This window comes from Kitasatospora sp. NPDC032121 (assembly GCF_055580145.1).
Genome location: NZ_JBVILX010000011.1, coordinates 203021 through 260127 on the forward strand (window position 1 = coordinate 203021; position 57107 = coordinate 260127).

The following is a 57107-nucleotide window of genomic DNA, read 5'->3' on the forward strand; positions in this document are numbered from 1 at the left end:
GGCGTTGTCCCGCACCTGGACGACCCGGGGGTTGAGCCCGGCCTCGCTGAACACCCGGCGCATCGCCGCGTACTCGTGGTCGGCGGTCGGGTCGACCATCCAGGTGTCCTCGGCGAGGTCGGTAAGGTGGACGACCGGCCGGGCGGCGGCCGGGTGTCCGGCGGCGAGCGCGACGAACTGCGGTTCCCTGGCCATCAGCACCCGGTGCTCGGCGTCCGGCGGCATCCGCAGCGGGAAGCCCTCGCACTCGTACACGAAGGCCACGTCCAGCTGGTCGGCGGCGACCATCCGCAGCAGCGCGCCGGCCGAGACGTCCACGTGGATGGTGGTGTCGGTGTCCGGCAGCCGCTCGTGCACCCGGCGCAGCCAGGCCGCGACCGCCCGGCTGCCGACGCTGCCGATCCGCAGCCGCCGCTGCCGTCCCGGCCCGGCCGAGTCCCGGGCCTCCTGGCGGGCGGCGGCCACCAGGGCGGCCATCTCGGTGATCACCGGCCGGGCCCGGGAGAGCACCGAGTGGCCGAGCGCGGTGGGCCGGCTGCCGGTCTGCTCGCGGGTGAACAGGGTGCCGCCGATGGCCCGTTCGATGCGGTGCAGCTGGGTGGTGAGGGAGGGCTGGGTCATGCCGAGCTGGAGCGCGGCCTTGCGGAGGCTGCCGCTGTCGGCGATCGCGCACAGCACCCGGAGGTGTCTCACGTCGAGCTCCACGTCCGGAGCATAGACGTCGCCGCACCGTATCGCCAAGGACATGACAGGTATTCAAGGCGTGCCGAAGAGCCGGTCGGCGGACCGACCGGCCGGTCGACCGGCCCGGCGCGCGGCGAACCGGGCGGTCATGCGGCGGTGCTATCGCCGGTTGGCATCATCCGTGACGGCACCGGGCGGGTCGAAGCTCGGTGGGCAGCAACCCGCCCCGGCCACACCGTCGGGGCGGCCCCCACCGCGCGCCGTCCCGGGCCCGGCCCCACCGACCCCGGCGAGCCGGCGCGCCGCGAAACCGGAGCCCCCACATGAATCGATCCGTGCTGTCCGCCGCACTGGGCCTCGCCCTCGCGGCCGGCCTCGCGACCCTGCCCGCCACCGCGGCCTCAGCGGCCCCGGCCAGGTCGGCCCTCCAGGGCTACACCCCCTCGACGTCCGCCGGTCCGGCCGCGGAGGCGGCGGACAACCAGGCCTTCTTCCGGGCCGTGATGGCCTCGGCCAAGGCCCGGCAGGCCGCCGACCCGTGGCTGCTGACCGTCACCGTCACCTACGACACCGCGAACGCGCCCTCCTTCACGAGCCAGATATCCCGGGCCGCGCAGATCTGGAACGGCTCGGAGCGCAACGTGCGGCTCCAGGAGACCGGCGGCAACGGCGACTTCTCGTACTACGAGGGGAGCGACAGCCGCGGCTCGTACGCCAGCACCGACGGGCACGGCCACGGCTACGTCTTCCTCGACTACCAGCAGAACCAGCAGTACAGCTCGCTGCGCGTGGTGGCGCACGAGACCGGTCACGTGCTCGGCCTGCCCGACGACTACTCAGGCCCGTGCAGCGAGCTGATGTCGGGCGGCGGCCCCGGCCCGTCCTGCACCAATCCGTACCCCGACGGCAACGAGCGCGGCCAGGTCGACTACCTCTGGTCGAACGGCCTGGCGGCGCGCGACTGACACGCCCGGCAGGCGGGTTCGGTGCGGCGGGCCGCCCGGCCGGAATCGGGCGGCCCGCCGCTCCGGGTACTTCCCCGCACGGGAGCCTAGTCGCCGCCGGAACGGAATGCCAGGGGCACGAATGAGTCAAGCCGAGGAAAAGACGACTCAATTCCGTTCCGCGGCAGGGGTATTGGATCGTGCTATCGCGGGTTGGCATCATCCGCGCACGCACCGGGTTGCCCGAAGCTCTGGGGACACCACCCGTTGACCAGGTGTTCCCCGTGGCCGGCCCCCAACCGGCCACGTCACCCCAGGAATCGGAGCCCCCACATGAAGCGATCCGTGCTGTCCGCCACCCTCGGCCTCGCCCTCGCGGCCGGCCTCGCCGTCCTGCCCACCACCGCCGCCGCCGCGGCGCCGGCCGCCCCGGCCGTGCAGGGCTACACGGCCACGACGTACGCCGGTTCGGCCGCAGAGGCGGCGGACAACCAGGCCTTCTTCCAGGCCGTGATGGCCTCCGCCAAGGCCAAGCAGGCCGCCAACCCGGGTCTGGCGACCGTCACCGTCACCTACGACGCCAGCTCCGCCCCGTCCTTCCGCAACCAGATATCCCAGGCCGCGCAGATCTGGAACAGTTCGGTCACCAACGTCCAGCTGCGGTCCGGTTCGGCCGCCGACTTCCGTTACTACGAGGGCAACGACAGTCGCGGCTCCTACGCCAGCACCGACGGCCACGGGCGCGGTTACGTCTTCCTCGACTACGCGCAGAACCAGCAGTACAGCTCGGTGCGCGTGGTGGCGCACGAGACCGGCCACGTGCTCGGCCTGCCGGACCACTACTCAGGACCGTGCAGCGAGCTGATGTCGGGCGGCGGCCCCGGCACCTCCTGCACCAACCCCTACCCGAACAGCGCCGAGCGCACCCGGGTCAACTCGCTCTGGGTGCGCGGCTGACCCGGAGCCTTCCCACGGCCCGGGCCGTGAGACCCGGACCGGCCGCGTCGGTGCGGCCGGTCCGGGGCCCCGTCGCGTCGGTGCGCCGCCGGAGGCTGTCGGTGCCGCGTGCGAGCATGCGGGCGAGACCCCTCCGCCCCCGACCGCCAGGAGCCACCGCCATGCCCCGTTCCGTCCCCGACCGGCTCGCCGACCTCCCGTACGCCGAGCTGCTGCGCCCGCACGGCGGGCCGCTGCGCAGCGACGAGCGCTACGACACCGCGCACTTCGACGGCGGCGAGCACACCGACGAGTCGGGCGCCGGGGCGGCCTTCCTGGAGTGCGCCTTCACCGGCGTCGCGCTCAGCGGGGTCAAGCTGCGCCAGGCCCGGTTCAACGACGTCTGGGTGCAGGCCGGCCGCTGGGTCGCCTGCGACCTGAGCGACTCCGAGTGGCAGGACAGCGCCTTCGTCGGCGGGGTGCTCGCCGGGGTCGCCGGGTACGGTTCGGCGCTGCGCCGGGTGGTGTTCCGCGGCTGCAAGCTGGAGGCGGTCAACCTGCGCTCGGCCGTCCTGCGGGACGTCGTCTTCGAGGACTGCCTGCTGCGCGACGTGGACTTCGGCGAGGCGAAGCTGACCGGCGTGTCCTTCCCCGGCTCCACGCTGGAGGAGGTCCGGCTGCGCGGCGCGACGCTGAGCCGGACCGACCTGCGCGGGGCCGTCCGGCTCGGCCTGGTCGACGGCCACCAGGGGCTGCGGGGCGCGGTCATCAGCTCCACCCAACTACTGGAACTGGCGCCGCAGTTCGCCCACGCGCTGGGGATCGAGGTCAAGGACCGCTGAACATCCCGGGGTGTGTCCGTCCTCCTCCGCCCGTTCAGCCGGGCGTCGCCCGGTGACACCCGGAGGAACAGTCCGCCAATCCTGCCGCGCGCATCTGGTGGGCCGCCTCGCGCACGGTGGAGACTGCTGCGCGATCGAGTGAGCCCCGACTTGTGTACACAACATCGCCAGCGAAGGGACGGGCCGGGCTGATGGCCGAGTTGAGTCGAAGGAAGTTCGTCACGCTGTCCGGTGCCGCCGCGGCGGGCCTCGCCGTGGCCGGCACCGGCACCGGCGCCGCGGGGGCCGCCCCGAGCGGCACGGCCGCGACCGCCGCCACCACCGCGCTCAGCACGACCGGCACCATCACCGACGCCCGGCACGTGGTGATCCTCATGCAGGAGAACCGCAGCTTCGACCACTACTTCGGCATGCTGCGCGGCGTGCGCGGCTTCGCCGACCGCAGCGCCATCCAGATCTCCGGCGGCTACAGCGTCTTCAACCAGCCGAACGGCCTGTTCGGCCGGCAGTACCCGTGGCAGTTCAGCCAGACCAAGCCGGCCGGCGGCGCCGACCCCGAGCGCCTGGCCCAGTGCAACGGGGACCTCAGCCACGGCTGGTCCGACCAGCACAAGGCGTGGAACGGCGGCAAGCTGGACTCCTGGGTCGCCGCCAAGGGCAACGTCCGCACGCTCGGCTTCCTCACCCGCCAGGACATCCCGTTCCACTACGCGCTGGCCGAGAACTGGACCATCTGCGACGCCTACCACTGCTCCGTACTGAGCGCGACCGGCCCCAACCGCACCTACCACTGGTCCGGCCAGATCGACCCGGCCGGCGCCGCCGGCGGCCCGGCCTACGACGGCGGCGACGAGAAGGGCCTGCGCTGGCAGACCTACGCCGAGGCGCTGGAGAGCGCGGGCGTCAGCTGGAAGGTCTACCAGAACGCCGCCGACAACTACGGCGACAACGCCCTGGCGTACTTCAGCAACTTCACGGGCGCCGCGGCCGGCAGCCCGCTGGCCGTCAAGGGCATGGGCTCGGTGCCCAAGGCCACCGGGCGGACCCCGGACGACATCGCCGCCGCGATCAAGGCCGACGTGCTGGCCGGCACCCTCCCGCAGGTCTCCTGGATCGTCGCCGACCAGGCCTCCTCCGAGCACCCGTACGCCACCCCGGCCGACGGCGCGCACTTCGTCCACATGGTGATCGACGCGCTCAACGCGGACCCGAACGTCTTCGACTCGACCGTCCTGTTCCTCAACTACGACGAGAACGACGGCTTCTTCGACCACGTCCCGCCGCCGGCCGCCCCGGCCGGCACCCCCGGCGAGTTCTACAACGGCACCAACATCGGCCTCGGCTTCCGCGTCCCGCTGATCGCCGTCTCGCCCTGGACCCGCGGCGGCTGGGTCAACTCCGAGACCTTCGACCACACCTCGGTGCTGCGCTTCCTGGAGGTCTGGACGGCCGCCCTCGGCAAGCCCGCCACCTGCCCGAACATCAGCGACTGGCGCCGCAAGGTCTGCGGCGACCTGACCAGCGTGTTCGACTTCGCCAACCCGGTGTACGGCCTGCCCGCGCTGCCCGACACCTCGCAGACCATCGGCCTGTCCGCCTGCGGCCCGCTGCCCAACCCGGCCCCGGTGAACAACCAGCTGCCGGTGCAGGAGCCCGGCACCCGCCCGGCGCGCGCCCTGCCGTACCAGCCGAACGCCAACCTGGACCACTGGGACGCCGACGCCAGTGGTGTCATGCACGTGTGGGTGAAGATGTCCAACGAAGGCGCCGCCCGCGCCGCGCACTTCGCGGCCTACGCCAACGCCTACCGCGGCGGCGGCCCCTGGCAGTACACCGTCGACTCCGGCAGCCCCGCCACCGACTTCTTCAACTGCGGCACCAACGGCTTCGGCAACGGCAAGTACGACCTGACCGTCGTCGGCCCGAACCGCTTCCTGCGCCGCTTCACCGGCGACCTCACCAAGGCGGGCAAGAGCGCGGCCGTCACCGCCTCGTACGCGGTCGAGCCGGGGACGGGCAAGCTCGCGCTCTGGTTCAAGCTCGCCAACTCGGGCAGCACGCCGATGACCTTCACCATCGCCTCGAACAACTACCGGACGGACGGCCCCTGGACGTACCAGGTCCCGGCCGGCGGCAGCGTCGACGACTTCTTCAACGCGGTGGCCCACACCAACGGCTGGTACGACTTCACCGTCACGGTGGACGCCGACAGCAGCTGGTCCCAGCGGTTCACCGGCCACCTGGAGACGGGCGCGCCGAGCGTCACCGGCTGACCGCTCCCGGCGCCGCGGGCCCCGACCGCTCACCGGTGGTCGGGGCCCGCGGCGGTTCGGCCGCCGGCCCCAGGACCGGGGGGAGGGCGGGAACCGGAGGCAGCCGGGCCGGCGCGGCTCAGTTCCCGTGGCCGTAGCCGGAGTCGACGATCCGCTTCGCTCCCTCGGCGTAGTAGCCCGGGTCCGCGGGGAGGTCGGTGGCCAGGCAGTCGACGTACCGGTTGTACATGCAGAACGCGGCGGCGATCAGCACGGTGTCGTGGATCTCGGTGTCACCGGCGCCGGCCGCGCGGGCGGCCGCCACCGCCTCCGGCGAGACCGGCGCGGCCTGCGCCTGCACCTGCGCCGCGATCCGCAGCAGGGCCCGCATCCGCTCCGGGAGCGGCGCGGACGAGAGGTCGGCCAGGGCCGCCTTCACCAGGTCCTCGCCGCCGTCCAACTGCGCCGCGGCGAAGGCGCTGTGGGCCCCCTCGCAGAAGCGGGTGCCGTTGAGGTGGGAGACGTACGCGGCGACCAGCTCGCGCTCGCCCCGGCTCATCGGGGCCGGGGCCCGCAGCAGCGCGTCGGCCAGCATGCCCAGTGGGGCGGCGGTGTCCGGACGCAGCGTCAGCAGTCCGCTGATCCCCGGCAGTCCGTTGTCGATGGCGATGTGCGGCACGGTGCGCTCCTTCGGCTGGGCAGGACGGACGGCGCTCCATCCTCACGAGTGCCGGGCCGGGCCGCCAACTCCGAGATTGCCCTGACCGGACGGGAGCGACCGGCCGGCTCTGCACGCCCTGCCGGCCCCGCCGGTCCGGGCGCTCAGGCGAACGGCCCCCGGGGGAACCAGGGGTCGTGGACCTCCCGGGGCCCGTCGGAGGTCAGCAGGGTCAGGCTGTGGGCGCCGGAGGCGTACTCGGCCAGCTGGACCGCGCCGTGCCGGGTCTCCAGCTCGGCCTGCACGGGCACCGGCAGCTTGGTCAGCGCCCGCCGCAGCTGCAGGGCGTCGCGCCGGCTGATCGGCTGCGGGGAGCGCAGCACCAGCCGCAGCGGGCTGAGCGGCCCCGCCACCGGCACCCCGCTGCCCAGCTCGTAGCCGACCGCGCCGATCGGCCCCCAGGGGAGCCGGTGGTCCGCCACCAGCCGGCCGACCTCCGGCAGCAGGGCCAGCGCCGGGATGCCGGCCAGCCGCTCGGGGGCCAGCCGCTCGCGCCGTCCGGCGAGCTGCTCGGGCCGCAGTGTCCTGGCCACCGCCGCCCAGGGGGCCAGTGCGTCCATCCGCTGTCCGGGGCGCGGGCCGCGCACGGTCACCGGGAACCACAGCTCGGGCGCCGCCTCCGGGTCCCGGGTGCAGCGCTGGGGGTGCGGCAGGTCGGCCGGGTTGCCGACCACGGCGGGCGCCCGGCCGACCGTGACCCAGGGGTGCGCCCGCAGCACCGCCCGCGCCCAGTCCGGCAGCTCGCCGCCGGCGAGGGGCCGCAGCGAGCTGGGGCACTGCATCAGCAGCAGGTCGTGGGTGCCGGGCAGCCGGCCGTCCAGGGCGGCCAGCGGACCGACCCGCCGGCGCGGTCCGTCGTGCGGGTCCTCGGCGGTGCGCCGGGCGTGGCTTCCGGGGTGTACGACGGTCACAGCGGGCTCCAGAGGGTGGCGTCGATTTTCGCCGACGGCCCCAATCTGCGCCCGGCCGGCGGCCCCCGGCTACGGCCCTTGGGCGCGTCCACCAGGGACCAAAGGCTCAAGGTGCGCCCGTGGGCACCCGGTGTGAGAGTGGGGGCAGCCCGGTCATCAGACTTTCCGTCCATTCCCTTTGGAGGAGTCATGGGCATCTTCGAGAGGTTGTTCCACCGGTCGCAGCACGAGTCCGCCGGGCAGGAGGCCGCCCAGCGCGCCGCCCTCGCCCACGACGAGGCCGCCGACGCGTACACCAACGACGTCGAGCGCACCCGGGACCAGCAGGAGAAGCTCGCCCAGGAGAAGCTCGCCCAGGAGGAGGCCGACCGGCGCGCCGCCGAGAACATGACCGCCGAGGGCGACCCCTGGGACTGAGCCCCGGACTCAGCCCGTACGGGGCGGCAGCGGCGGGCGCCGCAGGTCCGGCCGGGGCGTGGACTCCGGCGGGGGCGCCGCGGCGGGCACGTCCTCCAGCAGCTCCAGGGCCAGCTGGACGGCGGTGACCAGTTCCGGGTGGCGCCCCCGCGCCCAGTCGCGCGGGGTGCGCAGCACGTGCACGTCCGGCTCGACGCCCTGGTTCTCCACCGACCAGCCGAGGCCGCCGCCGAACCAGGAGGCGTTCTTCGGCACCGAGATCTGGGTGCCGTCGCCGAGGGTGTGCCGCCCGCTCATCCCGACCACCCCGCCCCAGGTGCGGGTGCCGATCACCGGGCCGAGCCCGAGCAGCTTGATCGCCGCGATGATCACGTCGCCGTCCGAGCTGGTGGCCTCGTCGGCCAGCGCCACCAGCGGTCCGCGCGGCGCGTGCCGGGGCCAGCGCACCGGGTGGCGGCCCCGGCTGAAGTCCCAGGCCAGGACGTGCCGGGAGAGCTTCTCCAGCACCAGTTCGGAGACGTTGCCGCCGGCGTTGCCGCGCACGTCCAGGACCAGTGCGGGCTTGTCCAGCTCGCGCCGCAGGTCCCGGTTGAACTGCGCCCAGCCGGAGCCGCCGAGGTCCGGGATGTGCAGGTAGCCGCACCGCCCGTCGCTGTACTCCCGGACCAGGGAGCGCCGTCTGGCCACCCAGCTCTGGTAGCGGACGGGCCGCTCGTCAGTCAGCGGGGTGACCACGATCCGCCGCACCGGGCCGTCCGGGCCGCTGCGCAGGGCCAGTTCCAGGGTGCTGCCGCCGGTGCCGGCCAGCAGCGGCAGCGGTCCGCGCACCGGGTCCACCGGGCGGCCGCCGACCTCCAGGACCTCGTCGCCGTCCCGGACGCCCTGGGCGGCCAGCGGGGCGCGGGCGCGCGGGTCGGAGGTCTCGCCGGGCAGCACCCGGTGGACCAGCCAGCGGCCGTCGGGGGACTGGCGGGTGTTGGCGCCGAGCAGGCCGAGCGGCTGCTGGGCGAGGACGGGGCCCTCGGCGCGCCGGGACGGGGTGACGTAGGCGTGCGAGGTGCCGAGTTCGCCGAGGAGTTCGCGCAGCAGGTCGGCGAAGTCGTCGGGGGTGCAGACCCGGTCCAGCAGCGGCTCGTACTGGGCGACCAGCGCGGGCCAGTCCAGGCTGGACATCCGTTCGTCCCAGAACTGGTCCCGGACGATCCGGGCCGCCTCGTGGTACGCCTGGCGCCACTCGGCGGCCGGGTGCACGGTGTGGGTGATCCGGCGCAGGTCGACGGTGGTGCCGGCGGCGGGGGCGGCGACCGGGATCACCCGCAGCGCCCCGGCCGAGTAGACCGCGATCGAACCGCCGTCCCCGGAGACGGCGTAGCCGTCCAGCTTGTCGACCAGGGTGCTGCGGGTGCCCCGGGCGAGGTCGAAGTGCTCCAGCGAGGGGCGCCCCGAGGTGTCCTCCGGGCTGGCGAAGGTCTGTCCGAGGGTGCCGGAGATCGGCCAGCGCAGCCAGACCAGGCCGCCGCGCACCGCGTCGGTGGCCGAGTACTTGGAGGTGATCACCGGGAACTGGAGCAGCCGCTCGCCGATGCCCTCCGGGTCGACCCGGACGGTGCCGTCGCCGCCGCCGTCGCCGTGCGGGGCGCCGTCCTCGGCCGGGGCGGCGAACGGTGAGGGGGTGTCGGCGGCGAGCGACACGAGGTACGGGCGGCAGCCGACCGGGAAGGAGAGGTCGCCGGTGTGCACGTCGTGGACCGGGTCGAAGCCGCGCCAGGACAGGAAGGCCAGGTAGCGGCCGTCCCGGGTGAACACCGGCTGCTCGTCCTCGAACCGGCCGTCGGTGACGTCGGTGGTCCCCGCGGGCGTGTCGGCGCGGGTGAGCCGGATGCGGCGCAGCGAGCGCCCGGCGACCGGCTCGGACCAGGCGATCCAGTGCGAGTCGGGGGAGAAGCGGGCGCTGGAGACCGGTCCGTAGCCGGAGGCGGCCACCTCGCGGACCTCGCCGTCGGCGGCGGAGAGCAGCAGCAGCCGCCCGTCCGAGGTGGCGACGGCGAGCCGGCTGCCGTCGGGGGAGGCGGTGAGCTCCAGGACGCGGCCGATCCGTCCGGCGGCGAGCAGCCGGTGGCGGTGCCGGTCCGAGCCCTGGTGGCCCGGCGGCCCGGCGTGGCCGGGCAGCGGCACCACCTCGATCGCGTCGGCTCCCTCGGCGTCGGTGATCCAGGCCGCCTCGCCGGTGTGCCCGAGCACCACCGGCAGCCGGGTGCGCACCCCGGGGGTGTCGGCGAGGGCGCGGGCCGGACCGTCCTTGTGGGTGAGCCAGTACTGGCTGCCGCGCACGGTGATCACCCCGGCCCGGCCGGTCTGGTCGCAGGCGAGGTCCTTGACCTGGCCGGCGGTGTTGACCTGGTACGGGCGGCGGCCGGCCCGGGCGCCGCCGAGCGGGACGTGCAGCCGGTGCGGGGCGGGGGCGTCCAGGCCGTCCAGCAGCCAGAGGTCGCCGGCGTGCTGGTAGACGATCCGGGTGCCGTCGGTGGCGGCCTCGCGGGCGTAGTAGGAGGCGTGGTCGGTGTGCCGGCGCAGGTCGGTCCCATCCGGGCGGCAGGAGTAGACGTTGCCGATGCCCTCGTGGTCGGAGAGGAAGGCGATCCGGCTGCCGAGCGCTCCGGTGACCGGCATCGGTGCGGCGAGGTGCCCGGTGTGCTCGGGCAGGATCCGCTCGCCGTCCACCCAGAGCCGGCCGGTGGCGCCGCCGCGGTAGCGCTTCCAGGCGGCGGGCTCGTGCGGGGCGGCGCCGGTGAGCAGCACGGTCCGCTCGCGGCTCATCTGGGCGTCGCCGACCGGCCCCCAGGGCATCCGGCGCCCGGGGGAGCCGTCCGGCGGCAGGGCGTGCGCCCAGGTGTAGTGGCCGAAGGGCTCGTGGTAGGAGGTGACGGCCAGCACCTCGCCGTCCGGCAGCCAGCCGCGCACCCGGGTGTCGTGGCTGCCCCAGAAGCTGAGCCGGCTCGCCTGGCCGCCCTCGACCGGGGCGGTCCACACCTCGGGGGTCAGGCCGAACCAGCTGGTCCAGGCGAGGGTGGTGCCGTCGGGGGAGAAGCGGGGGTGGCTGACCCGGGTGCGGTCGCAGCCGACCCGCCAGGCCCGGCCGGTGCCGGCGCCGTCGGCGTCCAGCGGGGCGATCCAGACGTCGTCCTCGGCGGTGAAGGTGAGCAGGCCGCCGTGGAGGTGGGGGTAGCGGAGGTAGCCGGGCGGGGTCACCCCTCCATCCTTCGACGGGGTGTCACCCCCGGCAACCGGAGAAGTCGGGAACCGGTCTGGACCATTGACACCGCCCTGTCGAATCCACTTCAGTGGTCTAGTCCAACTTGGGTGCCAGGCCGGGCCGTTCCCCCCACTGGCGCGTGCTCCGGCGTGCCCTCGGACGTCCCCCACGACCGCGCCATCGCAGGAGCACCCGCATGCGCAGAACACCCATGCCCAAGACCCCGGTCAGGGGCCGCCGCGCGGCCCTCGCCGCCGGTACCGCCTCCGCCGTCGCCGCGGCCGCCCTGGTCGGCGTCACGCTGGGCCTGGCGCCCGCCGCCTCGGCCGGCGAGTTCCTGGTCAACGGCGGCTTCGAGTCCGGCTCGCTCGGCCCCTGGAGCTGCACCGGCAACTCCGGCAGCGTCGTCACCGCCCCCGTGCACGGGGGAGGTCGCGCGCTCGCCGCGGCCGCCACGGCCGGCGACACCGCCCAGTGCGCCCAGACCGTCACCGTCGCCCCGAACACCACCTACACGCTCAGCGCCTTCGTCAACGGCTCGTACGTCTACCTGGGCGTGGACGGCGGCGGCCCGAGCACCTGGACGCCGGGCACCGGCGGCTCGTACCAGAAGCTCAGCGTCAGCTTCACCACCGGCGCCAACCAGACCAGCGCCACCGTGTACACCCACGGCTGGTACGGGCAGGGCACCTACTACGCGGACGACATCTCGCTGGACGGCCCGGGCGCGCCCAGCCCGACGCCCACGCCGACCGCCACCGCCTCCCCGACCGCCACCGCCTCGCCGACCGCGACGCCCACCGGCACCCCCTCGCCGACCGGGACTCCGACGGGCACCCCGACCGGCACGCCCACCAGCCCGCCCGCCGGCAGCCACGCCCTGGTCGGCTACCTGCACGCGAGCTTCGCCAACGGCGCCGGCTACACCCGGATGGCCGACGTCCCGAACTCCTGGGACTTCATCGACCTGTCCTTCGGCGAGCCCACCTCCGTCACCTCCGGCGACATCCGCTTCAACCGCTGCCCGGCCACCGAGTGCCCGACCGTCGAGTCGGACGACGAGTTCAAGGCCGCCATCGCCGCCAAGCGGGCCCAGGGCAAGAAGGTGCTGATCTCCATCGGCGGCCAGAACGGCCAGGTCCAGCTGACCACCGCCGCCGCCCGGGACGCCTTCGTCAGCTCGGTCTCGGCGATCATCGACAAGTGGGGCCTGGACGGCCTGGACATCGACTTCGAGGGGCACTCGCTCTCCCTCAACACCGGTGACACCGACTTCAGGAACCCGACCACCCCGGTCATCGTCAACCTGATCTCCGCGCTGAAGACCCTCAAGGCCAAGTACGGCCCGGGCTTCGTGCTGACCATGGCGCCGGAGACCTTCTTCGTCCAACTCGGCTACCAGTACTACGGATCCGGACCCTGGGGCGGCCAGGACCCGCGCGCCGGGGCGTACCTGCCGGTCATCCACGCGCTGCGCGACGACCTCACCCTGCTGCACGTCCAGGACTACAACTCCGGCTCCATCATGGGCCTGGACAACCAGTACCACTCGATGGGCGGCGCCGACTTCCACGTCGCGATGACCGACATGCTGCTCAAGGGCTTCCCGGTGGCCGGCAACGCGAACAACGTGTTCCCGCCGCTGCCCGCCTCCAAGGTGGCCATCGGCATGCCGGCCACCACCAACGCGGGCAACGGCTACGTCGCCCCGGCCGAGGTGAACAAGGCGCTCGACTGCCTCACCAGGCTGGCCAACTGCGGTACGTACGTGCCACGTTCGGGTGCCCAGCCGAACCTGCGCGGACTGATGACCTGGTCGATCAACTGGGACCGGTTCGGCGGCCAGGAGTTCTCCAGGAACTTCAACGGCTACTTCGGCCGCTGAGCCGTTGAGCCGTTGGGTCGCTGAGCCGTTGAGCCGTTGAGCCGTTGAGCCGTTGAGCCGTTGAGTCGCTGAGTCGCTGAGTCGTTGGGTCACTGAGCCGTTGAGCGGCCGATCCGACGGGCCGCCGGCCCGACCGCCCGCGGGGCCGTGCTTGAACCTGACACCGGTGTGAGGTCCAAGCATGGTCCCCATGGCGACCACACAGCTCACAACCCCGGTACCCCACAAGCCCTTTCCACTCCCCGCCCTGCTCGCACTGGCCACCGCGGTCTTCGTCACCGGCCTCACCGAGAACCTGCCGGCCGGCGTGCTGCCCGGGATGAGCGCGGCGCTCGGAGTCAGCGAGTCCGCGGCCGGGCAGACCGTCACCGTCTACGCGATCGGCTCCGCCGCCACCGCGATCCCGCTCAGCGCGGCCACCGCCGGCTGGGGCCGCAAGCGGCTGCTGCTCACCGCGATGGCGGGCTTCGCGGTGGCCAACACCGTCACCGCGGTCTCCACCAGCTACCCGCTCACGCTGGCCGCCCGCTTCCTCGCGGGCGTCGCGGCCGGCCTGGCCTGGGCCCTGCTGGCGGGGTACGCGCGCCGGCTGGTACCGGTCGAACAGCAGGGCCGGGCCATGGCGGTCGCGATGGCGGGCGTGCCGGTGGCGCTGTCGCTGGGAGTGCCGGTCGGCACTTTCCTCGGGCAGGCGCTCGCCTGGTGGGTGCCCTTCCTGGCCATGACGGCACTGGCGGTCGGCGTGATCGGCTGGATCGCGGCGCTGCTGCCGGAGCAGCCCGGGCAGCCGGCCGGCGGGCGGGCGCCGGTCCGGCAGGCGCTCACCGTGCCCGGCGTACGGCCGGTGCTCACCGTGACGGTGCTCTACGTGCTCGCCCACACCATCCTGTACACCTACGTCGCGCCCTTCCTGGACCGGGCCGGCCTCGGCGGCGCCACCGGCACCGTGCTGCTGGTCTTCGGGCTGGGCTCGCTGGCGAGCGTCTGGCTGACCGGCGCCCACATCCACCGCCGGCTGCGGCGGCTGACGATCCTCGGCACGCTGCTGGTCGCGCTGGCGGCGGCCGGCCTCGCCGGGTGGTCCGCCGACGCGCCGCCGGTGTACGTCGCCGCACTGTGCTGGGGCCTGGGCTGGGGCGGCGCCCCGACCCTGCTGCAGACCGCGCTGGCCGACGCGGGCGGGGAGCGGGCGGACGCCGCCCAGGCCGTCCTGGTGACCCTGTGGAACGCCGCGATGGCGGGCGGCGGCGTGGTCGGCGGGCTGGTCCTGAGCGGCCTGGGCACCGGCGCCCTGCCCTGGACGGTGCTCGCGCTGATGCTCCCCGTCCTCGCCGTGGTCACCGCCGCCCGCCGCCACGCCTTCCCGCCCCGGCGTTAGCGCTCCATCAGCCGGTGCACCGCCTCGACCACCTCGGGGGAGGCCTTCGCCATGGAACCCGACGCGTACGGCGGCTGGGGGTCGTACTCGATCAGCAGCTGGATCGCCTGCGCGGTGGTGTCCCCGCTGATCAGGCCGGCCAGCGTCAGCGCGAGGTCGATCCCGGCCGAGACGCCGGCGGCGATGGCGTACTTGCCGTCGATGACGACCCGCTCGGTCCCGGTCGGCTCCGCCCCGTACGCGGGCAGCCGGTCCAGGACGCCCCAGTGAGAGGTGGCCCGACGGCCCTTGAGCAGCCCGGCGGCGCCCAGCAGCAGCGAGCCCGAGCAGACCGAGGTGGTCCAGGTGGTGGTCGCGTCCACCCGGCGCAGCCAGTCGAGCAGTTCCTCGTTCGCGAGCTGCGCCTGCGTGCCGGGCCCGCCGGGCACCAGCAGCAGGTCGGCCGAGTCCACCTCGTCCAGGGTGGCCTCCGCGGTGATCGACAGGCTGCCGACGTCGTTGCGCACCGGCCCCCGTTCGGCGGCGGTGAACACCACCTCGGCGCCGGGGATCCGGGACAGCACCTCGTACGGGCCGACCGCGTCCAGGGTGGTGAAGTCGGGGTAGAGCAGGATGGCGATGCGCATCAGTGACCTCCGGTCGGTTCGGGTCGGAAGCGGCGTCGGTACTCGGCGGGCGGGGCGGCCAGGGCCCGGACGAAGGCGCGCCGCATCGCCTCCGGGGTGCCGTAGCCGCAGGAGCGCGCGATCTCCTCGACGCCGTCGTCGGTGTCCTCCAGCAGCCGCCGGGCGGCCTCCAGCCGGACCCCGTCCACGTACCGGCCCGGGGTCACCCCCACCTCGGCGGCGAAGGCCCGGGCGAAGTGCCGCGGCGACAGCGCCGAGCGGCAGGCCAGGGCCTCCACCGAGAGGTCGCCCTCCGGGTGCTCGGCGATCCACCGCTGCACCTCGCGCAGCGGCTGCCTGGCCGCCACCTGGGCGGCCAGCTGGGTGCTGAACTGGGCCTGGTTGCCCGGTCGGCGCAGGAAGACCACCAGGTGGCGGGCGACCAGCAGGGCCGTCTCCCGTCCCAGGTCCTCCTCGACCAGGGCCAGCGCCAGGTCGATCCCGGCGGTGACCCCGGCCGAGGTGGCGACGTTCCCGTCCCGGACGTGGATCGGGTCCGGGTCCACCTCGACGTCAGGGAACCGCCGGGCCAGCTCCTCGCCGTAGGCCCAGTGGGTGGTCGCCCGGCGCCCGGCCAGCAGCCCGGCCTCGGCGAGCAGGAAGGCGCCGGTGCACACCGACACCACCCGCTCGGCCCGGCCGGCCAGCTCCCGGATCCGGGCCACCAGTGCCGGGTCGGCGAGCTTGGTGCCCTCCCCGCCGGGAACCAGCAGGGTGTGCACCGGCCCGTCCTCGGCCAGGTCCGCGTCCGGCAGCAGCCGCAGTCCGCTGTGGCTGCGCACCGGACCGCCGCCGGGGGAGGCCGTGGTCACCCGGTACGCGTCCGGTTGCCCGGAGGCCTTGCCCGCACCCGCGAACACCTCCAGCGGGCCGGTCACGTCGAGGCTCTGCACGCCCTCGAAGAGGACGATGACCACGTTGCGCGCTCTCATGCGACCAGCCTCCCAACGGGTGACGGTGGCAGCAATGACCTGTTTCCCACCTTTCCTGCCATCCGCCGCGCGGGCGGACGCGGAAACGGCGGGCGGCCTCGGGAAGAAGCAGGCGGACGCGGAAACGCCGGAAGGCCCCTCGCTCTCGCGAAGGGCCTTCCGGCTGTCTGTGCGCCGCCAGGGACTCGAACCCCGGACCCGCTGATTAAGAGTCAGCTGCTCTAACCAACTGAGCTAGCGGCGCCTGCTGACGTGGAGAACATTACCTGGTCAGCAGCCGAAACTCACAATCGGGCCGGAGCGGGGCCCGGCCCGCTCACATGGTCAGCACCACCTTGCCCCGGACGTGCCCGGCGCCGACCAGCCGGTGGGCCTGGGCGACCCGCTCGATCGGGAACGACTCCTCGACCTCCAGCCGCAGCGCGCCGGCCTCCCACAGCTTCACCAGCTCGGCCAGCCGCCCGGCCGTCCGCTCGCCCCGCAGCCCCCGGACGCCCAGCCGCTCGGCGCCCGGGTAGTCGACCACGGTGCCGATCCGGCTCCGGTCGGCGACCAGTTCCACGGAGGCCTCCAGGGCGCCCCGCCCGGCGGCGTCGAACGCCGCGGTCACCCCCTGCGGCGCCACCGCCCGGACCCGCTCGACCAGCCCCTCGCCGTACGCGACCGGCACCGCGCCCAGCTCCCGCAGGTACGCGTGGTTGCGCTCGCTCGCGGTGCCGACCACCGTGGCGCCCCAGGCCCGGGCCAGCTGGACGGCGACCGTGCCGACCCCGCCCGCGGCGCCGTGCACCAGCACGGTGTCGCCCGGGCCGACGCCCAGCCCGGTGAGCGCCACGTGCGCGGTCTGGCCGGAGGCGGAGAGCGAGCCGGCCTGCTCCCAGGGCATCCCGGCGGGCTTGGCCACCAGCCGGCCGGCGTCGACCGTGACCCGGTCGGCCTGGCAGCCCAGCACCCGGAAGCCCAGCACCTCGTCCCCGATCCGCCAGTCGCCGGCGTCCTGGCCGAGGGCGTCCACCACTCCGGCGAACTCGTTGCCGAGGACGAACGGCGGCTCGACCGCCGTCCCCGGCGGGCGGAACCCCTCGCGGATCGCGAGGTCCACCGGCTGCACCCCGGCCGCGTACACCCGCACCCGCACCTCGCCCGGCCCGGGTTCCGGGTCGGGCACCTCGGCGACCCGCAGAACCTCCGGACCGCCGCTCCGCGTCACGGTGACCGCCTTCATCCTGTGCCCACCCCTCTTCGATCGTTCCGATGCCGACGATCCTCCGACCTGAAGTGCACTTGAGGTCAAACCCTTGTTCAGCGTGTCGACAGCAATGGGCGCATTGTCAGATTTATCCTGGACGGCGCTCAGCCGTCCGTCGTCGAGAGGAACCTCCCTGTGGGCCAGCTGCCCCTGTTCTTCCTGGTGCTGCTCGCCTCCGTGGTGACCATGCCGCTCGGACGGAAGACCGGAGTGCCACAACCGGTACTGATGACCCTCCTCGGCATCGTCATGGCGCTCGTCCCGCAGATCCCGGACGTCACCATCGAGCCCGAGCTGATCCTGCCGCTGGTCCTGCCGCCGCTGATCTTCGCGGTGGCCCGGCGCTCCTCGGTGCGTTACTTCAAGGCCAACGCCCGCTCGATCCTGCTGCTGGCGGTCGCCCTGGTGGTGGTCACCACGGTCGCCGTGGCCGGCACCGTGCACTGGCTGCTGCCCACCCTGCCGCTGGCCGCCGCGATCGCGGTCGGCGCGCTGGTCTCCCCGCCCGACCCGGTCGCCGCCGTCGCGGTGGCCGGCAGCGTCGGGCTGCCCCGCCGCCTGGTGGCGATCCTGGAGAGCGAGGGGCTGTTCAACGACGTCACCGCGATCGTCATCTACTCGCTGTCCATCGAGGCCATGGTCAGCGGCGACTTCTCGGCCGGCGACGCGGTGCTGCGCTTCGTGCTGTCCGCGGTGCTGGCCGTGGTGGTCGGCGTCGCGCTCGGCTGGGTCAACACCAAGCTCGCCGAACGGCTGGACGACCCGACCCAGCAGGTCGCGCTCAACCTGCTGGTGCCCTTCGCCGCGTACGCCCTGGCCGAGGAGATCCACGGCTCCGGCGTGCTCGCGGTCGTGGTCTGCGCGCTCTACCTCGCCGAGCGGGCCTCCGACGCGGACGCCGTCTCCTACCGGCTGGTCGGCAACGCCTTCTGGGAGGTGGTCGAGATCCTGATCACCGGCGTCGCCTTCGGCCTGATCGGCCTGGAGCTGGCCACCGTGCTCAAGGAGGCCGGCCGCGGCTGGACCGGTTTCATCGGCGACGCGGCCGTGGTCATCGCCGTGGTCGTCCTGGTCCGACTGCTCTGGCTGCTGCCGGCCGGCTGGCTGTCGAAGAAGCTGCGCTCCGGCGACGACGAGGACACGCCGTTCAGCTGGAAGGAGAGCGTGATCCTCTGGTGGTCCGGCATGCGCGGCGTGGCCACCGTCGCCCTGGCGCTCGCCATCCCGCTCACCCTGCACTCCGGCGAGGACTTCCCCGAGCGCGGCCGACTGGTCTTCATCGCCTTCAGCGTGGTGCTCTTCACCCTGCTGGTGCAGGGCCTGACCCTGCCCTGGCTGGCCAAGCGGTTCGAGCTGGACATCGACCAGGACAAGCACGAGCAGGCCGTGCGCCAGCTCTGGTGGCGGGCCGCCAAGGCCGGGCTCAGGCGGCTCGGCGAGATGGAGGAGCAGGACCGGCTGCCCGCCGAGGTCGCCGACCGCCTGCGGGACCGTCAGCACGACCGGCTGGCCCGGCTCTGCCCGGAGAACTACGCCGAGGAGGAGGCCGCCGAGGCCAGGCTGCGGATGGCCCAGTGGCGGGCCGCCCGGGACGTCGAGCAGGAGATGATCGCCGCCTCCCGCCGCGAGATGCTCGCCGCCCGCAGCGAGCCCGGCGCCGACCCTGAGCTGGTCGACGAGGTGCTGCGCGGACTCGACCTGCGCTCCGAACGGAAGTGACGGGGCGTCCACTCGCCCCGCGGCGCACCGTCCGCGTCCCGCGGGCGCACCGTCCACGCCCCGCGGCGTACCGTCCACGCCCCGCAGCGCACCGTCCGCGCCCGCGGGGCGGAATGTGCGCGACCGGCCCCGGGGTTGCATAGGCTGAACCCGGGCAGGCCGTCAACGGAGTCGGCGCACCACCAGTACCCGCACGACCTCGGCGAACCCTCACGCCTGGCCCTGCCGGTTTCTGCACCCAGATGAATCGAGGACCCACCGATGTCGGAGACCCGCGCCGACGCCCGCACCCCGCTGGACCGCACCCCGCAGTGGGCCGCCCTGGCCAAGCACCGGGCCGAACTGGGCGACACCCACCTGCGTCAGCTGTTCGCCGCCGACCCCGAGCGCGGCCGCCGCTACACCCTCCAGGTCGGCGACCTGCACGTGGACTACGCCAAGCAGCTGGTCACCGACGAGACGCTGGAGCTGCTGCGCGAGCTTGCCGCCGCCACCGGCGTCGCCGAGCTGCGGGACGCCATGTTCCGCGGCGAGAAGATCAACAACACCGAGCACCGCGCGGTCCTGCACACCGCGCTGCGCGCCCCGCGCGGCGCCGTGATCGAGGTCGACGGCGAGAACGTGGTGCCCGCGGTGCACGCGGTCCTCGACAAGATGGCCGCCTTCGCCGACCGGGTCCGCAGCGGCGAGTGGAAGGGCCACACCGGCAAGCCGATCCGCACCGTCGTCAACATCGGCATCGGCGGCTCCGACCTCGGCCCCGCGATGGCCTACGAGGTGCTCCGCTCGTACGCCAAGCGCGACCTCGACGTCCGCTTCGTCTCCAACGTGGACGGCGCCGACCTGCACGAGGCGGTCCGTGACCTCGACCCGGCCGAGACGCTGTTCATCGTCGCCTCGAAGACCTTCACCACCATCGAGACCATCACCAACGCGGTCTCCGCCCGCGACTGGCTGCTCACCGGCCTGCGCGCCGACACCGACGCGGTGGCCAAGCACTTCGTCGCGCTGTCCACCAACGCCCAGGGCGTGCAGGACTTCGGCATCGACACCGCCAACATGTTCGAGTTCTGGGACTGGGTGGGCGGCCGCTACTCCTACGACTCGGCCATCGGCCTCTCGCTGATGATCGCCATCGGCCCGGACGCCTTCCGCGAGATGCTGGACGGCTTCCACCTGGTCGACGAGCACTTCCGCACCGCCCCGCCGGAGCAGAACGTCCCGCTGCTGCTCGGCCTGCTCGGCGTCTGGTACGGCGCGTTCTTCGACGCCCAGGCGCACGCGGTGCTGCCCTACTCGCACTACCTGTCCAAGTTCACCGCCTACCTGCAGCAGCTGGACATGGAGTCCAACGGCAAGTCGGTGACCCGCGACGGCACCCCGGTGGACTGGCAGACCGGCCCGGTGGTCTGGGGCACCCCCGGCACCAACGGCCAGCACGCCTACTACCAGCTGCTGCACCAGGGCACCAAGGTCATCCCGGCCGACTTCATCGGCTTCGCCAAGCCGGTCGCCGACCTGCTCCCCGGCCTGGTCGCCCAGCACGACCTGCTGCTGGCCAACTTCTTCGCCCAGACCCAGGCGCTGGCCTTCGGCAAGACCCCGGAGGAGGTCGTCGCCGAGGGCGTGCCCGCCGAGCTCGTCCCGCACAAGACCTTCAAGGGCAACCACCCGACCACCACCATCCTGGCCGGCGAGCTGACCCCGTCGGTGCTCGGCCAGCTGGTCGCGCTCTACGAGCACAAGGTGTTCGTCCAGGGCGCGGTCTGGAACATCGACTCCTTCGACCAGTGGGGCGTCGAGCTGGGCAAGGTGCTCGCCAAGCGGATCGAGCCGGTGCTGCTCACCGGCGAGGGTGCCGACCAGCTGGACAGCTCCACCGCCGAGCTGGTCGCCCGCTACCGGGCGCTGCGCGGCCGCTGAGCCCGGGTCGGGCCGTCCGCTCCGGCGGGCGGCCCGGTCGGGTCTCTCGGTCGGGTCTCTCGGTCGGGGCCCCGACCGGGGTCTCTCGGTCCGGGCTTCTCGACCCGGGGAGGCGCCGGAAACACCGGAAATGCCGGAAGGCCCTTCGCTCTCGCGAAGGGCCTTCCGGCTGTCTGTGCGCCGCCAGGGACTCGAACCCCGGACCCGCTGATTAAGAGTCAGCTGCTCTAACCAACTGAGCTAGCGGCGCCTGCTGACAGAGAAGACTCTAGCAGCGCCGTGCGGCCGAGCCAAAATCGAATACCGGTCGCCCCGCGTTCACCCCCCGGTCACGACGGCCGACCCTGCGGGAACCGCCGCGCCCGGCTCGCGCGCCGCCCGGACGCAGGCCCAGAGCACCACCGCGGCGCCGGGCAGCCGGGGATCGCGCCGCTCCGGTGCGACGATCCACCGGCCTGCGCCCTGCCCGGGGGAGTCCGGGCTGTTCACCATCCGCTGCAGCGGCGGCACGGTCACCGCGTCGCCCCTGCCGTGGCACAGCAGCGGCGGCACGTCCCGGGCCCACTCCTCCCAGGCCAGCAGCCGGCGCAGCCGGGGCGCCGCGCCCGGCTGGACGAACAGCAGCAGCCGCCCCCGGTGGACGGCCACCGGCCCGCAGCCCGGCCCGGAGGCCCACAGCTCGTCCAGCACCCGGCGGCCGAACAGCGCCGGCATGCTGATCACGTCGAAGGCGCGCCCGCAGGGCAGCACCGAGGGCGCCCAGGGGCGGCTCTCCCACAGGGCGCGCATGCTGCGCGGGTACTCGCTGGCGGAGGCCAGCCAGGCCTCCCCGGCCGCGCCGACGCACTCCATCGACGGGTGCATCACCGACGGGTACACCGCCGACTGCTGCGTCACCGAGTGCCGTGTCACCGACTGCTGCGTCACCGACTGCTGTGTCCAGATCTCCACGGAGAGCAGCCTGCGGGGCGCACGCCCCCGGCGGGGCGGAAAGCACGGTTCGCCGGACAGCGCGGCGGGGGACGGCGTACCCTTCCCCGCCGTGCATATGCCAGAGGCCTGTGCCCGAGCGGCGTCCGTCCGTCCCGCCGTCGGGCGCGGGGCTCAGTCCTCGTGCCGGCGCGGCTGAAGCAGGGTGCGGCCGTACTCGATCATCTTGGCGGCGTAGTCCGGGGTCCAGTCCGCCCGCTGGGCGACCTCGACGTCGGAGAGCGCGTCGAAACGGCGCGGGTCGGCGAGCTGCGCGGCGGCGACCGCCTGGAAGTCCGTGGCCCGCTCGGCGGCCGCCCGGAAGGCCAGGGCCAGTTCCGTGGAACGGCGCAGCAGCTCCGCCGGGTCCTCGATCGACTCCAGATCGAAGAATCGTTCCGGCTCGGGTTCGGCGGACTGCGGCTCGAACAGCAGCTGCACCGGACGCAGGCGCCTGGTGGGCTCGGTCGACTCTGGGGAGTCGGGCATGGACGGACACCTCCGGGTCTCGGGTGGGGGTGGTGGGAATCTGCTCCGGGCCGCGCCGCCCGGTCGTGGCCGCCGTCCATTGTCTCGCGGCGACGGCCGGTAGCGGAACGGTGCGCACGGGAGCGCTATTCCTTGGCACGCGCCGGGCGCGTGCCCTGGGCGCCGCGCATCCGAGCAGCGGGCGAACCGGTTGTCCCGGTGTCACCGCCATCCGCACCACCGGGAGCCCCCATGCGCAGCCGAGCGATCCTCTCCACCGTCGTCCTCCTGGCCGCTCCCGCCCTCGGCCTGGCCGCCGCGGCGCCCGCCGTCGCCGCCGAGACGGCGGTGGTGGTGCAGGGCCCGACGAGCGCCCCGGGCGCCCCGTCGCAGGCGACCTGCCCGAGCGGTACCCACCTGACCGGCGGCGGCTACGTGCTCCCGGCCGGGACCGACGACACCGTGACCCACAACGGTCCGTCCCAGGACGCGACCGGGTGGATCGCGCGGACCGACCACTCGGCCGTCAAGGCCTTCGCCATCTGCGAGACCGAGGACTGACCCCCCCACCGCGGGTGCACCCGGTCTACCCCAGGTGCACCCGGTGGCCGCTCAGGTGGTGCAGCACCTGGTGGTTGGCCTCCCAGCCGTCCGGGAAGGCCACCGGGACGCCCAGCTGCACCGGCTCCGTCGCGGGGTGCTCGTCCAACAGCTCGGCGATCCCGGCCCGGGCCACCACGATGCAGGCGTGCCGGTGCCGGGAGGCGAGCACGCAGAGCCGGCCGGTCTCCAGGTGGAAGGCGGTCGCGTCGGGGCGCCCGGAGAGCGGGTGCAGCACCACGGTCACGTCGTACTCGCGGCCCTGGAGGCGGTTGGCGGTGTCCACCGTGACGGCCGGCCCGTCCGCGCCGTCCACCGGTACACCCGCCTTGAGCAGCGCCGCGCGCACGGCCGCCGCCTGGTCCCGGTGGGCGGTGCCGACGGCGATCCGGTCCGCGGTGAGGGGGCCCTCGCCCTGCTCCGAGTGGGCGGTCAGCCCGCGCTCCAGCAGCCGGCGGACGGTGGCCGCGACGGCCGCCACGGCCTGCGGGTCGGTCCGTACGGTGTGCCGGGCGGGCAGCTCCAGCAGCGCCCAGCCGTGCTCGGCGGCCCGGTCGATCACCGCGTCCAGCGCCGAGCCGTCCGGGCGCACGGCGGCGGTCAGCCGGCGGTCGCCCGGGCCGGTGCCGGAGCGGAACGGCGTGTACGGGTAGAAGGCCCGCGAGATCAGCGGCGCGGCGCTGGCGGGCAGCCGCCAGGACACCGGCAGCCGGTGCGGCTCGATCTCCGGGTTGTGCGCCAGCATGGTGACCACCGCGCTGCCGGACGGGTCGTACGACAGCCCGGCCCACTGCTCGGTGCCGACCACGGTGAACGGGTCCAGTTGGCCCGGGTCGCCGACGAACAGCGCCCGCTCGAACAGCCGGGCCACCGCGAGCAGGGCGTCCGAGCGCATCTGGTACGCCTCGTCGACGATCGCGTGCCGCCACGGGGCCTCGGCGCGCACCCACTGCCACTTGGCCGCGGTGGAGATCACCACGTCGTGCTCGACCAGCTCGGCGACCTTGTCGGAGGGCGTGACGTTGGCGTGCTTCAGCACCTCCGGGCCGGGCCGCGAGTCCGCGGCGTGCAGCCGGCCGATCGTCAGCTCCGGCGCCTTCTCGGCCAGTCGGCCGACCAGGTCGTCCACCTGGCCGTTGGTCTGGGCGACGATCATCAGCCGCTCGCCGGCCCCGACCAGCTCGCGCGCGGCGCGCACCACGAGCGTCGACTTCCCCGCGCCGGGCGGGGAGTCCACCACCACGCCGCGCGGGGCACCGGCCGGCGGATGGACGGTGGCGGCCAGGATCCGCGCCACCGCGGCGTCGGCGGCCGCACCCGGGGCCTGCTCGGGGATCATCGGACTGCTCACTCCCACTCCTCGGAGACGGACGGGGCGGGTACGGGCGCGGCACCGGGCGGACCGCCGTGCGTCCACGGGGTGTCGTCCGGCTCGGGCAGCGGCGCGGACTGGCGTACCGTCAGCTCGAACAGGGTGAAGGTGACCGACTCGCCGGACTCGGGCAGGCTGCCCGGCTCGGGGTCCTTCCGGCGGCCCATGCCGGAGAGCACCCGCAGGGTGAGGGTGCCCTCGGCGGCGTCCACCGCGACGATCTCCGCCTTCTGCGGGGACGGGCCCGCGCCGGCCTCCGGCCGGGGGGACCCCCACACCCGGTGCACCTCCCGGCCCAGGTCCGCGTGCGGACGGTCGGCGGTGCGCAGGGTGACCAGCGGGCGCGGCTTGGGCGAGCGGCCGGTGGTGTCCCAGTCCGGCACTACCTCCGTCACCACGCCGCTGAACGCCTCGCCCGCCAGCCGGTGCTCGGCCATCGCCAGCGGGTCGTCCAGAGCCTCCTGGACGTCGAGCCTGGCCTGCTCGCGCTCGCGCTGGGCGAGCTTGCGGGCTGCGGTGACGGCGTCGTCCTGCCGGGGCTGCGGCGGCTCGCCGGCCGCCAGCCGGTCCCGGTGGCCGGTGTAGGACCAGCGGTCGCCCGTCCAGCGCTCCGCCAGGTGCCCGGCCGGCGGCAGGGCACGCAGCAGGTCCAGGCCCTGCCAGACGTCCCGCCAGGTGGGCAGCAGGATCGTCGCCAGCGCCTCCTCCAGCGCCGTCACCGCGCCCCGGACGGCCGACCGGGCGCGGGCGGCGGCGGCCTCGTCGCGCTGCTCTGCGCTGTGCTGCAGGGCGGCCACGGCGGAGTCGTAGCGGGCGATCGCCGGGGCCAGCACGAACTCGTCGAAGCGGGGGTCGGTGGCCGGGCCGGCCGGCGGGTGCAGCAGCTGCCCCCGGTCGTCCCGGGCGGACTCGGCCAACTCGGCCGCCTGCGCGCCAGTCAGCCCCGGCGGCGGGCGGTGCCAGGCGAGCAGGGCCGCCAGGTGCTGGTCCTCCAGGTGACTCTGGCCGGTCGCCCAGTGCCGGGCCAGCAGCCCCGTCATCGGTAGCAGCAGGGAGGAGCCCGGCACCTGGGCACGGTCGGTGAGGTGGGTCAGCCAGCGGCCGAGCAGCGGCACCCGGACCGGGGCCGGGTACGGGCCGGGCTCCGCGTCCTCGGCGGTGCGGCGGAAGCGGGTCGAGCGGCCGATCAGGGCGAGGTGGCGCACCCCCGCGCCGTTCGGCACGATCAGCTGCGGGGCGTCCGCGCACAGCTCGCGGAACACCTGGGTCTTCTCGCCGGTCTCCGGGTCCTTCTCGGAGCCCTCGATCTGCTCGACGTCCTCGGCGAAGGACTCCAGGTAGGGCAGCAGGTCCGCGGCCAGCTCGGCCAGGAAGTCGAAGCGAAGGGTGCGGTTGAGCGGCTGCGGCACCAGGTGCAGCCGGGGCGCGTCCCGGTCGGTGCCGAGCATCACCGCGAGCGGCGCGCCGGACTCGCCGGCGGCGGTCAGCGGGATCAGCACCATCGGGCGGTCGGACAGGTGCCGGTGCCGGACGGTGGCCAGCGGCTCGGCCCGGCCGCTGCGGACGGCTTCCAGCCGGGCGAGGGTGGTGAGCAAGCTCATGCGCCCGCCTCGCTTCGCTCGGCAGGGGCATTAGCCTGTGCGCGCCTCTTGGTGATTCGCTCGCTCATGCGCCCGCCTCCGCGGCTGCGGGCGCCGCCGTCCTCAGCGCCGCCGTTTCCAGCGCCTCGGCGCGCAGGGCGGCCGCGTAGGCGAGGCGCTCGGCGGCGTCGTCCGCGCCGTCCAGGTCCCCGCTCTTGGTGCCGGCGGCGGCCAGCGCGTCGGCGACCGTACGGATGCTGCCCAGCTCGCCGCGCACGCCCCGGCCGAGCTGCTCGACCCGGTCGCCGCAGCGGGCCTGGGCGCGGCAGTGGAAGCCGAGCTCGCAGGTGGAGAGGCAGTCCGGGCTGTACGCGGCGGGCACCGCCTCGACCGAGGCGGCCAGTCGGCCGGTGCTCCGCGCCGGCGCGCCGGCCTCGTCGGCGGCCAGGTCGAAGTCGGCGTCCGGCGGCAGCGCCTCCAGCAGCCGGCCGATGCCGGTCATCCGGCTCAGCTGGCGCCGGGTGGTGGCCAGTTCACGGCGGACGTCCACGGCCACCGCGGTCGGCCGGTTGCCGAAGTCCTTCGGGCAGACCAGCAGCACGCTGGTGCGCGGGCTGCCCGGCAGCCGCTGCTCGGTGTACGGGTCCTCGGCGAGCGGCTGCCCGGCTGCCGCGGCGGCGGCGTGCTGGAGCGCCAGCACGTACACGGCGGCCTGCCGGGCGGCGGCGCCGACCTTGGCCGGGTCCGCGCTGCCGTCCAGCACCGGGAAGGACTTGATCTCGACCACGGTGCACCGCCCGCCGTGCACCACCAGCGCGTCCGGCTCCAGGTAGGCGGTGCTGCCGGCCACGTCCAGCCGCAGCATCGGGTGGTCCAGCAGCGTCCAGGCCTCCGGGTCGGCGGCGGCCCGGGCCAGGGCCTCGGCCGTCCGGTCGGCGCGTACGGCCGGGCCGGAGCGGTGCAGCAGGTCCGGCACCAGGAGCGGGGCGTGGCCGTCCACCGGGACGCCCAGGTGGTGGCGGAGCGGCTCCAGCAGCGGGGCGTAGCCGTCCGCCTTCAGCCGGGACTCGAAGATCACGCCGCGGGCGATGGCGAAGGGCGACTGGCCGAAGGGGGCGGGGCGGCCGAGCCGGGCCGCCAACGCCGACTTGTCCACCCCGGCCGCGTCGAGCACGGCCCGGCGGTGGCAGCCCGGATTGGCGGCGAGCGCGGCGAGGGAGCGGGCGTTCAGACTGCGCTGCGGGGCCGGTCCGCGCAGCTGCGCGAGCCGCCGGGCGAGCGGCTCAGCGGGCCCGCGGGGCGGGACGTTCGTCGAGACGTTCATGGTGCGGCCCAGTGTCGCATCCGGGTCCGACAATGCGGTGCGGACCGGCCGTTGGACGACATGCCGGACGGCCGGAGCCCCGTTCGAGGGCGTGCGGCCCGGGGCGGCGGGACGGGCCCCGCGATCGTGGCCGCCGCCCGGGTGGGGGATCATGGAGCCCGGTGCTCAATGGTGAGACCGACCGTTGTTGCCACCGCTCTTTCGCTAGGAGCCCCCATGCCCTGCCGCATCGTGCTGGTCCGCCACGGCGAGACCGAGTGGTCCGCCACCGGTCGCCACACCGGCCGCACCGACATCCCGCTGACCGAGGCGGGCCGCGCGATGGCCCGGGCCCTCGGCGCCCGCCTCGCCAAGGCCCCCTGGAACGGCCTGCCGGACGCGCTCGTCTACACCAGCCCGCTCGGCCGGGCCAAGGAGACCTGCGAGCTGGCCGGCTTCGGCGACCGCGCGGTGGAGCGCCCGGAGCTGATGGAGTGGGACTACGGCGCGTACGAGGGCCGCACCGGAGCGGACATCCGGGCCACCGACCGGCCCGGCTGGCTGATCTGGCGCGACGGGGTGCCCGGCGGCGAGAAGCTCTCCGAGGTGGCGGCCCGGGTGGACTCCTTCCTGGCCGGACTCAACGAGGAGCACGGCGTCCCGGACCCGGACACCACCGTGATGCACTGCGCCGACCGGGACGTCGTCCTGTTCGCGCACGGCCACCTGCTGCGCATCCTGGCCGCCCGCTGGCTGGGCCTGCCGCCCGAGTACGCCCAGCGGTTCAAGCTCGGTACGGCCGCGCTCTGCGTGCTGTCCTGGGAGTACGGCGCTCCGGCGGTGGAGGTCTGGAACGACCTGTCCCACCTGGACGGCCTGACCGCCGCGCACTGACCCCGGCGCCCCGCACCTCGGGCGGCTCCGGGCCGTCCGTGACCCCGGCGCCCCGCACCGGGCCTGCGGGCCGTGCCCTAGGCGGCCGCCGCCCTGTCGTAGTCGGTCAGGAAGCTGCGCACCTCGGGCACCGCGACGTGCGGGCGCAGCCGTCCGGCGGTGTCCGCGAGCATGCTCCGGATCCGGGCCGAGCGGACGGCGCCGAACAGCGCGACGGCGGCCGAGCCGTGGTGCGCCGCGCCCACCAGGTCCCCGCGGCCGAGCCGGTCGTGGGCCAGCTCGGCGGTGTACAGCACCCGGTTGCGGACGAAGTGCGGCTTCTGGAGCGTTATCGCCAGCCCCGCCTGCTCGCTGGCCCGGTCCCAGTCGCCGAGCGCCGACCAGCACTGCGACTGGAGGCCGGCGATCTCGGCCTCGCCGAAGAAGGACATCCACTCCGGGTCCTGCTCGGCGGGGCCCCGGTCGAACAGCGCGTACGCCCGGCCGAGCGCGCGCTCGCAGGAGCCGCGGTCCTGGAGCAGCGCCCAGGCGCCGGCCTCGCGCATGGTCAACAGGGCGAGCAGCCGCTCGGAGCCCAGATCCCGGGCGGCGGCCTGCCCGGCCTGGGCGGCGCGCAGCGCCTCGCGCGGCCGGCCGGCGTCCCGGGCCAGGAAGGCGCTGTTGCAGAAGACGTGCGCCTCCAGGGCGGAGTCCCCGGCCATCCGGGCGGTGGCGAGCGCCTCGGAGTAGAACGAGCGGGCGTCCGCGAGCCGGTTCGAGTCATGGGCCAACCAGCCGACGGAGATGGCGAGTTCACCCGCCCCGGCCTGCAGCCGGCGCTCCGTCTCCTCGGTGTACTCGCACTCGTTGAGCAGCACGTACGCGTTGCGCAGCGACTGCCCGGCGAGCTCGTACAGGGCGTCGGCGCCGTGCGCGTCGTCGGCCAGCCGGATCTCCCGGACGGCCTGTTCGACGCCGAGCACCTCGGCGGCGCCGACCCGGCGCATCGTCGCCACCGGCCCGGGCCGGCCGGGCACCAGCGGTTCGCCGCCGAGCAGTGACGGTGCGGCGAACTCCGCACCAGGAAGGGCGCCTTGACCGGTGAGCGCACCGGCGGAGCCGTCGGCACGGGCCGGCAGGCCGGCGGCCGCGACCGGTCGGTCGATGCCGATCACGGTGGCCAGCGCGGTGGTGCCGCCGGCCAGGAACGTACGGCGACGCACGTCGTCGTTCTCCTCGTCGAGATTGGGCGATCCATCGGGCCCCCGGGGCGCCGTCCCGGGGAGCGGCCACGAGGGTCCTTCCGGAGCGGCTGGATCCGCGTACGGCGAGGCAGCGTACGGGAGTTGAGTGGAGAGTGGTGAGCGCGGGGCGGGCAGGGGCGGGAACGTCGGGTGGAGCGGAGGGGGTTCGCTCCGCCCGCCGGGTCGGTCCGCCAAGCGGCGGCGGACGGAGGTCCGGGAGGCGAAGCCGAGGTCGGCGAGCGTGCGGTCCGGCCACATGTGCCGGAACACCCGCTCGTAGGCGTAGTTGGGGCAGCGGATCTCACCGGACTCGACCCGACCGACGTAGCGGGCGTCGCAGGACACGTGCTCGCCGATCTCGCGGGCGGCCCTGCGGACGGCCGTGGCGAACTCGCCGGGTGAACGGTCGCCGCGCAGCGCGCGCATCACGGTGTTGGGGGTCGGTCGGTTCGGCTCGGCCGGTGGGGTGGCTGCCATGGCGCCGAGAGTACTCGGAGTTACCGAGCGGCCACATTCGGTTTGCAGGACATCTGCCGTCAAACCCGGGCGAAGCGGGCGATGTTGCGGGATATCCGCCATGAAATGCCATGGCTTGCTGTAATGCGCCCCGTGGCCCGCGGTGCGCCCGCCGCGTTGTCCTGGTACGAGGAAGAAGCCCATGCCGTCGCCCGGCCCGTCCCAGGCCGGCGGTCCTCCCAACGGCTGTGCTTCAGGACCCGACGAGGTACAGGAGAGCCCATGATGGCCACCGGACTGCCGCAGTGCCGCCCCGTCCGCGGGGGAGTACTGGCCGGCGCGTCCCCCGCCCTCCTCCCCGAACCCGCCGACGACCGGATGCCCGGCCGGGCACCGGTCGAGGGCGGCCGCATCCCCCGCGGTGGCCACCGGCGCGAGCGCACCACCCCGGACGAGGGCATCCTCGTCACCTCCTGCGACACCGTGACCGTCGCCCTGCGGCACGGCCTGGAGGCCGTCGACATCCTGAGACTGCGCCGCGCCTGCGGAGCCGTCCTGCAGAGTCGCAACGGCAGCACCGTCTCCTTCCTCGTCCCGGCCGGCACCTGGGAGACCTGGCACCTGCCCGGCAGCTCCTGTACCGCGGGCGCGCTGGTGCCCGCCGCCACCGACCCGCGCTGGGTGATCCCGCCCTCCGGCGCCGTCCGCACCGCGCGCCCCACCGACGCCTGGGTACTGCGCTCCGCCCTCTGCGAGGCCGCCTGCACACTCACCGCGGGCGGCCTCGGCCCGTTCTAGCGGCCTCGGCCCGTTCCGGTGGTCCCGGCCGTTCCAGCGGATGTGCCGCGTGGAGACCGCCGGGCCCGCCGACCTCCGTCCGGATCCCCGCGGCACGCCCCTGACCTGTGGGTGTTCCACTCCGGCGGCGATAATGGCCGGCATGGGACGAAGCAGCAGAGCCGCCCGCGGCAGTGAACCGGCGGCCATCACCGGACCGGGCGGACGCACCCACGCCCAGGGCCCGCTCAGCCGCCCCGTCGGCTCCGGCCTCGCCGAGCTGCGCCCCGACCGCGACCGCCCCGCCGCCTGGTCGCTGCTGATCGACGGCGCCCCGCAGTCCCTGGTCGACCTCGCCGACCCCACCCACCTCGGCTTCGAGTACCAGCGCCGGCTCGGCCACCTGATCGACCTGGTCGCCCCGCCCGGCCGCCCGCTCACCGTGCTGCACCTCGGCGGCGGCGCCCTCACCCTCGCCCGCTACACCGCCGCGACCCGGCCTCGCTCCCGCCAGCAGGTCGCCGAGATCGACACCGCGCTCACCGAACTCGTCCGCACCGAACTCCCCCTGGAGCGCGGCTGGCAGATCAAGGTGCGCGGCGCGGACGCCCGCAGCGTCCTGGAACGCACCCCCGAGGGCAGCGTCGACCTGGTGATCACCGACGTCTTCTCCGGCGCCCGCACCCCCGCCCACTGCACCACCGTCGAGTTCACCACCCTCGCCGCCCGGGCCCTCGCCCCCGGCGGCTGGTACACCGCCAACATCGCCGACGGCGGCGCCCTGCCCTTCGCCCGCTCCCAGGTCGCCACCCTCGCCGCGGTCTTCCCCGAGCTCTGCCTGATCGCCGACCCCGCCGTGCTGCGCGGCAAGCGCTTCGGCAACCTGATCCTGGCCGCCGCCCATACCCCGCTGCCGATCGCCGACCTCACCCGCCGCGCCGCCTCCGACTCCGCCCACGCCCGGGTCGAACACGGCCGCGCCCTCACCGACTTCGCGACCGGCGCCACCCCGGCGACGGACGCCACGGCGGCCCCGTCCCCGGAACCGCCGCCGGGCGTGTTCCGCTGACGGCCCGCCCGGGGTCGTGCCGGGCTCCGTCCTCGCCCTGCGTGGCCCGGGGGCGGGGTCCGGTACGGGCGGGTGCCGGCGTCGCTCCGGCCGCGGTCGCCGGGGCGCCCAGGCCGGAAGCGCCGATCCGGCCCTTCTCACCCATCGGTCCACCGGGCGAGCCGTCTGCCGTCATGCCTCTCGGGGGTTCGCGAGGTCCCTCGTCCGCCCTTGTCCGCCGGTCGGGCGGCCCGCCGAAAAACCGTTGGCGGACGACGGGATCGCGGCCGACAATGACGCTGCCGTCCGGCCGCCGACCCGAGGGGGCGTCATGGAGATCAGACCGGCCAGGCCGGAGGAGGCCGCGCTGCTCACCGGCATCGCGCTGCGGGCCAAGGCGTACTGGGGCTACGACGAGGCGTTCATGGCGGCCTGCCGGTCGGAGCTGACCGTGGACGCGGACGTGATCGAGCGGTCGGTCACGGTGGTGGCCGAGGCCGACGGGCAGGTGCTGGGGTTCGTCTCGCTGTCCGGCGCGCCGCCGACCGGGTCGTTGGACCAGCTCTTCGTCGAGCCCGAGTGGATCGGCCGTGGCGTCGGCCGCGCGCTGTTCGAGCGGGCTCGGGGCCTGGCCGTGGCGCTCGGCCTGCGCCGGCTCACCATCGACTCCGACCCGAACGCCGAGCCGTTCTACCTGGCGATGGGCGCCACCCGGATCGGCAGCATCCCGTCCGGCTCGATCCCGGGCCGTGAACTCCCGCTGCTGGCCCTGGACCTGGAAGCGTCCTAGGGGCCCAAGGCCTGTCTCTGTGACCGATGCCGGAATCGCCCCGTCCGCCGTCGCCCTGCGTGGGCGCCGGAGGGGTGCTGGTGGGCCCGGCAGCGTTGGAGTCCACCGAGGCGGTCCAGCCGATGTCGTCGTCGGCGTCCGCCTCGGCCGGTACGGCCGCGAGGACCCGACGCCCCGTGCCGTCGGCCGCCCACCGCAGCAGCCGCTTGTGTGCGGTCCGGAACGACCCCGACTCCTCCGGCAGGCCCCGCCATGGCGAGCACGTGCCGTACTGCCACCCGATCGCTTCCTGCGGGCGGCGATGCTCCGCCCATCGCCGCCCGCGGACCGGATCGGCCGGCATCAACGGCTCGATCCGGTCCCGCATCGCATCACCGATCACCCACCCGATCGTTCCCGGGGCCGTGACGCCGCCGCTCGGCGGGCCCGGGAGCGCTCAGTGTCCGCTGGGCAGTCCGCGGTGCTTGCACATGGCCGCTCCGGTGAGCAGCAGTCCGGCGGCGATGGGGGCGAGGACGGCGGTCGCGGTGGCGGAGCCGTGGCCGGAGATGGCGGCCGTGGCGGTGTCGACGACGGCCGGCGTCTCGGGTGGGCCGCCGCGGCCCGGTGCGGTGGGCGCCGTGGGGTCCGCCGCCCTGTCCGGCTCGGCGATGGGGCCGGTCCGGTCGGCGGCGATGACCACCGCCTCCTGGACCAGCGGTTCGGCCGCGGCCCCGCGCTGCCGGGAAAGGGCGGGAAGGGCCGCGTCGGTGCGGCGTCGGGCCGGGTCGGACAGGTCGGCGGCCCCGCCCTCGCGGAAGACGCGGGGGCCGTCGGGCCGGGCCCGGGCGGGGTCGGTGCCGAGCAGACCGGAGGCGAGCGCGAAGGCGTCGGGGACGGCCGCCCGCTGGCCGGGCAGGGGCAGGCCGCCGGCCCGGATGCGTTCCTGGAGGGTGCCGCCGACCGCCCCGGTGACTCCGGTGACTCCGGTGATCCCGGGGAGGTCCTCGACCGGGCCGTCGCCGGTCGGCCTCCCGGTGGGCCCGGGGGAGTGGTTCGGCGGCACGCCCGTCGAGGGGCCGGACCCGACGGGGCGTTCGGCTGACTGCCCGTCGAGGGCGGGACCGTCGAGCGCCGGCCGGTCGAGTACCGGCCGGTCGAGTTCCGGTGCGGCGTGCGGTGCGCGGCGGACGGTGGGTCGGGCCGGGTCCGGCAGCGGGTCGACGGTGGCCGCGTACGCGGGGGCGCCGAAGCCCCAGAGTTGCGCGAGCAGGGCCCCGGCGGTCGCGACGACGCGGGGGCGGGGCAGCCATCGGGCGATCCCGCGGCGGGCACCGGCGACGCCGCCGGGGGCGGGTTCCTGGGGCTCGGTCGCGTGATTGGCTCGCACGTGAATCGAGAACGAGCCGGTGGGCGGTGAGGTCACGCCCGCCGTCACGGACAGTCATCGCACGGGTGGCCCCGGGGCCGGCGTTCCCGGGGCCACCGACCGCGCGGCGGTCAGGAGTTGGGGCGCAGGGTCCAGGTGACCGTCATCACGCCGGTGACGGCGCCGTCGGCGCGGGTGATCTCGACGGTGACCGGGAACTCGGGGCGCTCGCCGGCGTCCAGCTCGGCGACGACCTCGGCGGCCGGGCGGCCGAGCACGGCGGTGGCGGTGACGTCGCCCATGGCGAGCTTCTTGTACGCGATCTCGGCGTTGACGGCGAGCGGCACGGCCCGGGACAGCTGGTCGCCGAAGGCGGCGAGCACGATGCAGCCGCTGGCGGACTCGGCGAGCGTGAACATCGCGCCGGCGTGCGGGCCGCCGACGTGGTTGTGGTACGCGGGCTGGTCCGGGAGCCGGAGGACCGCGCGCTCCGGGGTGGTCTCCAGGTACTCCAGCTTGAGGGTGTGCGCCATCGGCACGGTGTCGTCGAGCAGCTTGCCGATCATGGGTGTGGTCATGGTGTTGATGTTACTAGTCAGTAGCTTCCGGTGGCAGGGGTCGACCTGAAGCCGACCGGTCGGGCACGTGTGAGGGAGCGCACATCCGACTGGGAGGGTGGGCAACTGAGGCCGTGCACAGCTGAGGGAGTGCGAAAACGCCTGAGGGGCCGATCTCTTGAAGAGATCGGCCCCTCAGGCTCTGGGGTGAGTGACGGGACTCGAACCCGCGGCCACCTGGACCACAACCAGGTGCTCTACCAACTGAGCTACACCCACCATCTGTCCGGTCCGTTCCCGCTCTCGCGTTCCCGTTCCGACAGGAAGAACTCTACAGGATCCGAGAGGGTGCTCGCGCCAGGGTTCCGTCCCGGCGAACGCGGGCACCCTCTCCGGTCCTCCGGCGGGGGTTCCGACGGGGGTTCGGCGGGCGCGTCCGGGCGCTGCCGCCGGGCAGGTGCGGGGCGCTGCCGCCGACGGCCCGGCGGGCGGCCCGGGGCTCAGCTCGCCGGGGCCTGGTACTTCCCGGCGATCGCCCGCGCGGTGTCGGCGTCCGGACCGGGCTGCGGGACGAACACCGCCTCGCGGTAGTACCGCAGTTCGTCGATGCTCTCCCGGATGTCGGCGAGCGCCCGGTGGTTCCCGCCCTTCTGCGGGCTGTTGTAGTACGCCTTCGGGTACCAGCGGCGGGCCAGCTCCTTGATCGAGGAGACGTCCACGATCCGGTAGTGCAGGTGCTTCTCCAGGGCGGGCATGTCCCGGGCCAGGAAGCCGCGGTCGGTGGCCACCGAGTTGCCGCACAGCGGGGTCTTCCCGGCCTCCGGCACGTGCTCGCGCACGTAGGCGAGCACCAGCGCTTCGGCCTCGGCCAGGGTCACGCCCTGCTCCAGCTCCTCCAGCAGCCCGGACGCGGTGTGCATCTCGCGCACCACCTCGGGCATGTTCGCCAGCGCCTCCGCCGGCGGCCGGATGATGACGTCCACGCCCTCGCCGAGGATGTTCAGCTCGGAGTCCGTCACCAGCACCGCGACCTCGACCAGGGCGTCCTGGGCGAGGTCGAGGCCGGTCATTTCACAGTCGATCCATACCAAACGGTCATTCACACAACTCACCCTACGGCGCGATCACGCGCCGCGGGGACCGGTGGAGCCGAGCGGGGTGCCTCGGTCTGGTGCTCCTCCGGCCCGTCGTGCGCGCCGAGCCCGTCCGGGTGCTCGCCCTCCCGGCCGGGCCGGACGGCGTGGCCGTCCCGCCCGGTCCGAACCTCGCGCGCCGCCCGGGCGCCCTCGGCCGCGGGCCGGCCGACCTGACCGCGGACCTGCGGAGCCCGGGACTGGCGACCGCGGAGGTCACCCTGGCCGGCACCCGGCTGCCCGGTCGGGGCCGGCATCCGTCCGCCGGCCGCGCCGTGACCGCGCCCGGCCGCACCCGGCTCGTCCGAGGGCCGCTCGGCCGCGCTCCGGTGCCCCTGGCCCTGGCCGCGCACCCCCGGCTGCGGGAGGCCGTCCTCCGCCGCCGCGTGTTCGGCGGTGCGCGGCGGACGTCCCGTCCCCGACCCCGGTCCGGCCTGCGGCGGAACCACCGGCGGCCGCAGCGGACCGCGCCCGGCCGCACCCTGCTGCCCGGGGTGCGGCTGCTGCGCGGCCTGCTGGTGCGGGTACGGCTGACCGGCGCGGGCGTGGAAGGCCTGGCCGGTCGGCGTCCCGACCTGGCCCGGACCGAACCCGCCGGGCTGGCCGTGTCCTCCCTGCTGACCGTGTCCGACCTGCTGACCGTGTTGTCCGTGCTGACCGTGCGGCACCGGCTGCCCGTGCGGGCCGACCGTTGCCGGCACCCCCGGACCGGTCGGGAACGGCTGCGCCGACGGCACACCGTGCGCCCCGCCGAACAGCGGCCCGCCCGCCGGCGCGACCGCGCCCGCAGGGTGCGGCAGCGCTCCTGACAGCCGCAGGTCGCCGAGCGCACCGTTCGGCGCGGGCGGCTGCTGGCCGGGACGGCGGGCCCGGTAGCTGGTCCGGTACGCGGCCGGGGAGACCCCGAGCTGGCGGCGGAAGTGCCCGCGCAGCGCCACCGGCGAACGGAACCCGCAACGGCGCGCGACGTCGTCCACCGACAGTTCCGAGGTCTCCAGCAGCCGCTGGGCCTGGAGCACCCGCTGGGTGATCAGCCACTGCAGCGGCGCGCTGCCGGTGAGCGTGCGGAACCGCCGGTCGAAGGTGCGCCGGCTCATGTACGCGCGAGCCGCCAGCACCTCGACGTCGAACTGCTGGTTGAGGTTCTCCAGCGCCCAGGTGACCACCTCGGCCAGCGGGTCGTTGCCGATCTCCTCCGGTAAAGACTGATCGATGTACTGGGCCTGTCCTCCGCCGCCGCGGCGGCTCGGCACCACCAGGCGGCGGGCCAGCGCGTTGGCCGCCTCGGCGCCGTGGTCGCTGCGCACCACGTGCAGGCACAGGTCGATGCCGGCGGCGGTGCCGGCCGAGGTGAGCACGTCGCCGTCGTCGACGAACAGTTCGCGCGGGTCGACGTGGACCCGCGGGTAGCGCTTGGCCAGCGTCGGCGCGTACATCCAGTGGGTGGTCGCCGGGCGGCCGTCGAGCAGGCCGGCGGCGGCCAGGACGAAGGCGCCGGTGCAGAGCCCGATGATCCGGGCGCCCTCGTGGTGGGCCTTGCGCAGGGCGGTGATCGCCTCGACCGGCGGGGGCTGGGAGATCGAGCGCCAGGCCGGTACGACGATCGTGCCGGCCCGGGCGAGCGCCTCCAGGCCGTACGGCGCGGAGAGGGTCAGGCCGCCGGTGGTGGCCAGCGGGCCGTCCTCCCCGGCGCAGACCAGCAGGCGGTAGCGGGGCACCCCGGCGTCCTGGCGGTCCACGCCGAACACGGAGAGCGGGATGGAGCTCTCGAAGATCGGGGCCCCGCCGAAGATCAGCACCGCGACGGTCTCCCGGCGGCGCCGGCCGGACAGCTTGCGCGGGGCGGAGGACGTCACCGGGGTCGGGGAGCCGTTCGCTCCGGGCCCGCCGTGGCCCAGCGGACCGTGGCCGTGGCCCGTGCCGGAGCCGAGCGCGGGGCCGCCGAGCGGGCCGCCGCCCGGGCCGGGGGCGGCGACGGGGGAGCCGTTCGGGCCCGGGGCGCCGCCGTAGCCGGGGTGGCCGGAATGACCGGGGTGGGCGAGGTGTCCGCCGTAGCCCGGGTGGCCGGAATGACCGGGGTGGCCGGGATGGGTGGTGTGCCCGGGGTGCCCGGGGTGGCCGGAATGGCCCGGGTGCTCGCCGCCGTAGGGCTGACCGGGGTTGACGGGGCCTCGACTGACGGACTGTCCTCCGAAGGGCTGTCCGCCGAAGGTCGGGTGCCCGCCGTAGGCCGGCTGGCCTCCGTAGGGGGACTGGCCGCCGTAGGGCGTCGCCGTGCCGTGGTCGGAGGCGGCCGGGGGCGCACCGGGGCCGACGCCCGCGCCCGCCCCGGGGGAGGGCACCGCGGAGTACGAGGAGTGTGAGGCGGCGCCCGGGGTGCCGGAGGTGCGGGTGGTGGCGATCGCGGCGGTGCCGGTGCTTCTCGCGGACCGACCCGCGCCGCCGGCTGCCGCCTGGCCGCTGTCAGGACCCGCGTCGCTCCTGCTCACCCTGCTCAAGGCGCTCAAGCCCCCTCGGTGGTGTGGTGTGGGTGGTGCGGCACTGCTGGCCAAGATCGAAATCTATCGGGTGGACCATTGCCGTTGTGACAAGTTCACCATCCGACGCTATGTCGACATGGCAATTTGGCGTGATGCATTCGATCACGAAGCGTGGCACCCGTCGACCTTTCTGGGAAGAGGGCCGGGGCAACGGTGGCTGGTTGTCGCGGGGCGCTTCCTGGGGCGTCCGGCTCCGGTGCGCCCGGCCGGCAGGTCTGGACTGCGGATTTGCCCAAGCGGGAGGGATCGACGCGAAATTGACCGAAAATCGGCGGTGCACGAGGGGGCGCACGGGGGGAAGTCGTGCGCCTCCCAGGCTTCATCCGGCCAAGCCCGGCACGGCAGAACCGGGAACCGGACCGCCGCGTTACGGTCCTGCCGTGAACACCAGCAGCCGGCTCGAACGGGCCAACGACAATGCCGCCGCCTTCTGGCTCGCCCAAGCCCGCGTCCACGGCTGGCGGTCCCGCACCCGCCCGGGGCTGGCCGCCGTCCGGTGCGCCCGGACCCCCGACGACGCGCACCGCATCGTGGTGACCCGCCCCTACGAGGAACCGGCCGCCCTGGAGCAGGAGTTGTCGGACCTGATGGCCGAGTGGTCGACCATACGCTGCACCGTGGAGGACCCGTACGGCGGGCTCGACCTCTCCGGCCTCGGGGCCACGAGGATGCCGATCATGCCGGTGATGGTCCGGGACCCGGGGCCGGTCGAGGGCGCGACCACCGCTCGGCCTGCGGTCTCGGAGGCGCACGGGGGCGGCGTCCTGACGGTCGATGAGGCACGGGATGGCGACAGCTTCGCCATGGTCGAGCGAACGATAGTGGAAGGCTTCCCGCTGCCCGCCCGACAGCCCTGGGTCCGGGGCGAAGCTCTCCCGGAACGGCTGCTGGACGTGCCCGGCTGGCGGGGCTGGCTGGGCCGCGTCGACGGCGCGGTGGCGGGCACCTGCCTCACCTACGACGACGGCCGGGCCACCGGCGTGTACTGGGTCGCCACGCTGCCCGACCGACGCGGCCGGGGAGCGGCCCGCGCCGTTCTCCAGACCGCTCTGGCCCACGCGCACCCGGACCGTCCGGCCACCCTGGTCGCCACCTCGCTCGGCGAACCGCTCTACCGCAAGCTCGGCTTCGTCGAGGTGGCCCGTACCTGCTGGTGGACCCGTACGTCGGTGGGGGTGGCTGAGTAGCGGGGGCCAGTGGGGTAGCCGGGGCGGGCGGGGTAGCCGGGGCTGGCGGGGAGCTGAGGTCGGTGGGTAGTCGGGGCCGGTGGGGCGGGCGGACGGCTGACTGCCGGCGCGTGGTGGGTGGCGGCTGGCGGGTGGTGGCCGCGTGGGGTGGCGGCGGCACGGGGGCGGGGCGCAGCAGTCGCGCTGCAGTAGGGGTGCCCGGAGCCGGACCGCGATGGGTGGTAGGTGGTAGGCGGTAGGCGCCGTAGGGGTGTTGAGGGGGTGGGGCAGGGGCGCTACTGGCCGGCCGCCACGGCGGCAGGGGGAGCGGTCGTGGACGCGGCCGTGGACGCCACGACGGCCGGGGCGGTGGCCGGCGCGGCTGCGGCTGCGGGTGCGGCTGCGGGTGTCGGCGCTGTTGTGGGTGCGGGGCGGAGGCCGTCCGGGGCCGGACCGGGCCCGCCGCCTGCCCTCGTTCCGGAGTTCGCCCCGGAACCGGGGCCGGCCCCGGCGATCACGGCAAACCCGCCGGATCGGTTTCGGACACCGGGCCGGCCTGCGGAGACGGGTTCGCCGAGCGTTCCGGTTGTTGCGGGAACGGATGTGCTCGGGCCCTCCGGGGCGGTCAGCGGGGAACGTGCGCCGGACCGCGCGCCGACCGGCGCCGTCGCGCGTACCGGCACTCCCGCCGCGACCTTCCGGAGCCGCCGGTCGGAGTGGACGTCCGGCCGGGGCGAGGGCGAGTTCCGTGCGGCGAGGACCTGGCCGACGGCCTCCGGCAGGCCGGCCGCCTTCAGCGTCGGCCGGTAGCCGCTCTCCGCCCACGGACGACCGTGGTGCAGCCAGACGCTGCGCAGCCCGGTCAGTTCGGCGCCGGCGATGTCGGCGGGCGCGTGGTCCCCGATCATCCAGGTGTGCTCGGCCCAGTCCCCGGTGGGGGCGATGCCGCACCGCTGGGCGGCCATCTCGAAGATCAGCGGGTCCGGTTTGACGCAGTCGGCCTCCTCCGAGATGACCCAGCCGTCGACCAGCGGGCCCAGCCCGGTCCGTCGGATCTTCTCCAACTGCGGCCGGGTGCCGCCGTTGCTGACGATCCCGAGCGTCCACCCGGCCGCCCGGGCGGCCCGCAGCGCCTCGATGTGCCGGGGCGGGCAGTGGATGTGGGAGTTGATGCCGCGTCGATAGTGGGCAATCAGGAAGTCGGCGGTGACGTCCAGCCCGTAGCGGCGCCGAACCGCCGACAGTACGGTGCTGCGCGGAACGTAACCGCCCCCGTCGAGGGTGACGAACCAGTCGAGGTCGCCCGGGGGGAGGCCGTGTTCGGACAGGAAGTCCTCTGCCCAGGCCCGGTAGGCGGCGTCCCGGGGCAGCAGGGTGTTGTCGAGGTCGAACAGGAGCAGGGGCATGCCAAGCATGGTGCCAGCGGCCGTGCCTATGCACGTGGCAAATGCCAGTCGGCGTCCCGAAGCCGTACGGAGTGGCTGAAACGGCCTCCGTGCCTCCGTGGCGGGCGGCGGCGCACGCGGCGGTTGGGCCTGTTGGGGCAGGTCGGACGTCACGGTTCGCGACCGGTGGCAACGGATCGTCGCCGATCCATGACAGTCCGGTCACGGTGTCCTGTGGGGCTGTTGCGCCGTCCGGTCCGGTCCGTCAAGCTCCTGGGAACCTCCTTTCCGGAGGGGGCGCGATCGCCCGTGGACGGGGCGCACCGCCAGGGCGGGCGCATCCCTCTTTCGCGGGAACAACGTCGCTCGGTGGCTTCCTCGCTGGGCGGGGCCCCAGGCCCGTCGTACTCTGAAAGGAACAGGTCACATACGGTGCTGCGTGGCGCAGACCGACGTCATCCCGTGGGCGGGCCTGCTGCCCGGGCAGCGTTGTTCTCCTCTCCTGTCGGCCCCTCTCCATCGAAGAGCCGTGAGCCATGGCTGGTTTTGAGCCTCCCCGACCGGTTGAACCGGACACGTCCCGCAGTGCGGGCCCGGAAGGCGGTCCTGCCTCCGATCGCTCCGATCGTTCCGACGGGCGGGCGGGGGTTCCTGCCGGCCGGCGCAGTGACGACCACCGTGAACACCAGCGCGAGCACCGCGGTGAACGCCTCGGCGGCGACCGCGGCGACTGCGGTGATGGCAGCGAGCGCAGCGACCACACCGACGGCGCCGACAGCGAAGCCGACGGACGAGCCGAGGCCCGCGCCGAGGCTCCGGAGGGCGCTTCGGGCGTACGGACGGCACGCGAGCGGCCCGACGCCGCCGAAGGCGCCGAGGCGGCCGGAACGGCCCGTGTGGCCCGGTCGGCCGACGCGGCACAGTCGACGGAGCCAGGAGAGCCAGGCCACGGCCCCGGGCACGACGGCCGCGACGGCACTTCGGGCTTCGCTCGCGCTCTGCGCGGCCTCGCCCGTCGGGGCAGCCTGGCCCGGCGCGACCGCCCAGGGCCCCGCCAGCGGCGTGGCGAGCCCCCGGCCGACCCCGCGGGGGCTCCGGTGACGGGCGGCCGCATGGGTCCGGGCGCCGAGCGCCCGGAAGCGGCCTCCGGCGCGGCCGGCCCGCTGGGCGGGCATGCCGAGCCGACCGGGCAGGACGCCCCGGCGCCGTCTCTCGACCCGGTGTTCCAGCACGGCGTGGTGGTCGGCTTCGACGGCTCGCTGTCGAGCGAGCGCGCCCTCGCCTACGCTTGCGGCATGGCGCGCCGCTCGCAGTGCGGCCTGGTGATCGTGCACGTCGCCAACCGCCTGCCCGCCACGGTCTGGGCAGGCTGTGAGCCGCCCGTCTTCGTCGACCTCCCCGACCACCGGACGGAGGTCCTGGGTCTGGAGCTCGCCTGCGCGGACTTCCTCACCGGCGTGCCGTGGATCCTGGTCGAGCGCGGAGGGGACATCTGCCACGAGATCGAGGAGGTCGGCCGCGAGTACGCTGCCGACGCGATCGTCGTCGGCACGACGCACGGCCTGCTCGGCAAGATCTTCGGCTCGGTCTCCGGGCGGCTGGCGCGGCGGGCCAACCGCCCGGTGATCGTGATCCCCTGAGGCCTTGTGCCTGTGGCTTCTCCCGAAGCCTCCGTGAGGTCTCCTCCTGATGCCTCCTCCGCCGTGCTGCTCCCCAACTCTCGTCGGGGAGCAGCACGTTGACTGGTGGGCCGGCCCGGTGGGCGTGACGTGGCGCGGCTCAGGAGGCGACCATCAGGACGTGGTCGTCACGAACCGATGCCGAGCTCCCGGGCGATGAGCATGCGCTGGACTTCGGACGTGCCCTCCCCGATCTCCAGGATCTTGCAGTCGCGCCAGAACCGGGCGACCGGGAATTCGTTCATGAAGCCGTACCCGCCGTGGATCTGGGTCGCCTCGCGGGCGTTGTCGACGGCGGCCTCGGACGAGTACAGCTTCGCGATCGCGGCCTCCTTCTTGAACGGTTCGCCGTGCAGCAGCCGGGAAGCGGCGTCCCGCCAGGCCAGGCGGGAGGTGTGGGCGCGCAGCTCCATGTCGGCAAGCTTGAACTGGATGGCCTGGTTGGCGCCGATCGGCCGGCCGAAGGCCCGGCGCTCGCCGGCGTACTTCACGGACTCGTCGACGCAGCCCTGGGCCAGGCCGGTGGCCAGGGCCGCGATCGCGATGCGGCCCTCGTCGAGGATCCGCAGGAACTGGGCGTAGCCTCGGCCACGCTCGCCCAGCAGGTTGGCCGCGGGAACGCGGCAGTCGGTAAAGGACAGTTCGCGGGTGTCGGATGCGTTCCACCCGACCTTCGAGTACTTCTTCGAGACCTGGAAGCCGGGGGTCCCGGTGGGCACGATGATGGAGGAGATCTCCCGTACAGGCGAGCGGAATTCGCCCTCTTCACTCGAACGAGCGATCGGTTCGGTGAGCGCGGTGACGGTGACGAGGCCGGTGATGTCGGTGCCGGAGTTGGTGATGAAGCACTTGGTCCCGTTGATGACCCACTCGTCGGTGGCCTCGTCGTACCGCGCCGTGGTCCGGGTGGCCCCCGCGTCCGAACCGCCCTCCGGCTCGGTGAGGCCGAAGGCGCCGAGGAGTTCGCCCGAGGTCAGCCGGGGCAGCCACTCGCGCTTCTGCTCCTCGGTGCCGAACCGGTAGATCGGCATCGCGCCGAGCGAGACGGCGGCCTCCAGGGTGATCGCCACCGAGGAGTCGACGCGGGCGAGTTCCTCCAGGGCGAGGCCGAGGGCGAAGTAGTCGCCGCCCATGCCGCCGTACTCCTCCGGGAAGGGCAGGCCGAAGAGCCCCATCCGCCCCATCTCGCGGACGATCTCGTACGGGAACTCCTCCCGCTCGTAGAACCCGCCGATCTTCGGCGCCACCACGTCCTGGGCGAACTCCGCGACGGTGCGCCGCAGTTCCTCGTACTCGCTGCTGAGCCTGTGGTCGAGCATGGTGATCCTCCTGGCGCCCGGCCGGGTCGGCCGCGGACGTGAGCGGGATGACCGGCGTCCGTCGGACGGTATGACGGACGCACGGTGTGACTGAGGGATTGGTGTCGAGCGGTGCGGGGTGGTGCGCGGCGCCGGCCGGACGGTGCGGGCGGCCGGCCGGCCGGCGCCGGGGAGGGAGCGGGCGGGTCAGCCCCCGGAGGAGCCGAGCAGCGCCTGGACGGTGCGGGACGGGCTCGGGCGGCCGAGGCGCTCCGCCATCCAGCCGCTGGTCGCGACGAGGGAGCGCAGGTCGACGCCGGTCCGGACGCCGAGCCCGTGCAGCATCCAGACCAGGTCCTCGGTGGCCAGGTTGCCGGTGGCGCTCTTCGCGTACGGGCAGCCGCCCAGGCCGCCCGCCGAGGCGTCCACCGTGGTGACGCCCTCGCGCAGCGCCGCCAGGGTGTTGCTGAGCGCCTGGCCGTAGGTGTCGTGGAAGTGCACGGCGAGCCGCTCGACCGGGACGCCGGCCCGCGCGAAACCCGCCAGCACGGCGGTGACCTGGCCCGGGGTGGCCACCCCGATGGTGTCGCCGAGGCTCAGCTCCGCGCAGCCCAGTTCCAGCAGCTGCACGCCGTACCGGACCACCTGCTCGACCGGGACGGGGCCCTCCCACGGGTCGCCGAAGCACATCGAGAGGTAGCCGCGGACCGCGACCCCGGCCTCGGTGGCCCGGGCCACGACCGGGCGGAACATCTCCATGGCCTCGTCCGCCGAGCGGTTGAGGTTGCGGCGGGCGAAGGTCTCGGTGGCGCTGGCGAACACCGCGACGTCGGTGGTGTGGTGGGCGAGCGCACGGTCCAGACCGCGTTCGTTGGGCACCAGCACCGGCAGCCGCAGGCCGGGGTGACGCTCCGGCAGGCCGGCGAGCCGGGGGACCAGCTCCTCGGCGTCGGCCAGCTGCGGTACCCATTTCGGGTGAACGAAGCTGGTGGCCTCGACGGTTCGCAGACCGGCGGCCGCGAGCCGGGCGATGAACTCGGCCTTGATCTCGACCGGCACCAGGGACTTCTCGTTCTGCAGGCCGTCGCGCGGCCCGACCTCGTGGATCCGGACCTCCTCGGGCAGGCCGGGGGCACGGACCGGGTCGGGCAGGCCCAGGTCGAGGGCGTCGGGCTCGCGGGCGGGGACGGAGGCCGTCACGACCGGACCTCCGCGGGCTCGGCGGGTGCGGCGGGTACGGCGGTCGGCACGGTGGGGCCGTCCTCGCCGGCCACGTCCTCGACCGGGGTGACCACGACCAGCAGGTCCTCCATCGCGACGGTGGCGCCGGCGGAAGCCCGCAGTTCGGCCACCACGCCGTCGTGCGGCGCGGCGATCACGTGTTCCATCTTCATGGCCTCCAGCACGAGCAGGGGCTGTCCCTTGCGGACCGTCTCGCCCGCCGTGGTCTTGACGACGGTGACGGTGCCGGGCATCGGGGCGGTCAGGGCGCCGTGGTGCGCGCCGGCCCCGGCGGCGCTCTCGACGACCGGGTCGTAGGCGTGCAGCGGCCAGGCGTCGCCCTCGACGCCGAGCCAGGTCACCGGTCCGGCGGCGAGGCCGGGGGTGGTGTCGGTGGCCAGCGAGAACGTGGTCCTGAGGCCGTCGACGGTCAGGTGCAGCCGGTCGCCGGCCAGGGCCGCGCGGGCGCGGTGCGCGGGGCCCTCGTCGAGCCGGAGCTCCAGGTCGCGGGCGGGCCCACCGGAATTGTCAGTGGCATCGGCTACGTTGCCCGCAGTGATCGAACGGATGCGCACCGACACCGGATCCTGGCCGGGGGTACGGAGTCGGTGGGTGGTCCAGGCGGGGGTGCCGCCCAGGCGCCAGCCGGAGGGAAGGGAGAACGGGTCGGTCCAGCCGTCGGGATCGACGGGCGGAGTGAGTTCCAGGTGCCGTGCCAGCGCGGCCGCGTAGTAGAGGAGGTGAGCGGGCGACGGCGGTTCGTCCGCCGCGGGCGCGTCAGAGGTGGTCGCGTTCGCGGGGGAGTACGGCGCGGTGAGCAGGGCCGGCTGCTCCTGGGCCGTCCGCTCCACCAGGCCGGTGTCCAGCCGACCGGCGGCGACCTCGGGGTGTGCGAGCAGTCGGCGCAGGAAGCCGGTGTTGGTGGTGACGCCCAGGATGCGGGTGTCGGCCAGTGCCGCGCGGAGCCGGCGCAGCGCGGTCGGGCGGTCGGGCCCGTACGCGATGACCTTGGCGAGCATGGGGTCGTAGGCGCTGGTGACGACGGTTCCGGGGGCCACTCCGGAGTCGACGCGGATGCCCTCGCCCCGGGGCTCGTCCAGGGTGAGGATGCGGCCGCCGGTGGGCAGGAAGTCCCGTTCCGGGTCCTCGGCGCAGATGCGGGCCTCGATGGCGTGGCCCAGGAAGGAGATGTCGGACTGGGTGAAGGTGAGTGCTTCGCCGGCGGCGACGCGCACCTGCCACTCGACCAGGTCGAGCCGGTCGGCGTCCGCGCCGACCGCGACGGCGAGCTCGGTGACGGGGTGTTCCACCTGGAGACGGGTGTTCATCTCCATGAAGAAGAAGTCCCGCACCCCCTCGGCGGCGGAGGCGGGGGCGTCCGGGTCGATGCCGGGGACGATGAACTCCACGGTGCCGGCGCCGGTGTAGCCGCAGGACTCCGCGGCGCGGACGGCCGCGGCGCCCATCGCGGCACGGGTCTCGGCATTGAGGAGAACGGAGGGAGCCTCTTCGATCAGCTTCTGGTGGCGGCGCTGGAGGCTGCACTCGCGCTCGCCGAGGTGGACGGTGGTGCCGTGGGCGTCGGCGAGCACCTGCACCTCGATGTGGCGCGGCCGGTCGACCCAGCGCTCCAGCAGCAGGGTGTCGTCGCCGAACGCGGTGCGGGCGACCCGGCGGGCCGCGGCGATCTCGGTGGGCAGGTCGGCGCTGTCCCGCACGAGGCGCATGCCCTTGCCGCCACCGCCGGCGGACGGCTTGAGCAGCACCGGGTAGCCGATCTCGTCGGCGGCGGCGACGAGTTCCTCGTCGGTGGGCGCGGTGGCCTGGCTGCCGGGGACCACCGGCACGCCGGCGGCCCGGACGGCCTCCTTGGCGTTGATCTTGTCGCCCATCAACTCGACCGCACCGGGAGGTGGTCCGATGAAGACGAGGCCCGCGTCGGCGCAGGCGCGGGCGAAGCCGGGGTTCTCGGCGAGGAAGCCGTAGCCGGGGTGGACGGCCTGGGCGCCGGTGCGGCGGGCGGCGGCGAGGATCTGGTCGGTCCGCAGGTAGGTCTCGGTCGCCGAGCTGTCGCTGCGGTCGGCCGGGCCGAGCCGGACCGCGACGTCGGCCTCGCGGACGTGCGGCGCGTCGGCGTCCGCGTCGCTGAACACGGCGACCGAGCGGACACCGAGCCGCCGCAGGGTGCGGATCACCCGGAGGGCGATCTCGCCGCGGTTGGCGACCAGAACTGTGTCGAACATGGGAGGCGTTCCTCCGGGTCGAGGGGAGCCGTATGAAGGAGGTGGCGGTGGGCGATCGGGGCGCCGGCCCGGGTGGGCCGGCGCCGCGGGGAGTCACACCCGGAAGGGAGGGGTCACGGACGCAGGGGTGACACGAGGACGGATCACATGCGGAAGACGCCGTAGGGAGCGGGCGGCGCCAGCGGGGCGTTGGCACAGGCGGTGAGCGCGAGTCCGACGACGGTGCGGGTGTCCATCGGGTCGATCACACCGTCGTCCCAGAGCCGGGCGGTGGCGTAGTAGGCGTTGCCCTGGCGCTCGTACTGCTCGCGGACGGGGCGCTTGAACTCCTCCTCCGCCTCGGTCGGCCACTGCTCGCCGTGCGCCTCCAGCTGGTCGCGGCGGACGGTGGCGAGGACGGAGGCCGCCTGCTCGCCGCCCATCACGGAGATCTTGGCGCCCGGCCACATCCACAGGAAGCGAGGCGAGTAGGCCCGGCCGCACATCGAGTAGTTGCCGGCTCCGTACGAGCCGCCGATCACCACGGTCAGCTTCGGGACACGGGTGCAGGCGACGGCGTTGACCATCTTGGCGCCGTGCTTGGCGATGCCACCCGCCTCGTACTGCCGGCCGACCATGAACCCGGTGATGTTCTGGAGGAAGAGGAGGGGGATGCCGCGCTGGTCGCACAACTCGATGAAGTGGGCGCCCTTGAGGGCCGACTCGGAGAACAGCACGCCGTTGTTGGCGACGATGCCGACCGGGTGGCCGTGGATCCGGGCGAAGCCGGTGACCAGGGTCGAGCCGTACTCGGCCTTGAACTCGGCGAACCGGCTGCCGTCCACCAGGCGGGCGATCACCTCGCGCACGTCGTAGGGCGTGCGCGGGTCGACCGGCACGGCCCCGTACAGGCCCGCCGGGTCGACGGCCGGCGGCTCGACCGGGGCCAGCGGCCACGGTTTGGCCTCGCGCGGGCCGAGCCCGGCGACGATCGTGCGGACGATGGAGAGGGCATGGGCGTCGTCCTCGGCCAGGTGGTCCGTCACGCCCGAGGTGCGGGAGTGCAGCTCGCCACCGCCCAGTTCCTCGGCGGTGACCACCTCGCCGGTGGCGGCCTTCACCAGCGGCGGGCCGCCCAGGAAGATCGTGCCCTGGTTGCGGACGATCACGGCCTGGTCGCTCATCGCCGGGACGTACGCGCCGCCGGCCGTGCACGAGCCGAGCACGGCGGCGATCTGCGGGATGCCCGCGGCGGAGAGCCTGGCCTGGTTGTAGAAGATCCGGCCGAAGTGGTCGCGGTCCGGGAAGACCTCGTCCTGCATCGGGAGGAAGGCGCCGCCGGAGTCCACCAGGTAGACGCAGGGCAGCCGGTTCTCCAGCGCGACCTCCTGGGCGCGCAGGTGCTTCTTCACCGTCATCGGGTAGTAGGTGCCGCCCTTGACGGTGGCGTCGTTGGCGACCACCACCACCTCGCGCCCGGCCACCCGGCCGATGCCGGCGATCACGCCGGCCGCGGGCGCCGCACCGTCGTACATCCCGTCGGCGGCCAGCGGGGCCAGCTCCAGGAAGGGGGAGGCCGGGTCGAGCAGGGTGTCCACCCGGTCGCGGGGCAGCAGCTTGCCGCGGGCGGTGTGCCGGGCGCGGGCCTTGGCACCGCCGCCCAGGGCGGCCGCGTCGAGCTTCGCGCGCAGCTCGGCGACCAGGGCCCGGTGCGCCTCGGTGTTGGCGCGGTAGGCCTCGGAACCCGGGTCGGCGGAGCTGCCGAGCCGGGGCGCCGGTGCGGCGGCTGCGGACGGCGCGGCACCGGGTGCCGCCGCCGTGCCGGTCGCTGCGCTGAGCCGGACGCCGGCGGTTGTGCCGGCGGTTGAGATGACCATTCCCAAGAGCTCCCTTGCCCTCGGCACCAGGTGGGCAGCCGGGTGCGGTCCGCCCGTGATCCACGTTAATTAACGTTAACTTACGCAGCCAGGTTAACGGCCGATAACCCGACTGTCTACGATGGGCGGTATGCCGAACGTCCCCGCCGCCTCCGCGCTCAGCCGCCGTGACCAGATCCGCCGGGAGGCCGCGAGGCTGTTCGCCGCGCGGGGCTTCCTCGGCGTGGGCGTGGACGAGATCGGCAAGGCGGTCGGAATCAGCGGCCCCGGGCTCTACCGCCACTTCGCCGGCAAGGACGCGATGCTCGCGGACCTGCTGATCGGCATCAGTGAGCGCCTGCTGGACGAGGGGCGCAGGCGGGCCGGCGGCGGCGAAGGCCCGGCTGCCACGCTGGACGCGCTGATCGGCGGCCACGTCGACTTCGCCCTGGACGACCGCGACCTGATCACCCTCCACGACCGCGAGCTGCTGAACCTCAAGGAGGAGGACCGGCGCACCGTCCGCCGGCTCCAGCGCGGCTACGTCGAGCTGTGGGTGGAGGTGGTCCGGCAGGCCTACCCGCCGCTGGCCGACCCTGCCGCCGAGCCGGTGGCGCGGGCCGCCGTGCACGCCGTCTTCGGCCTGATCAACTCGACCCCGCACAGCCTCGGCTCGAGCCCCGACCACGGCGAGCGCACCGCCCTCCAGCGCGACGGCATGGCGGCCCTGCTCCACACCCTCGCCCACGGCGCGTTCGCGGCGGCGGCGGAGTCGGCCGCCGCCACCGCCGACAGGTCGGCCGCCGCCGCGACAGCCACGGCGACCACGGCGACCACGGCCGCCGCGGGGCCCGCGGGAGCCTGAGCCCCGCGCCCCAGGGAACGCCCCCGCCCGGGTCGCCCCCCCTGCCCGGCTGCTCCTCGCCCGGGGCGTCCCCTGTCCGGCTGCGCCTCGCCCGGTCGCGCCAAGGCCTCCGCGCCCTTCGGGGGGCGGCCAGGTGGGGGACGGCCGGGCGGTGAAGGGTTTGGCGGAGAATGGTCGGGGAGTAAAGGTTTCGCCGGTGAAGGCCTCGACGGCTGCCCGTCCCGAGGCCTAGTCCCAAAGGACGGCGTCCACCCACCCCTGGCCGCTGGGCGTCGCGCAGGCCGTCGGCGATGCTGGAGGCGGCCGGGAGAGAGCGGGCCGGGCGGGTGTTCGATCGGGAATCACCGCAGGCCGCGGGCTGTTGGCCAGTCCGCCGGACCGGACGATCCGGGCTGCCCCGGCCCGCCCCGAACCCACCCGGGCCGGAAACGTCATGGCGGCCACCCGACGAAATGGTTAGCATCTCTAAATATGCCTGAGACTCACGGATCCACGGCGGAGCAATCCCCGAGCGGCCCCCCAGCCCCCGGCTCGACCCAGGCGGTCCCCGTCGACGGCCCGCAGGCCGGCGCCGGGAACACCGGGCCCACTGAGAACCCCGAGCGCACCGAAAAGACCGAGCGCACCGAAAAGACCGAGCGCACCGAAAAGACCGAGCCCGCCGGGAGCACCGGGCCCGCCGAGGGCGCCGAGCCGGCCGGCTGGCTGCGCCGTCTGGTCGGCTACAGCTGGCGCTCCCGCCGCAGCCTGCTGCTCGCCTTCGGCGCCTCGCTCCTCGGCATGGCCGTCACCGCGCTGGTGCCGCTGGTCACCAAGCTGATCATCGACGACGTCATAGTCGCCCACACCAGATCGCTGGCCCCGTGGGCGGTGGTGCTGCTGCTCGCCGCCCTCGTGGTCTTCGGCTGCACCCAGGTCCGCCGCTACTACGGCGGCCAGCTCGCGGTCGACGTCCAGCACGACCTGCGCAGTGACCTGTTCCGCTCGCTCGGCCGGCTCGACGGCCACCGCCAGGACCGGTTGGACACCGGCCAGGTGGTCGGGCGCGCGACCTCGGACCTCCAACTGGTCAACGGCCTGCTCTCGATGTTGCCGATGATGACCGGCTATCTGCTGATGTTCGTCATGTCGCTGGCCGTGATGCTCTGGCTGTCCCCGCCGCTCACCCTGATCGCCCTGGTCATGGGCCCGGCGCTGTGGTGGGTCTCGGTGCTCAGCCGCAAGCGCCTCTTCCCCTCCACCTGGGCCGCCCAGCAGGAGGCGGCCGCCGTCGCCGGCGTGGTGGACGGTGCGATCGGCGGCGTCCGCGTGGTCAAGGGCTTCGGCCAGGAGGCACAGGAGCTCGACAAGCTGGAGGCGGCCTCCCGCAACCTCTTCGCGGCCCGGCTCCGTTCGATCCGGTTGAACGCCCGCTACAACCCGGCGATGCAGGCGATCCCGGCGCTCGCCCAGGTCGGCGTCCTGGCCTTCGGCGGCTGGCTGGCCGTGGACGGGAGCGTCACGCTCGGCACCTTCGTCGCCTTCTCCACCTACGTCGCCCAGATGACCGGTCCGGTGCGGATGCTGACCATGGTCATCACCGTCGGCCAGCAGGCCCGGGCCGGCGTCGAGCGCGTCCTGCAGCTGATCGACGAGCGCCCGCTGGTCCAGGAGCGCCCGGACGCCCGCACCCTGGACCTCGCGCACGGCGAGATCCCGCACGGCGCCGCTGCCGGAACCACCTCCGGAACGGCCGCCGGAACCACCTCCGGCACCTCCACCGTCGGTGCGCGGACCCCCGACGTCGCCCTGGAGTTCGACCAGGTCGAGTTCCGCTACGACCCCGAGCACCCCTCCCCCGTCCTGCACGGCCTCAGCCTGAAGCTGGCCCCCGGCGAGACCCTCGCGCTGGTCGGCGCCTCCGGTTCCGGCAAGTCGACGGTGGCCCAGCTGGTGCCCCGTTTCTACGACCCGGCCGCCGGCACCGTTCGCCTGTACGGCCACGACCTGCGCGACCTCACCCTGGACTCGGTCCGCGCGACGGTCGGCATCGTCCCCGAGGAGAGCTTTCTCTTCTCCGAGTCGGTCCGCACCAACATCGCCTACGGCCGCCCGGACGCCACGGACGAGCAGGTGGTCGCCGCCGCCCGCGCCGCCCAGGCCGACGAGTTCGTCCGCGCGCTGCCGGACGGCTACGACACCAGGGTCGGCGAGCAGGGGCTGACCCTCTCCGGCGGCCAGCGCCAGCGCATCGCACTGGCCCGGGCGATCCTCACCGACCCCCGGATCCTGCTGCTGGACGACGCCACTTCCGCAGTGGACCCGCAGATCGAGGCGGAGATCCACGACGCGCTGCGCTCGGTGATGACCGGCCGCACCACGCTGCTGATCGCCCACCGCCGTTCGAGCCTCCAGCTCGCGGACCGGATCGCCGTGCTGGAACGCGGCCGGCTGCTGGACCTCGGAACGCATGAGGAGCTCGAGGCCCGATGTCCCCAGTACCGGGCCCTGATCACCGACCCCGAGGCCGGTCGCGACACCCGGCGGTCCACGCCCGACTCCACTCCTGAGTCCACCCCCGAGTCCACCCTCGATCAGGCACCCGACGAAGTCCCGGGGCAGCCGGCCACCGGCGGCGCCACCACCGGCGACACCCCAGTGCTCCCCACCCCGGCCCTGGCCAAGGCCGCCCGCACCGCCGACCCCGACCTGCTGGAGAAGGTCGCCGCCCTGCCGCCCGCCTCTGACACCCCGGCCGTCCCCCGCGCCGAGGCCGAGGCCGGGGATCCCGACTTCACCCTGCGCCGCCTGCTGCGTCCCTTCCGTGTCCCGCTGCTCATCGCCCTGCTGCTGGTCGCCCTGGACGCGGCGGCCGGACTGGTGCTGCCGGTGCTGATCCGGCACGGCATCGACGAGGGCGTCCGCAAGGGCCTGATGTCCGGCGTCGCGGTGGCCGCGCTCGCCGCGCTCGTCGTGGTCCTCCTGGACTGGGTGGTGCAGGGTGCCGAGAACCGGGTCAGCGGCCGCACCGGTGAGCGCGTCCTCTACACGCTCCGGCTCAAGATCTTCGCCCACCTCAACCGGCTGGGCCTGGACTACTACGAGCGCGAGCTGACCGGCCGGATCATGACCCGGATGACCACCGACCTGGACTCGCTGACCTCCTTCCTCCAGACCGGCATGGTCACCGCCGTGGTCAGCCTGCTGACCTTCGCCGGGATCTTCGCCGCCCTGCTGATCATCGATGCCGGCCTGGCCCTGGTGGTCTTCGCCGTCCTGCCGCTGCTGGTGATCGCCACCCTGGTGTTCCGCAAGAAGTCCAAGGACCAGTACGAGCGCTCCCGCGACCTGATCAGCACGGTCAACGCCGACCTCCAGGAGAACGTGGCCGGGATGCGGATCGTCCAGGCCTTCCGCCGTCTGGACACCAACACCGACCGCTTCGTGGCCCGCGGCATCGCCTACCGCGAGGCCCGGGTCCGGGCCCAGCTCTACATCTCGCTGTACTTCCCGTTCGTCCAGTTCCTCTCCAGCGTGGCCGCCGCGCTGGTGCTGATCGTCGGCGCGGCCCGGGTCGACGCGGGGACCCTGACGGTCGGTGCGCTGGTCGCGTACCTGCTCTACATCGACCTGTTCTTCGCGCCGGTCAACCAGCTGTCCCAGGTGTTCGACGGGTACCAGCAGGCCTCGGTGGGCCTCGGCCGGATCCGCGAGCTGCTGCGCACCCCGACCACCACCGCCGAGGCGGCCGACCCGGTCCAGGTGGCCGAGGGCCTGCGCGGTGAGATCTCCTTCGAGGGCGTCGGTTTCGCCTACAACGGCGGCGCGGACGGCGCCCCGACCGTGCTGAGCGGAGTGGACCTGCACATCCCGGCCGGGCAGACGGTGGCGCTGGTCGGCGAGACCGGCGCCGGCAAGTCGACGCTGGTGAAGCTGGTCGCCCGGTTCTACGACGCGACGGAGGGCACCGTCCGGGTGGACGGGGTCGACCTCACCCGCTACGACCTGGCGCAGTACCGGCACCGCCTGGGCGTGGTGCCGCAGGAGGCGTACCTGTTCGCGGGCACGGTCCGCGAGGCGATCGCCTACGGTCGGCCGGACGCCTCGGCGGCCGAGGTGGAGGCGGCGGCCCGGGCGGTCGGCGCCCACGACATGATCGTCCGACTCTCGGGCGGCTACGACCACGAGGTGGCCGGTCGCGGGCGGAACCTCTCGGCGGGCCAGCGCCAGCTGATCGCGCTGGCCAGGGCCGAGCTGGTCGACCCGGACATCCTGCTGCTCGACGAGGCCACCGCGGCGCTCGACCTGGCCACCGAGGCGGCGGTCAACCAGGCCGCCGACCGGCTCAGTGGCGGCCGGACCACCCTGGTCATCGCCCACCGTCTGACCACCGCCGAGCGCGCGGACCGGGTGGTCGTGCTGGACCACGGCCGGGTGGTCGAGGACGGCACGCACACCGAACTGCTCGCCCGGGGCGGAACCTACTCCCGGCTCTGGCAGGCGTTCATCGCCGACGGCCACCCGGCGGTCGAGACCGTCGCCGCCATCTAGGGCCGCTGCGCCCCGGGACCGCTGCGGCCCGGGGCCGTTCCGCACCCAGGGCCGCCCCGCACCGGGGCCGCGCCCTACCCGCACGTCGTCTGACGGGCCTTCACGCGAGGTCCGTCAGGCGGCGATCAGCGAGGCCAGCAGCCCCGAGGCATCGATCCCGCGCGGCAGTTCGCTCACCTGCCCGTCCCCGACCTCGACCACGCGCCAGCCGGAGCCGTCCGCCCGGCTGGCGAGGTCGGTGGTGACGAAGCGGCAGCCGAGTCTGCGGACCAGCGCCGGGACGTCGGTGAGATCGGGCTCGACGGCCCGGCGCGGGGCGTCCGGGTGCGGCCCGACCAGGACGGGCCGGCCGTCCAGCCACCACACCCGGGCCTCCACGGCGCGCCCGCCGCTTTCCGGCGCGCCGCGGTCCGCGTGCTCCGGCCCGGTGGGGCCGACGGTGTCGGCCCCACCGGCCACCCCGCGCCTCGCGGCCGCGTCACTCGTACCGGCCGGTCCCTCCGCCGGTACGCCCGCGCCCTCGAACTCCTCGTACCGTCGCAGCACCACGCCGCCCGCCAGGAACTCGCCCTGCAGCTCGACGAACCGCTCCACCACCCGGCCGACCGCCGTCAGGTCGGCCAGTTCCGGTACGTAGCAGGCCTCGAGCCACTCGTGCTTGCGCGACTTCACGTAGTCCTTGACGATCGCCGGTCCGTGCCCGCCGAGCCGGGCCGCGGCCTCCGCCAGCTCCGCCGGCCCGGGCGGCACCGCCCCGTCGGACGGGATCCACGCACTGGCCGGCGTCGCACCCTCGAACACGTCGTACCAGCCGGGCAGTTCGTGGGCGGCCGCGTACCCGGGCGCGCTGGTCAGCAGGTTGCCGCCGCGGGCGGTGAGCGCGGCGGCGAAGTCGGCGTACCGGGCGGAGGGCAGCATCCAACCCCGGTACCAGAGCGGTCCGCTGTCCCGCGGCACCCGCCGGACGGCCTCGTCGGCCCGTCCGGCGAGCAGCCTGTCGTGGTCGACCAGGTGGTGCTCGCCGCCCAACTCCCGCAGCATCCTGGCCTCCCAGGCGAAGTGCGGGTCGGGTCGGCGCGGGTTGAGCGGATCGGCGGGGAAGATGATCGCGGGTTCGGGCATGGCCGTCAGGGTACGGCCGGCGGGCTGATCCCGCGCCCGCCACGACGGACCGGCCGGCCCGAGCACTCCGACCGGAGTGTCGAATCCCCTCGACGCCCCGGTCGGCCGCTGCGAGAGTGACCCGATGCGAAATCTGCTGCGATCCCGCAGACGCAGGCCGAGGCAGGCCGCCCGCACCGTGGTCCTGGACGGGAACGGCTCGGTCTTCCTGCTCCGTTCGGACAACGACGAGGTCGGCGTGCACTGGACCATGCCGGGCGGCGGACTGGAGCCGGGCGAGACGCCGTGGGAGGGCGCCCGGCGCGAGCTGTGGGAGGAGACGGGCTGGAGCGATCTCGAACCCGGCCCGCTGCTCTGCACCTGGGAGCACGACTTCACCTGGCACGGCACCCCGGTCCGCCAGCACGAGCACATCTACCTCACCGGCGGACCGCACCGCGGCCCGGTCGGCGACGTCAGCGAGGTGCACGCCGTCGACCGGATCCTGGACTGGCGCTGGTGGACCCCGGCGGACCTCGCCGACGAGAACGCCGACGCGCTCTGGCCGCCCGCGCTGCCGGAACTGCTGGACGCTGTCCGTACGGGCTGGGTCGTGGACGGGCGGCCGCCGGTGCCCGTCGACCTCGGGTACGTCCCGAACGCTCCGGCCACCCGTCAGGCCCGCTAGACCGCTGAACCGCCGGCCTGCTGAACCGCCAGCCCGCTGAACCGCCGGCCCGCCGGCCCGCTGAACCGCTGGGCCCACCGGTCCGCCGGCCGCGGCGTCGAACGGCTCCCGGCGGAGCGGCTACGCGCGCCTGCCGCGTCGGGTCCGCCCGGCCGGGCCGGCCGGAGCGGGCTCCCACCCGTGCAGTTCCAGCTCCCGGTCGTGCAGCGCGGCGGGGTTCATCAGCACCGTCAGCCGGGCGCCGACCAGTTGCTCGGAGCCGAGCCCGGTCGCGGACAGCAACTGCTCGGTCGGCACCGAGACGGCGATGGCGGGCCGCCAGGAGGGCAGCACCACCAGACAGGTGCCGCGGCCGACCCGGATCGGCCGTGCCGCCACCCGCACCGGCGCGCGCTCCTCCGGTCGGCCGAGGGCCTCGGCCGGTCCGGGGCTGCCGCCGATCAGGATGCCGAGCGGAGGGTCGCTCCACGAGGTCCCGGCGGCAGGGCCGGCGGCGGTGACGGCATCGACTGCAGCGAAGCCGAGGGCGTCCTGGTCGGCCCCGAACGACGGCCCCTGCGCCGCGAGTTCCCGCGCACCGGCACGTTCGCCCGCTTGGCCGGCGGCGTCCGGCAGGCCCGCCCCGGTCGGGCCGGACGCGGCCGTCTCCCGTGCGGTCGCCCCCTGCCCGTTCTGGGCGGCCTGCGGATGCATCCGGCGCAGTCGCCGTGAGGGAGAGGGCCGTCGGTAGCCCAGGATCCGCGGCTCTTCGCGCACCGGGCGCGGCGCCGCTCCGGAGCGGCCGACCTCCGACGGTGCGGCGGCGGGCAGATACCGGACGAACCCGCCCTCGGGCCCGCCCCGGTCCGGCCCGTCGAGGGTGTCGGGTGCCGTGGCAGCGATGCCCGCGGAGGCGTCGCGCCCGGCCGGGCCGCGCCCGGCCTGAGCGTTCCCGGCCTGAGTGCCGGCGTTGCCCTGCGGGTCGCCCTGCGGGTCGGCGTCCGCGCCGACGTCCGCACCGAGCAGGGCCCAGATCTCGGCGACCGGTCGGCGGCACGCGTCCGCCAGCTCGGCGGCGGAACGGCCCCGGGCGTGCGCGGCCCGCAGCCGGTCGGCGAACGCCGCCCGCAGCCGTGCCGTGGTCGGGTCGCCGCCGGTCGGACCGTCGTGGTCCTCCGGGCCGACCGCGCGCGGGACGGGCGGCGCCTCGACGTCGTTCCGGCTGCGCGGCCGCGGCACCGTGTCGTGGCGCACCGTGTCCTGCCGAGCCGTGCCGCCCTGGCGCGGCGTACCCACCGCACCCACCGCACCCGCCGGGACGCCGGCCGCGGCCGCACCGGGCTCGGCGGCG

Annotated in this window: 42 protein-coding genes, 3 tRNA genes and 2 pseudogenes (2 of these 47 running past the window's edge); 19 read left to right on the forward strand and 28 right to left on the reverse strand. The window is 74.6% G+C overall.

Annotated elements, in window-relative coordinates:
• On the reverse strand, positions 1 to 705 hold the 5' portion of the coding sequence (locus ACZ5OX_RS25950) for a LysR family transcriptional regulator (RefSeq protein ID WP_465633359.1). Its footprint begins 273 nt before the window's first position; 705 of the gene's 978 nt are visible here — the first part of the coding sequence; the start codon lies at positions 703 to 705; its stop codon lies beyond the left edge, outside the window.
• 302 nt (positions 706 to 1007) lie between these two features.
• Here ACZ5OX_RS25950 and snpA (ACZ5OX_RS25955) point away from each other — a divergent pair, with 302 nt between their 5' ends.
• The 4 genes from snpA (ACZ5OX_RS25955) (at position 1008) to ACZ5OX_RS25970 (ending at position 5679) form a co-directional block, all read left to right on the forward strand.
• Complete coding sequence (gene snpA, locus ACZ5OX_RS25955; protein WP_465633361.1) at positions 1008 to 1649, forward strand: snapalysin; 642 nt, start codon at positions 1008 to 1010, stop codon at positions 1647 to 1649.
• 312 nt (positions 1650 to 1961) lie between these two features.
• Positions 1962 to 2585, forward strand: coding sequence for a snapalysin (gene snpA, locus ACZ5OX_RS25960; RefSeq protein ID WP_465633363.1), 624 nt, complete (start codon positions 1962 to 1964; stop codon positions 2583 to 2585).
• Positions 2586 to 2746: 161 nt separating this feature from the next.
• Positions 2747 to 3406, forward strand: coding sequence for a pentapeptide repeat-containing protein (locus ACZ5OX_RS25965; RefSeq protein ID WP_465633364.1), 660 nt, complete (start codon positions 2747 to 2749; stop codon positions 3404 to 3406).
• 191 nt (positions 3407 to 3597) lie between these two features.
• Positions 3598 to 5679 (forward strand): phosphocholine-specific phospholipase C, encoded by a 2082-nt coding sequence (locus ACZ5OX_RS25970; RefSeq protein ID WP_465633366.1) that lies wholly within the window; start codon positions 3598 to 3600, stop codon positions 5677 to 5679.
• A 118-nt stretch (positions 5680 to 5797) separates the two neighbouring features.
• On the opposite strand, the gene ACZ5OX_RS25975 is transcribed toward ACZ5OX_RS25970, so the two are convergent.
• Both ACZ5OX_RS25975 and ACZ5OX_RS25980 read right to left on the reverse strand, forming a co-directional pair.
• Positions 5798 to 6337: a carboxymuconolactone decarboxylase family protein gene (locus ACZ5OX_RS25975; protein WP_392881245.1), complete on the reverse strand. Its 540-nt coding sequence runs from the start codon at positions 6335 to 6337 to the stop codon at positions 5798 to 5800.
• 143 nt (positions 6338 to 6480) lie between these two features.
• The gene (locus ACZ5OX_RS25980; RefSeq protein WP_465633368.1) at positions 6481 to 7287 is read right to left on the reverse strand and encodes a phosphoribosyl-dephospho-CoA transferase MdcG domain-containing protein; all 807 of its coding nucleotides are present in this window, start codon (positions 7285 to 7287) and stop codon (positions 6481 to 6483) included.
• 189 nt (positions 7288 to 7476) lie between these two features.
• Here ACZ5OX_RS25980 and ACZ5OX_RS25985 point away from each other — a divergent pair, with 189 nt between their 5' ends.
• Positions 7477 to 7704 (forward strand): hypothetical protein, encoded by a 228-nt coding sequence (locus tag ACZ5OX_RS25985; protein WP_465633369.1) that lies wholly within the window; start codon positions 7477 to 7479, stop codon positions 7702 to 7704.
• A 9-nt stretch (positions 7705 to 7713) separates the two neighbouring features.
• Here ACZ5OX_RS25985 and ACZ5OX_RS25990 read toward each other — a convergent pair whose 3' ends face one another.
• Positions 7714 to 10953, reverse strand: coding sequence for a S41 family peptidase (locus tag ACZ5OX_RS25990; RefSeq protein ID WP_465633371.1), 3240 nt, complete (start codon positions 10951 to 10953; stop codon positions 7714 to 7716).
• Between the two features lie 200 nt (positions 10954 to 11153).
• Between ACZ5OX_RS25990 and ACZ5OX_RS25995 the strand changes: the two genes are divergently transcribed.
• Together ACZ5OX_RS25995 and ACZ5OX_RS26000 are read left to right on the forward strand one after the other, a co-directional pair.
• Positions 11154 to 12842 (forward strand): chitinase, encoded by a 1689-nt coding sequence (locus ACZ5OX_RS25995; protein ID WP_465633373.1) that lies wholly within the window; start codon positions 11154 to 11156, stop codon positions 12840 to 12842.
• Between the two features lie 190 nt (positions 12843 to 13032).
• Positions 13033 to 14220, forward strand: coding sequence for an MFS transporter (locus ACZ5OX_RS26000; protein ID WP_465633375.1), 1188 nt, complete (start codon positions 13033 to 13035; stop codon positions 14218 to 14220).
• On the opposite strand, the gene ACZ5OX_RS26005 is transcribed toward ACZ5OX_RS26000, so the two are convergent.
• The 4 genes from ACZ5OX_RS26005 to ACZ5OX_RS26020 all read right to left on the reverse strand — a co-directional run bounded on the left by ACZ5OX_RS26005 (position 14217) and on the right by ACZ5OX_RS26020 (position 17042).
• A complete protein-coding gene (locus ACZ5OX_RS26005) occupies positions 14217 to 14846 on the reverse strand; it encodes a DJ-1/PfpI family protein (RefSeq protein WP_465633377.1) in 630 nt (209 codons plus the stop codon). The two genes, ACZ5OX_RS26000 and ACZ5OX_RS26005, sit on opposite strands and share 4 nt — an antisense overlap.
• Complete coding sequence (locus tag ACZ5OX_RS26010) at positions 14846 to 15817, reverse strand: GlxA family transcriptional regulator (RefSeq protein ID WP_465633379.1); 972 nt, start codon at positions 15815 to 15817, stop codon at positions 14846 to 14848. Before ACZ5OX_RS26010 ends, ACZ5OX_RS26005 begins: the two co-directional genes overlap by 1 nt.
• A gap of 170 nt (positions 15818 to 15987) precedes the next feature.
• Positions 15988 to 16061: transfer RNA gene (locus tag ACZ5OX_RS26015), tRNA-Lys, on the reverse strand.
• Positions 16062 to 16133: 72 nt separating this feature from the next.
• Positions 16134 to 17042 carry an NADP-dependent oxidoreductase gene (locus ACZ5OX_RS26020; RefSeq protein WP_465633381.1) on the reverse strand — a complete coding sequence of 303 codons (909 nt, stop codon included), beginning with the start codon at positions 17040 to 17042 and terminating at the stop codon, positions 16134 to 16136.
• A 159-nt stretch (positions 17043 to 17201) separates the two neighbouring features.
• Between ACZ5OX_RS26020 and ACZ5OX_RS26025 the strand changes: the two genes are divergently transcribed.
• A complete protein-coding gene (locus ACZ5OX_RS26025; protein WP_465633383.1) occupies positions 17202 to 18785 on the forward strand; it encodes a Na+/H+ antiporter in 1584 nt (527 codons plus the stop codon).
• Between the two features lie 261 nt (positions 18786 to 19046).
• Complete coding sequence (gene pgi, locus ACZ5OX_RS26030) at positions 19047 to 20708, forward strand: glucose-6-phosphate isomerase (RefSeq protein WP_449808793.1); 1662 nt, start codon at positions 19047 to 19049, stop codon at positions 20706 to 20708.
• A gap of 176 nt (positions 20709 to 20884) precedes the next feature.
• On the opposite strand, the gene ACZ5OX_RS26035 is transcribed toward pgi, so the two are convergent.
• The 3 genes from ACZ5OX_RS26035 to ACZ5OX_RS26045 form a co-directional block, all read right to left on the reverse strand.
• Positions 20885 to 20958, reverse strand: a tRNA-Lys gene (locus ACZ5OX_RS26035).
• Positions 20959 to 21026: 68 nt separating this feature from the next.
• Positions 21027 to 21572 (reverse strand): bifunctional DNA primase/polymerase, encoded by a 546-nt coding sequence (locus tag ACZ5OX_RS26040; protein WP_465633452.1) that lies wholly within the window; start codon positions 21570 to 21572, stop codon positions 21027 to 21029.
• Between the two features lie 240 nt (positions 21573 to 21812).
• Positions 21813 to 22166: a hypothetical protein gene (locus tag ACZ5OX_RS26045; RefSeq protein ID WP_449789594.1), complete on the reverse strand. Its 354-nt coding sequence runs from the start codon at positions 22164 to 22166 to the stop codon at positions 21813 to 21815.
• 231 nt (positions 22167 to 22397) lie between these two features.
• Here ACZ5OX_RS26045 and ACZ5OX_RS26050 point away from each other — a divergent pair, with 231 nt between their 5' ends.
• Positions 22398 to 22706 (forward strand): hypothetical protein, encoded by a 309-nt coding sequence (locus ACZ5OX_RS26050; protein WP_465633386.1) that lies wholly within the window; start codon positions 22398 to 22400, stop codon positions 22704 to 22706.
• A gap of 25 nt (positions 22707 to 22731) precedes the next feature.
• On the opposite strand, the gene ACZ5OX_RS26055 is transcribed toward ACZ5OX_RS26050, so the two are convergent.
• The 3 genes from ACZ5OX_RS26055 to ACZ5OX_RS26065 all read right to left on the reverse strand — a co-directional run bounded on the left by ACZ5OX_RS26055 (position 22732) and on the right by ACZ5OX_RS26065 (position 27021).
• Complete coding sequence (locus tag ACZ5OX_RS26055) at positions 22732 to 24084, reverse strand: AAA domain-containing protein (RefSeq protein WP_465633454.1); 1353 nt, start codon at positions 24082 to 24084, stop codon at positions 22732 to 22734.
• A gap of 8 nt (positions 24085 to 24092) precedes the next feature.
• Positions 24093 to 25718, reverse strand: a complete 1626-nt coding sequence (locus tag ACZ5OX_RS26060) for a hypothetical protein (RefSeq protein WP_465633388.1) — start codon at positions 25716 to 25718, stop codon at positions 24093 to 24095.
• A 64-nt stretch (positions 25719 to 25782) separates the two neighbouring features.
• Entirely contained in the window at positions 25783 to 27021 is a 1239-nt protein-coding gene (locus ACZ5OX_RS26065; RefSeq protein WP_465633390.1) for a hypothetical protein, read from the reverse strand.
• Between the two features lie 216 nt (positions 27022 to 27237).
• On the opposite strand from ACZ5OX_RS26065, the gene ACZ5OX_RS26070 reads away from it, so the two are divergent.
• Positions 27238 to 27894 carry a histidine phosphatase family protein gene (locus tag ACZ5OX_RS26070; protein WP_465633392.1) on the forward strand — a complete coding sequence of 219 codons (657 nt, stop codon included), beginning with the start codon at positions 27238 to 27240 and terminating at the stop codon, positions 27892 to 27894.
• A gap of 77 nt (positions 27895 to 27971) precedes the next feature.
• Here ACZ5OX_RS26070 and ACZ5OX_RS26075 read toward each other — a convergent pair whose 3' ends face one another.
• A complete protein-coding gene (locus ACZ5OX_RS26075; protein WP_465633394.1) occupies positions 27972 to 29594 on the reverse strand; it encodes a tetratricopeptide repeat protein in 1623 nt (540 codons plus the stop codon).
• 261 nt (positions 29595 to 29855) lie between these two features.
• Between ACZ5OX_RS26075 and ACZ5OX_RS26080 the strand changes: the two genes are divergently transcribed.
• The 3 genes from ACZ5OX_RS26080 (at position 29856) to ACZ5OX_RS26090 (ending at position 32188) form a co-directional block, all read left to right on the forward strand.
• The gene (locus ACZ5OX_RS26080) at positions 29856 to 30371 is read left to right on the forward strand and encodes a hypothetical protein (protein WP_465633396.1); all 516 of its coding nucleotides are present in this window, start codon (positions 29856 to 29858) and stop codon (positions 30369 to 30371) included.
• A 142-nt stretch (positions 30372 to 30513) separates the two neighbouring features.
• Positions 30514 to 31419, forward strand: a complete 906-nt coding sequence (locus ACZ5OX_RS26085; RefSeq protein WP_465633398.1) for a spermidine synthase — start codon at positions 30514 to 30516, stop codon at positions 31417 to 31419.
• A gap of 310 nt (positions 31420 to 31729) precedes the next feature.
• Entirely contained in the window at positions 31730 to 32188 is a 459-nt protein-coding gene (locus ACZ5OX_RS26090) for a GNAT family N-acetyltransferase (RefSeq protein WP_465633400.1), read from the forward strand.
• 62 nt (positions 32189 to 32250) lie between these two features.
• Here the strand turns inward: ACZ5OX_RS26090 and ACZ5OX_RS26095 are convergent.
• The 6 genes and pseudogenes from ACZ5OX_RS26095 to ACZ5OX_RS26120 all read right to left on the reverse strand — a co-directional run.
• Positions 32251 to 32555, reverse strand: a pseudogene (locus ACZ5OX_RS26095) (transposase); the annotation flags it as partial.
• 69 nt (positions 32556 to 32624) lie between these two features.
• Entirely contained in the window at positions 32625 to 33557 is a 933-nt protein-coding gene (locus tag ACZ5OX_RS26100; protein ID WP_465633402.1) for a hypothetical protein, read from the reverse strand.
• A 110-nt stretch (positions 33558 to 33667) separates the two neighbouring features.
• Positions 33668 to 34114, reverse strand: a complete 447-nt coding sequence (locus tag ACZ5OX_RS26105) for a DUF4442 domain-containing protein (protein ID WP_465633404.1) — start codon at positions 34112 to 34114, stop codon at positions 33668 to 33670.
• Positions 34115 to 34296: 182 nt separating this feature from the next.
• Positions 34297 to 34372 (reverse strand) — tRNA-His (locus ACZ5OX_RS26110).
• Positions 34373 to 34593: 221 nt separating this feature from the next.
• Positions 34594 to 35196: an oligoribonuclease gene (gene orn / locus ACZ5OX_RS26115; protein ID WP_449789584.1), complete on the reverse strand. Its 603-nt coding sequence runs from the start codon at positions 35194 to 35196 to the stop codon at positions 34594 to 34596.
• Positions 35197 to 36076: 880 nt separating this feature from the next.
• Positions 36077 to 37082 (reverse strand): annotated as a pseudogene (locus ACZ5OX_RS26120) (helix-turn-helix domain-containing protein); the annotation flags it as partial.
• Between the two features lie 1064 nt (positions 37083 to 38146).
• Between ACZ5OX_RS26120 and ACZ5OX_RS26125 the strand changes: the two are divergent.
• A complete protein-coding gene (locus ACZ5OX_RS26125; protein WP_465633406.1) occupies positions 38147 to 38953 on the forward strand; it encodes a GNAT family N-acetyltransferase in 807 nt (268 codons plus the stop codon).
• A gap of 275 nt (positions 38954 to 39228) precedes the next feature.
• Here ACZ5OX_RS26125 and ACZ5OX_RS26130 read toward each other — a convergent pair whose 3' ends face one another.
• On the reverse strand, positions 39229 to 40338 hold the full coding sequence (locus ACZ5OX_RS26130; RefSeq protein WP_465633407.1) for an HAD family hydrolase: 1110 nt from the start codon (positions 40336 to 40338) through the stop codon (positions 39229 to 39231).
• 1142 nt (positions 40339 to 41480) lie between these two features.
• Here ACZ5OX_RS26130 and ACZ5OX_RS26135 point away from each other — a divergent pair.
• Complete coding sequence (locus tag ACZ5OX_RS26135; protein WP_465633456.1) at positions 41481 to 41957, forward strand: universal stress protein; 477 nt, start codon at positions 41481 to 41483, stop codon at positions 41955 to 41957.
• 167 nt (positions 41958 to 42124) lie between these two features.
• On the opposite strand, the gene ACZ5OX_RS26140 is transcribed toward ACZ5OX_RS26135, so the two are convergent.
• The 4 genes from ACZ5OX_RS26140 to ACZ5OX_RS26155 form a co-directional block, all read right to left on the reverse strand.
• Positions 42125 to 43315 carry an acyl-CoA dehydrogenase family protein gene (locus ACZ5OX_RS26140; RefSeq protein WP_392881310.1) on the reverse strand — a complete coding sequence of 397 codons (1191 nt, stop codon included), beginning with the start codon at positions 43313 to 43315 and terminating at the stop codon, positions 42125 to 42127.
• A 186-nt stretch (positions 43316 to 43501) separates the two neighbouring features.
• On the reverse strand, positions 43502 to 44494 hold the full coding sequence (locus ACZ5OX_RS26145) for a hydroxymethylglutaryl-CoA lyase (RefSeq protein WP_465633410.1): 993 nt from the start codon (positions 44492 to 44494) through the stop codon (positions 43502 to 43504).
• On the reverse strand, positions 44491 to 46758 hold the full coding sequence (locus ACZ5OX_RS26150; protein WP_465633412.1) for an acetyl/propionyl/methylcrotonyl-CoA carboxylase subunit alpha: 2268 nt from the start codon (positions 46756 to 46758) through the stop codon (positions 44491 to 44493). Before ACZ5OX_RS26150 ends, ACZ5OX_RS26145 begins: the two co-directional genes overlap by 4 nt.
• Positions 46759 to 46901: 143 nt before the next feature.
• Positions 46902 to 48614: a carboxyl transferase domain-containing protein gene (locus tag ACZ5OX_RS26155; protein WP_465633414.1), complete on the reverse strand. Its 1713-nt coding sequence runs from the start codon at positions 48612 to 48614 to the stop codon at positions 46902 to 46904.
• 130 nt (positions 48615 to 48744) lie between these two features.
• On the opposite strand from ACZ5OX_RS26155, the gene ACZ5OX_RS26160 reads away from it, so the two are divergent.
• Together ACZ5OX_RS26160 and ACZ5OX_RS26165 are read left to right on the forward strand one after the other, a co-directional pair.
• Positions 48745 to 49458: an SACE_7040 family transcriptional regulator gene (locus ACZ5OX_RS26160; RefSeq protein WP_465633416.1), complete on the forward strand. Its 714-nt coding sequence runs from the start codon at positions 48745 to 48747 to the stop codon at positions 49456 to 49458.
• 471 nt (positions 49459 to 49929) lie between these two features.
• On the forward strand, positions 49930 to 53988 hold the full coding sequence (locus tag ACZ5OX_RS26165) for an ABC transporter ATP-binding protein (RefSeq protein WP_465633418.1): 4059 nt from the start codon (positions 49930 to 49932) through the stop codon (positions 53986 to 53988).
• Positions 53989 to 54102: 114 nt separating this feature from the next.
• Here ACZ5OX_RS26165 and ACZ5OX_RS26170 read toward each other — a convergent pair whose 3' ends face one another.
• Entirely contained in the window at positions 54103 to 55110 is a 1008-nt protein-coding gene (locus ACZ5OX_RS26170) for an ATP-grasp domain-containing protein (RefSeq protein WP_465633420.1), read from the reverse strand.
• Positions 55111 to 55234: 124 nt separating this feature from the next.
• Here ACZ5OX_RS26170 and ACZ5OX_RS26175 point away from each other — a divergent pair, with 124 nt between their 5' ends.
• The gene (locus ACZ5OX_RS26175) at positions 55235 to 55777 is read left to right on the forward strand and encodes an NUDIX hydrolase (RefSeq protein ID WP_465633422.1); all 543 of its coding nucleotides are present in this window, start codon (positions 55235 to 55237) and stop codon (positions 55775 to 55777) included.
• A gap of 120 nt (positions 55778 to 55897) precedes the next feature.
• On the opposite strand, the gene ACZ5OX_RS26180 is transcribed toward ACZ5OX_RS26175, so the two are convergent.
• On the reverse strand, positions 55898 to 57107 hold the 3' portion of the coding sequence (locus ACZ5OX_RS26180; RefSeq protein ID WP_465633424.1) for a serine/threonine-protein kinase. The gene runs 131 nt beyond the window's last position; the window shows 1210 of its 1341 coding nt (coding positions 132-1341); its start codon lies beyond the right edge, outside the window; it ends in the stop codon at positions 55898 to 55900.

Bases quoted from the DNA above. Each gene is read 5' to 3' on its own strand.
- ACZ5OX_RS26020 (WP_465633381.1), bottom strand. From the start codon at position 17,042: ATGAAGGCGGTCACCGTGACGCGGAGCGGCGGTCCGGAGGTTCTGCGG.
- ACZ5OX_RS25985 (WP_465633369.1), top strand. From the start codon at position 7,477: ATGGGCATCTTCGAGAGGTTGTTCCACCGGTCGCAGCACGAGTCCGCC.
- ACZ5OX_RS26130 (WP_465633407.1), bottom strand. From the start codon at position 40,338: ATGCCCCTGCTCCTGTTCGACCTCGACAACACCCTGCTGCCCCGGGAC.
- ACZ5OX_RS25965 (WP_465633364.1), top strand. From the start codon at position 2,747: ATGCCCCGTTCCGTCCCCGACCGGCTCGCCGACCTCCCGTACGCCGAG.
- ACZ5OX_RS26005 (WP_465633377.1), bottom strand. From the start codon at position 14,846: ATGCGCATCGCCATCCTGCTCTACCCCGACTTCACCACCCTGGACGCG.
- ACZ5OX_RS26045 (WP_449789594.1), bottom strand. From the start codon at position 22,166: ATGCCCGACTCCCCAGAGTCGACCGAGCCCACCAGGCGCCTGCGTCCG.
- ACZ5OX_RS26160 (WP_465633416.1), top strand. From the start codon at position 48,745: ATGCCGAACGTCCCCGCCGCCTCCGCGCTCAGCCGCCGTGACCAGATC.
- ACZ5OX_RS26105 (WP_465633404.1), bottom strand. From the start codon at position 34,114: ATGACCACACCCATGATCGGCAAGCTGCTCGACGACACCGTGCCGATG.
- ACZ5OX_RS26165 (WP_465633418.1), top strand. From the start codon at position 49,930: ATGCCTGAGACTCACGGATCCACGGCGGAGCAATCCCCGAGCGGCCCC.
- ACZ5OX_RS25970 (WP_465633366.1), top strand. From the start codon at position 3,598: ATGGCCGAGTTGAGTCGAAGGAAGTTCGTCACGCTGTCCGGTGCCGCC.
- ACZ5OX_RS26150 (WP_465633412.1), bottom strand. From the start codon at position 46,758: ATGTTCGACACAGTTCTGGTCGCCAACCGCGGCGAGATCGCCCTCCGG.
- snpA (WP_465633361.1), top strand. From the start codon at position 1,008: ATGAATCGATCCGTGCTGTCCGCCGCACTGGGCCTCGCCCTCGCGGCC.
- ACZ5OX_RS26010 (WP_465633379.1), bottom strand. From the start codon at position 15,817: ATGAGAGCGCGCAACGTGGTCATCGTCCTCTTCGAGGGCGTGCAGAGC.
- ACZ5OX_RS26065 (WP_465633390.1), bottom strand. From the start codon at position 27,021: ATGAACGTCTCGACGAACGTCCCGCCCCGCGGGCCCGCTGAGCCGCTC.
- ACZ5OX_RS26090 (WP_465633400.1), top strand. From the start codon at position 31,730: ATGGAGATCAGACCGGCCAGGCCGGAGGAGGCCGCGCTGCTCACCGGC.
- ACZ5OX_RS26170 (WP_465633420.1), bottom strand. From the start codon at position 55,110: ATGCCCGAACCCGCGATCATCTTCCCCGCCGATCCGCTCAACCCGCGC.
- ACZ5OX_RS26175 (WP_465633422.1), top strand. From the start codon at position 55,235: ATGCGAAATCTGCTGCGATCCCGCAGACGCAGGCCGAGGCAGGCCGCC.
- ACZ5OX_RS26060 (WP_465633388.1), bottom strand. From the start codon at position 25,718: ATGAGCTTGCTCACCACCCTCGCCCGGCTGGAAGCCGTCCGCAGCGGC.
- ACZ5OX_RS26070 (WP_465633392.1), top strand. From the start codon at position 27,238: ATGCCCTGCCGCATCGTGCTGGTCCGCCACGGCGAGACCGAGTGGTCC.
- ACZ5OX_RS26000 (WP_465633375.1), top strand. From the start codon at position 13,033: ATGGCGACCACACAGCTCACAACCCCGGTACCCCACAAGCCCTTTCCA.
- ACZ5OX_RS26140 (WP_392881310.1), bottom strand. From the start codon at position 43,315: ATGCTCGACCACAGGCTCAGCAGCGAGTACGAGGAACTGCGGCGCACC.
- ACZ5OX_RS26040 (WP_465633452.1), bottom strand. From the start codon at position 21,572: ATGCACCCGTCGATGGAGTGCGTCGGCGCGGCCGGGGAGGCCTGGCTG.
- pgi (WP_449808793.1), top strand. From the start codon at position 19,047: ATGTCGGAGACCCGCGCCGACGCCCGCACCCCGCTGGACCGCACCCCG.
- ACZ5OX_RS26080 (WP_465633396.1), top strand. From the start codon at position 29,856: ATGATGGCCACCGGACTGCCGCAGTGCCGCCCCGTCCGCGGGGGAGTA.
- ACZ5OX_RS26050 (WP_465633386.1), top strand. From the start codon at position 22,398: ATGCGCAGCCGAGCGATCCTCTCCACCGTCGTCCTCCTGGCCGCTCCC.
- ACZ5OX_RS26085 (WP_465633398.1), top strand. From the start codon at position 30,514: ATGGGACGAAGCAGCAGAGCCGCCCGCGGCAGTGAACCGGCGGCCATC.
- ACZ5OX_RS26055 (WP_465633454.1), bottom strand. From the start codon at position 24,084: ATGATCCCCGAGCAGGCCCCGGGTGCGGCCGCCGACGCCGCGGTGGCG.
- snpA (WP_465633363.1), top strand. From the start codon at position 1,962: ATGAAGCGATCCGTGCTGTCCGCCACCCTCGGCCTCGCCCTCGCGGCC.
- ACZ5OX_RS25995 (WP_465633373.1), top strand. From the start codon at position 11,154: ATGCGCAGAACACCCATGCCCAAGACCCCGGTCAGGGGCCGCCGCGCG.
- ACZ5OX_RS26155 (WP_465633414.1), bottom strand. From the start codon at position 48,614: ATGGTCATCTCAACCGCCGGCACAACCGCCGGCGTCCGGCTCAGCGCA.
- ACZ5OX_RS26075 (WP_465633394.1), bottom strand. From the start codon at position 29,594: ATGGCAGCCACCCCACCGGCCGAGCCGAACCGACCGACCCCCAACACC.